Source organism: Streptomyces sp. NPDC055287, from assembly GCF_053646035.1.
The window spans coordinates 509,911-567,581 of record NZ_JBSHNE010000002.1 but is presented as its reverse complement, the minus strand read 5'-3'; the positions used below and the strand labels follow the sequence as shown (position 1 = coordinate 567,581).

The 57,671-nt window shown below is 71.3% G+C and carries 42 protein-coding genes and 1 pseudogene (2 of these 43 only partly in view); 22 read left to right on the top strand and 21 right to left on the bottom strand.

Annotation, left to right across the window (positions count from 1 at the left end; genetic code table 11):
* The 3 genes from glyA to ACWIHY_RS05835 all read left to right on the top strand — a co-directional run.
* A protein-coding gene (gene glyA / locus ACWIHY_RS05845; protein WP_454374428.1) for a serine hydroxymethyltransferase crosses the window boundary here: on the top strand, positions 1-819 show its 3' portion. Its footprint begins 444 nt before the window's first position; 819 of the gene's 1,263 nt are visible here — the last part of the coding sequence; its start codon lies beyond the left edge, outside the window; it ends in the stop codon at positions 817-819.
* 144 nt (positions 820-963) lie between these two features.
* Positions 964-2,331 (top strand): L-serine ammonia-lyase, encoded by a 1,368-nt coding sequence (locus ACWIHY_RS05840; protein ID WP_454374342.1) that lies wholly within the window; start codon positions 964-966, stop codon positions 2,329-2,331.
* 226 nt (positions 2,332-2,557) lie between these two features.
* On the top strand, positions 2,558-2,950 hold the full coding sequence (locus tag ACWIHY_RS05835) for a TetR/AcrR family transcriptional regulator C-terminal domain-containing protein (RefSeq protein ID WP_454374341.1): 393 nt from the start codon (positions 2,558-2,560) through the stop codon (positions 2,948-2,950).
* A 4-nt stretch (positions 2,951-2,954) separates the two neighbouring features.
* Here the strand turns inward: ACWIHY_RS05835 and ACWIHY_RS05830 are convergent, their stop codons facing one another.
* Both ACWIHY_RS05830 and ACWIHY_RS05825 read right to left on the bottom strand, forming a co-directional pair.
* Positions 2,955-3,797 (bottom strand): lysophospholipid acyltransferase family protein, encoded by an 843-nt coding sequence (locus ACWIHY_RS05830; RefSeq protein WP_454374340.1) that lies wholly within the window; start codon positions 3,795-3,797, stop codon positions 2,955-2,957.
* On the bottom strand, positions 3,794-4,555 hold the full coding sequence (locus ACWIHY_RS05825) for a GNAT family N-acetyltransferase (RefSeq protein ID WP_454374339.1): 762 nt from the start codon (positions 4,553-4,555) through the stop codon (positions 3,794-3,796). Before ACWIHY_RS05825 ends, ACWIHY_RS05830 begins: the two co-directional genes overlap by 4 nt.
* A gap of 167 nt (positions 4,556-4,722) precedes the next feature.
* Between ACWIHY_RS05825 and ACWIHY_RS05820 the strand changes: the two genes are divergently transcribed.
* From ACWIHY_RS05820 to ACWIHY_RS05810, 3 genes are all read left to right on the top strand, one after another.
* The gene (locus tag ACWIHY_RS05820; protein WP_454374338.1) at positions 4,723-5,181 is read left to right on the top strand and encodes a GNAT family N-acetyltransferase; all 459 of its coding nucleotides are present in this window, start codon (positions 4,723-4,725) and stop codon (positions 5,179-5,181) included.
* 197 nt (positions 5,182-5,378) lie between these two features.
* Complete coding sequence (locus tag ACWIHY_RS05815; protein ID WP_454374337.1) at positions 5,379-5,954, top strand: TerD family protein; 576 nt, start codon at positions 5,379-5,381, stop codon at positions 5,952-5,954.
* A 131-nt stretch (positions 5,955-6,085) separates the two neighbouring features.
* Positions 6,086-7,294 (top strand): serine hydrolase domain-containing protein, encoded by a 1,209-nt coding sequence (locus ACWIHY_RS05810; protein ID WP_454374336.1) that lies wholly within the window; start codon positions 6,086-6,088, stop codon positions 7,292-7,294.
* Positions 7,295-7,395: 101 nt separating this feature from the next.
* Here the strand turns inward: ACWIHY_RS05810 and ACWIHY_RS05805 are convergent, their stop codons facing one another.
* Entirely contained in the window at positions 7,396-8,862 is a 1,467-nt protein-coding gene (locus ACWIHY_RS05805) for a SulP family inorganic anion transporter (protein WP_454374427.1), read from the bottom strand.
* Positions 8,863-9,022: 160 nt separating this feature from the next.
* On the opposite strand from ACWIHY_RS05805, the gene ACWIHY_RS05800 reads away from it, so the two are divergent.
* Both ACWIHY_RS05800 and ACWIHY_RS05795 read left to right on the top strand, forming a co-directional pair.
* A complete protein-coding gene (locus ACWIHY_RS05800) occupies positions 9,023-11,065 on the top strand; it encodes an oxidoreductase (RefSeq protein WP_454374335.1) in 2,043 nt (680 codons plus the stop codon).
* A gap of 26 nt (positions 11,066-11,091) precedes the next feature.
* Entirely contained in the window at positions 11,092-11,688 is a 597-nt protein-coding gene (locus tag ACWIHY_RS05795) for a PadR family transcriptional regulator (RefSeq protein ID WP_454374334.1), read from the top strand.
* Positions 11,689-11,715: 27 nt separating this feature from the next.
* Here ACWIHY_RS05795 and ACWIHY_RS05790 read toward each other — a convergent pair whose 3' ends face one another.
* A complete protein-coding gene (locus ACWIHY_RS05790; protein ID WP_028813826.1) occupies positions 11,716-11,931 on the bottom strand; it encodes an EF-hand domain-containing protein in 216 nt (71 codons plus the stop codon).
* Between the two features lie 112 nt (positions 11,932-12,043).
* Here ACWIHY_RS05790 and ACWIHY_RS05785 point away from each other — a divergent pair, with 112 nt between their 5' ends.
* From ACWIHY_RS05785 to ACWIHY_RS05775, 3 genes are all read left to right on the top strand, one after another.
* On the top strand, positions 12,044-12,724 hold the full coding sequence (locus ACWIHY_RS05785) for a GNAT family N-acetyltransferase (protein ID WP_454374333.1): 681 nt from the start codon (positions 12,044-12,046) through the stop codon (positions 12,722-12,724).
* 186 nt (positions 12,725-12,910) lie between these two features.
* Entirely contained in the window at positions 12,911-13,636 is a 726-nt protein-coding gene (locus tag ACWIHY_RS05780; protein ID WP_454374332.1) for a tRNA-dependent cyclodipeptide synthase, read from the top strand.
* Complete coding sequence (locus ACWIHY_RS05775) at positions 13,617-14,807, top strand: cytochrome P450 (protein ID WP_454374331.1); 1,191 nt, start codon at positions 13,617-13,619, stop codon at positions 14,805-14,807. Before ACWIHY_RS05780 ends, ACWIHY_RS05775 begins: the two co-directional genes overlap by 20 nt.
* Positions 14,808-14,879: 72 nt before the next feature.
* On the opposite strand, the gene ACWIHY_RS05770 is transcribed toward ACWIHY_RS05775, so the two are convergent.
* The 6 genes from ACWIHY_RS05770 to ACWIHY_RS05745 all read right to left on the bottom strand — a co-directional run bounded on the left by ACWIHY_RS05770 (position 14,880) and on the right by ACWIHY_RS05745 (position 21,544).
* Positions 14,880-16,064, bottom strand: coding sequence for a YncE family protein (locus ACWIHY_RS05770; RefSeq protein ID WP_454374330.1), 1,185 nt, complete (start codon positions 16,062-16,064; stop codon positions 14,880-14,882).
* Positions 16,061-16,882: a polysaccharide deacetylase family protein gene (locus ACWIHY_RS05765; RefSeq protein ID WP_454374329.1), complete on the bottom strand. Its 822-nt coding sequence runs from the start codon at positions 16,880-16,882 to the stop codon at positions 16,061-16,063. Before ACWIHY_RS05765 ends, ACWIHY_RS05770 begins: the two co-directional genes overlap by 4 nt.
* Before the next feature lie 399 nt (positions 16,883-17,281).
* The gene (locus tag ACWIHY_RS05760; protein WP_454374328.1) at positions 17,282-17,797 is read right to left on the bottom strand and encodes an ATP-binding protein; all 516 of its coding nucleotides are present in this window, start codon (positions 17,795-17,797) and stop codon (positions 17,282-17,284) included.
* A gap of 258 nt (positions 17,798-18,055) precedes the next feature.
* Positions 18,056-18,823, bottom strand: coding sequence for an enoyl-CoA hydratase/isomerase family protein (locus tag ACWIHY_RS05755; RefSeq protein ID WP_454374327.1), 768 nt, complete (start codon positions 18,821-18,823; stop codon positions 18,056-18,058).
* Between the two features lie 86 nt (positions 18,824-18,909).
* Complete coding sequence (locus ACWIHY_RS05750) at positions 18,910-20,169, bottom strand: L,D-transpeptidase (RefSeq protein WP_454374326.1); 1,260 nt, start codon at positions 20,167-20,169, stop codon at positions 18,910-18,912.
* Between the two features lie 175 nt (positions 20,170-20,344).
* Complete coding sequence (locus tag ACWIHY_RS05745; RefSeq protein WP_454374325.1) at positions 20,345-21,544, bottom strand: L,D-transpeptidase; 1,200 nt, start codon at positions 21,542-21,544, stop codon at positions 20,345-20,347.
* 166 nt (positions 21,545-21,710) lie between these two features.
* Here ACWIHY_RS05745 and glgX point away from each other — a divergent pair, with 166 nt between their 5' ends.
* The 4 genes from glgX (at position 21,711) to ACWIHY_RS05725 (ending at position 30,207) form a co-directional block, all read left to right on the top strand.
* Positions 21,711-24,002, top strand: coding sequence for a glycogen debranching protein GlgX (gene glgX / locus ACWIHY_RS05740; protein ID WP_454374324.1), 2,292 nt, complete (start codon positions 21,711-21,713; stop codon positions 24,000-24,002).
* 45 nt (positions 24,003-24,047) lie between these two features.
* The gene (locus tag ACWIHY_RS05735; protein ID WP_454374323.1) at positions 24,048-25,850 is read left to right on the top strand and encodes an ABC transporter ATP-binding protein; all 1,803 of its coding nucleotides are present in this window, start codon (positions 24,048-24,050) and stop codon (positions 25,848-25,850) included.
* Positions 25,847-27,778: an ABC transporter ATP-binding protein gene (locus ACWIHY_RS05730; protein WP_454374322.1), complete on the top strand. Its 1,932-nt coding sequence runs from the start codon at positions 25,847-25,849 to the stop codon at positions 27,776-27,778. Before ACWIHY_RS05735 ends, ACWIHY_RS05730 begins: the two co-directional genes overlap by 4 nt.
* Before the next feature lie 401 nt (positions 27,779-28,179).
* On the top strand, positions 28,180-30,207 hold the full coding sequence (locus ACWIHY_RS05725; protein ID WP_454374321.1) for a M4 family metallopeptidase: 2,028 nt from the start codon (positions 28,180-28,182) through the stop codon (positions 30,205-30,207).
* 79 nt (positions 30,208-30,286) lie between these two features.
* Here ACWIHY_RS05725 and glgP read toward each other — a convergent pair whose 3' ends face one another.
* The 6 genes from glgP to ACWIHY_RS05695 form a co-directional block, all read right to left on the bottom strand.
* Positions 30,287-32,929 (bottom strand): alpha-glucan family phosphorylase, encoded by a 2,643-nt coding sequence (gene glgP / locus ACWIHY_RS05720; protein WP_454374320.1) that lies wholly within the window; start codon positions 32,927-32,929, stop codon positions 30,287-30,289.
* 125 nt (positions 32,930-33,054) lie between these two features.
* Positions 33,055-34,341 carry an FAD-dependent monooxygenase gene (locus tag ACWIHY_RS05715; RefSeq protein WP_454374319.1) on the bottom strand — a complete coding sequence of 429 codons (1,287 nt, stop codon included), beginning with the start codon at positions 34,339-34,341 and terminating at the stop codon, positions 33,055-33,057.
* A gap of 14 nt (positions 34,342-34,355) precedes the next feature.
* On the bottom strand, positions 34,356-35,510 hold the full coding sequence (locus ACWIHY_RS05710; protein ID WP_454374318.1) for a monodechloroaminopyrrolnitrin synthase PrnB family protein: 1,155 nt from the start codon (positions 35,508-35,510) through the stop codon (positions 34,356-34,358).
* A 310-nt stretch (positions 35,511-35,820) separates the two neighbouring features.
* Positions 35,821-37,242 (bottom strand): MFS transporter, encoded by a 1,422-nt coding sequence (locus tag ACWIHY_RS05705; RefSeq protein ID WP_454374317.1) that lies wholly within the window; start codon positions 37,240-37,242, stop codon positions 35,821-35,823.
* On the bottom strand, positions 37,239-38,705 hold the full coding sequence (locus ACWIHY_RS05700; protein WP_454374316.1) for a 4-hydroxyphenylacetate 3-hydroxylase family protein: 1,467 nt from the start codon (positions 38,703-38,705) through the stop codon (positions 37,239-37,241). The genes ACWIHY_RS05705 and ACWIHY_RS05700 overlap by 4 nt, the downstream gene beginning before the upstream one ends.
* Positions 38,706-38,791: 86 nt before the next feature.
* Positions 38,792-39,787: an AraC family transcriptional regulator gene (locus ACWIHY_RS05695; protein WP_454374315.1), complete on the bottom strand. Its 996-nt coding sequence runs from the start codon at positions 39,785-39,787 to the stop codon at positions 38,792-38,794.
* 118 nt (positions 39,788-39,905) lie between these two features.
* Between ACWIHY_RS05695 and ACWIHY_RS05690 the strand changes: the two genes are divergently transcribed.
* The 6 genes and pseudogenes from ACWIHY_RS05690 (at position 39,906) to glgB (ending at position 51,293) form a co-directional block, all read left to right on the top strand.
* Complete coding sequence (locus tag ACWIHY_RS05690; protein WP_454374314.1) at positions 39,906-40,844, top strand: SDR family oxidoreductase; 939 nt, start codon at positions 39,906-39,908, stop codon at positions 40,842-40,844.
* Between the two features lie 221 nt (positions 40,845-41,065).
* Entirely contained in the window at positions 41,066-42,274 is a 1,209-nt protein-coding gene (locus ACWIHY_RS05685) for a S8 family peptidase (protein ID WP_454374313.1), read from the top strand.
* Positions 42,275-42,591: 317 nt separating this feature from the next.
* A complete protein-coding gene (locus ACWIHY_RS05680; RefSeq protein WP_454374312.1) occupies positions 42,592-44,580 on the top strand; it encodes an alpha-1,4-glucan--maltose-1-phosphate maltosyltransferase in 1,989 nt (662 codons plus the stop codon).
* Positions 44,577-46,298 (top strand): maltose alpha-D-glucosyltransferase, encoded by a 1,722-nt coding sequence (gene treS / locus ACWIHY_RS05675; protein ID WP_454374311.1) that lies wholly within the window; start codon positions 44,577-44,579, stop codon positions 46,296-46,298. The genes ACWIHY_RS05680 and treS overlap by 4 nt, the downstream gene beginning before the upstream one ends.
* Before the next feature lie 203 nt (positions 46,299-46,501).
* A pseudogene (locus ACWIHY_RS05670) lies at positions 46,502-48,004 on the top strand (maltokinase N-terminal cap-like domain-containing protein); the annotation flags it as partial.
* A 589-nt stretch (positions 48,005-48,593) separates the two neighbouring features.
* Positions 48,594-51,293: a 1,4-alpha-glucan branching enzyme gene (gene glgB, locus ACWIHY_RS05665; protein ID WP_454374310.1), complete on the top strand. Its 2,700-nt coding sequence runs from the start codon at positions 48,594-48,596 to the stop codon at positions 51,291-51,293.
* Here the strand turns inward: glgB and ACWIHY_RS05660 are convergent.
* From ACWIHY_RS05660 to ACWIHY_RS05640, 5 genes are all read right to left on the bottom strand, one after another.
* A complete protein-coding gene (locus ACWIHY_RS05660; RefSeq protein ID WP_454374309.1) occupies positions 51,280-53,577 on the bottom strand; it encodes a HelD family protein in 2,298 nt (765 codons plus the stop codon). The genes glgB and ACWIHY_RS05660 overlap by 14 nt on opposite strands.
* A 155-nt stretch (positions 53,578-53,732) precedes the next feature.
* Positions 53,733-54,062, bottom strand: a complete 330-nt coding sequence (gene trxA / locus ACWIHY_RS05655) for a thioredoxin (protein WP_454374308.1) — start codon at positions 54,060-54,062, stop codon at positions 53,733-53,735.
* Positions 54,063-54,104: 42 nt separating this feature from the next.
* Positions 54,105-54,509, bottom strand: a complete 405-nt coding sequence (locus ACWIHY_RS05650; protein WP_454374307.1) for a MerR family transcriptional regulator — start codon at positions 54,507-54,509, stop codon at positions 54,105-54,107.
* Between the two features lie 55 nt (positions 54,510-54,564).
* Positions 54,565-55,446, bottom strand: a complete 882-nt coding sequence (locus ACWIHY_RS05645; protein WP_454374306.1) for an NAD(P)-dependent oxidoreductase — start codon at positions 55,444-55,446, stop codon at positions 54,565-54,567.
* Positions 55,447-55,611: 165 nt separating this feature from the next.
* Positions 55,612-57,291: an MFS transporter gene (locus ACWIHY_RS05640; protein ID WP_454374305.1), complete on the bottom strand. Its 1,680-nt coding sequence runs from the start codon at positions 57,289-57,291 to the stop codon at positions 55,612-55,614.
* A gap of 96 nt (positions 57,292-57,387) precedes the next feature.
* On the opposite strand from ACWIHY_RS05640, the gene ACWIHY_RS05635 reads away from it, so the two are divergent.
* Positions 57,388-57,671, top strand: the start of a protein-coding gene (locus ACWIHY_RS05635; RefSeq protein ID WP_454374304.1) for a TetR/AcrR family transcriptional regulator. Its footprint extends 319 nt past the window's final position; only the first 284 of its 603 coding nucleotides appear in the window; its start codon is at positions 57,388-57,390; its stop codon lies beyond the right edge, outside the window.

Below are 57,671 nucleotides of genomic sequence, written 5' to 3'. Positions count from 1 at the left end.
GACGCCACCGGTGAGGTCGACATGGCCGAGGTCGAGCGCCTCGCCAAGGAGTCGAAGCCCAAGCTGATCGTGGCCGGCTGGTCCGCGTACCCGCGTCAGCTCGACTTCGCCGCCTTCCGCCGCGTCGCGGACGAGGTCGGCGCGTACCTCATGGTCGACATGGCGCACTTCGCCGGTCTGGTCGCCGCGGGCCTGCACCCCAACCCGGTGCCGCACGCGCACGTCGTCACCACGACCACGCACAAGACCCTCGGCGGCCCGCGCGGCGGAGTCATCCTCTCCACCGCCGACCTCGCCAAGAAGATCAACTCGGCGGTCTTCCCCGGACAGCAGGGCGGCCCGCTGGAGCACGTCATCGCCGCGAAGGCCGTCTCCTTCAAGGTCGCCGCGAGCGAGGAGTTCAAGGAGCGCCAGCAGCGCACCCTGGACGGCGCCCGCATCCTGGCCGAGCGCCTGGTGCAGCCCGACGTCACCGAGCACGGCGTGTCCGTCCTCACCGGCGGCACGGACGTCCACCTGGTCCTCGTCGACCTGCGGAACTCCGAGCTCGACGGCCAGCAGGCCGAGGACCGCCTCCACGGTCTCGGCATCACCGTCAACCGCAACGCCATCCCGAACGACCCCCGGCCTCCGATGGTCACATCGGGTCTGCGGATCGGTACGCCGGCCCTGGCCACCCGCGGTTTCCAGACCGAGGACTTCACCGAGGTCGCGGACATCATCGCCGAGGCGCTGAAGCCGTCGTACGACGCCGAGGCCCTGTCCGCCCGGGTCACGGCCCTGGCCGGCAAGCACCCGCTTTACCCTGGTCTGAAGTAGTTACGTACGACACAGACTGAATACCGGGGCACCGCGCACACTGAACAGTGAGTGCGGTGCCCCGCACCGTGTCGCCCCCGCCTTGATCATCTGCACCACCCCTGGCAGACAACGGCGTCTTCCCCACCCCTTAGGAGTTTCCCCGTGGCCATCTCGGTCTTCGACCTGTTCTCGATCGGCATCGGCCCCTCCAGCTCCCACACGGTCGGCCCGATGCGCGCCGCCCGCCTGTTCGTGGGCCGCCTCAAGAACGACGGCCTGATGGCCCACACGACGTCGATACGCGCCGAGCTCTTCGGCTCGCTCGGCGCGACGGGGCACGGCCACGGCACCCCGAAGGCAGTGCTGCTCGGCCTGGAGGGCCATTCGCCGCGCACGGTCGACGTCGAGACCGCCGACGAGGAATTCGAGCGGATCAAGGCGGGCAAGCGCATCAATCTGATGGGCGTGCACGAGATCGGCTTCGACTTCGACGAGGACCTGATCCTGCACCGCCGCAAGGCCCTGCCGTACCACGCCAACGGCATGACCCTGTGGGCGTACGACGCCGAGGGCGCGCCGCTGCTGGAGAAGACGTACTACTCGGTGGGCGGCGGCTTCGTCGTGGACGAGGACGCCGTCGGCGAGGACCGGATCAAGCTCGACGACACCGTGCTCAAGTACCCCTTCCGCACCGGCGACGAGCTGCTGCGCCTCGCCAAGGAGACCGGTCTGTCGATCTCCGCACTGATGCTGGAGAACGAGAAGGCCTGGCGCACCGAGGCCGAGATCCGCGAGGGGCTCCTGGAGATCTGGGGGGCCATGCAGGACTGCGTCGCACGCGGCATGTCCCAGGAGGGCATCCTGCCGGGCGGCCTGAAGGTGCGCCGCCGCGCCGCGAACACCGCGCGCAAGCTGCGCTCCGAGGGCGACCCGCTGGCCCTGTCGATGGAGTGGATCACGCTCTACGCGATGGCCGTCAACGAGGAGAACGCCGCGGGCGGCCGCGTCGTCACCGCCCCGACGAACGGCGCCGCCGGCATCATCCCGGCGGTCCTGCACTACTACATGAACTTCGTGCCCGGCGCCGACGAGGAGGGCGTGGTCCGCTTCCTGCTCTCCGCGGGCGCCATCGGCATGCTCTTCAAGGAGAACGCCTCGATCTCCGGCGCCGAGGTCGGCTGCCAGGGCGAGGTCGGCTCCGCCTGCTCGATGGCGGCCGGCGCGCTCGCCGAGGTCCTCGGCGGCACCCCCGAGCAGGTCGAGAACGCGGCCGAGATCGGCATGGAGCACAACCTGGGCCTGACCTGCGACCCGGTCGGCGGCCTGGTCCAGATCCCATGCATCGAGCGCAACGGCATGGCGGCGGTCAAGGCCGTCACAGCGGCGAAGATGGCGATGCGCGGCGACGGCAGCCACAAGGTGTCCCTCGACAAGGTCATCAAGACCATGAAGGAGACCGGCGCGGACATGTCGGTGAAGTACAAGGAGACCGCGCGCGGCGGTCTCGCGGTCAACATCATCGAGTGCTGAGCGCGTACGGAGAGCTCCGGGCCGGGCGGTGCCGTCCGTAACACGCGCGGGTGCCGCCCCGGCCCGGAGCCCCGTTCACCCCGCGCGGGGCACAGGGCCTGCCCGGGACCAGGAAGGTCCGGCCGCCGGTCCGGTGGGCTGCTGCGCGCCCGGGTCCGCGGCGAGGCGGTCGGCTGCGCGGAGCTCGTCCTGCGGGCGCCTGACGAGCAGGTTGACGAGACCTGCGGTGATCACCACGCCGGTGCCCGGAAGTCCGGCCCAGACCCGGTACCAGGGGGCGCCCGGCGGGGCGAGGATCGCGCGGGGCCGGCAGACGCTGGGGAGATCGTTCTCCGCCCCGCTCGACAACCCGCAGTGGCGCGACGGTCTCGCCGAGTACACCCGCGGATACCGCCGGGTGTACCTGCGCCACCCGAACGTGACCGCCCTGGTCGCGCGCCGCCGGGTCGAGGCCGACAAGGCCCTGCGAGGTTACGACGCCCTGCCGGCCACCCTCGTACGGGCGGGCTGCTGCCCGGACCGGGCGGCCGAGGCCGCCGCCGCGTTCGACGACCGCGGTTTCGAACCGGGTCTGCGCCTCATCCTCGACGGCCTCGCCGCCCAGCTCGCGGCGCCGTAGGGCGTCAGCTCACGGCCTGCGGTTCCGCGGCGCCGAGCGGCTGCGCGCCGCCGACGGCGGCACGGGCCCCGGCGGCCAGCGACCGCCGGTCGGTGAGGGGCAGCGGTGGGCGGGGAGTGATCCGTACGGTCAGGCCGGACGCGCCGGCCACCCGGCGCAGCGAGGTGACGAAGTCCTCGTCCCCGAGGAACGCGGCCACCGTGCTGGGGGCGCCGGCCTGCTCGTACGCGATCGTCACCGGCCGGACCGGCGCCCCCGCGTCGAGCGCCGCCTGGAACGCGGCCCGCCGGAACCGGCCGCCGGGCGCCGAGCACCATGTGGTGGCCTGCGGGAAGACGAGTACGGACCGACCCGACCGAAGTGTCGACGACAAGTCCGCGATGGCGCGTGGGAGTTCACGCAGCGCCTCGCGGTCGATGAAGCAGGTGCCGACGCGCCGCGCGAGCGTGCCGACGACCGGCCACTGGCCTATCTCCCGCTTGGCGAGCAGCGTCACGGGCTCCACGGCGAGCACGGCGACCACGTCGAGCCAGGAGATGTGGTTGGCGACGATCAGGGTGCCAGGTCCGGCCGGTCCGGCCGGTCCGCCCGTACGCCCCGTACTGCCGCCCGGCACGGTCAGTGGCTCGGGGCCGGCCACCAGCCGTACGCCGAGGGCGGCGAGGATGCTCCTCGCCTGGCCGCGCAGCGTCCCGGGTTCGGCGAGCCGCTCACCCCTGGACACGGCGTGGGCGATGGCCCGGGCGAGCCCGGCGCAGCGGCGTACGGTCTGGGCCGTCGGCACCGGCGGGGCCGCGTGGGCGGCGCAGGCCGGCGGGCATCCGGCATCCACGGCCCACGGGTTCACCGGGTCTCGCCCCCGCTCTCGCCCAGGAAGTAGCGGCGGTAGCGGTCCCCGAGCCGGTCCATGTCCAGCAGGACGAAGAAGTCGGCGACGTCGAACTCGGGGTCGTGGGTGGGCGCGCCGCACATCCACGCGCCGAGCCTGAAGTAACCCCGCAGCAGCGGCGGCAGGCCGGCGTAACCCGGCTGCTTCGACGGCAGTGCGGAAGGCATCCAGGGCCGGCGGGGGTGCACCCGCAGCTCGGGCGGCGAGGAGTGCTTGGCCGTGCCGAGCAGCCAGGCGCCGGCCGCCGCGCTGCCGCCGTCCGACAGGGGTACGGAGGCGCATCCGGCCAGGTAGCGGTGGCCGGAGAGCAGGACGTAGCGGGCGAGCGCGGACCACATCAGGTTGATCACCGCACCCGAGCGGTGGTCGGGGTGTACGCAGGAACGGCCCGCCTCGATCATGGCCGGACGCAGGCCGTCCAGGGCCCGCAGATCGAATTCGCTGTCGGAGTACGAGCGTTCGGCGCGCCCGGGCGGAAGCAGCCGGTACGTGCCGACGACCTCGCCGGTCGTGCTGTCGGTGACGATGAGGTGGTCCACCACGTCGTCGTACGCGTCGATGTCGTGCCCGGGCAGCGGCGAGTCGAGCGTCGCGCCCATCTCCTCGCCGAAGACGCGGAACCGCAGTCGCTGCGCGGCCCGGATCTGCTCCTCGGTGTCCGCTATGGAAGTGACGTACGAGCTGGTGGGCGTCGGGGCGCTGACTGTGGGGTGCATGAGGTGCCGTTCTCCGTCCGGTTCGGGGCCGATCGCGCAAGGAGCATGGCGGCGGGGACGGTCGTGCCGGTGACAGGGAAGGCGGGCCTCCGGATCCGTCGAATGAACAGCGGGTTCGCGGACCGGCGGCTCTCGCCCTCGAGGCGACGGTGAGTAATACTCTCGGTATGGCTTCACGCATTACCAGCATTCGGCGGGCCACCGCACGGGACGCGAAACGGCTCACCGGACTCGTCCGGAGTTCGCACGCGTACGAGGGCCCGTACGCCTCGATGGTCGCCGGGTACCGGGTGGGGCCCGACTACATCGAGACGCACCGGGTCTTCGTGGCCGTCGGCCCCGACGACGGCCGGGTGCTCGGGTTCTACTCCCTCGTGCTCGACCCACCGGAGTTGGACCTGATGTTCGTCGCCGACTCCGCCCAGGGCCTGGGCATCGGCCGGCTGCTCGTCGCGCACATGCTCGGCGAGGCACGGGGTGCGGGCATAACCGGCGTGCGCGTGGTCTCGCACCCGCCGGCCGAGGGCTTCTACCTGAGCGTGGGCGGCGAGCGGACCGGCACCGAGCGCGCCAACCCGCCCGCGGTGATGTGGGACCGCCCGGAGCTGGTGATTCCGGTCGTCTGACCCCGTGCCCTCGTGCGACGCGCCGTCGGCCGGCCCTCGTCCGGAGCGGCAGATGCGGCACGCTCGGTCTCAGTTGCGCCGCCATTCGGTGGACTGAGGGGAACCGACGGGAACTGAGCGGGCCGCGCAAGCGTTGGCGAGTTGGGCAAAGAGATCGTCAAAGGGCGCGGCCCGCGCCGGATTGAGCAGGGATCTTCATGGGTGTCAGTCTCTCCAAGGGCGGCAACGTCTCGCTCTCCAAGGAGGCCCCCGGCCTGACCGCTGTCACGGTGGGCCTGGGCTGGGACGTACGCAGCACGACCGGGACCGACTTCGACCTCGATGCCAGCGCCCTGCTGCTCGATGTCAACAGCAAGGTCGTGTCGGACCAGCACTTCGTCTTCTTCAACAACCTCAAGAGCCCCGACGGCTCGGTCGAGCACACCGGTGACAACCTCACCGGTGAGGGCGAGGGCGACGACGAGCAGATCAAGGTGAGCCTCTCGACGGTGCCCGCCGAGGTCGACAAGGTCGTCTTCCCGGTGTCGATCCACGAGGGTGAGAGCCGCGGCCAGAGCTTCGGCCAGGTCCGCAACGCCTTCATCCGGGTCGTCAACCAGGCGGACAACAACGAGCTCGCGCGGTACGACCTCTCCGAGGACGCGTCGACCGAGACCGCGATGGTCTTCGGCGAGCTCTACCGCAACGGCGCGGAGTGGAAGTTCCGTGCCGTCGGCCAGGGGTACGCCTCGGGCCTGCGCGGCATCGCGACGGACTTCGGCGTCAACATCTGATACGCCGCTGCGGGGCTGTCCGGGCCGGAGACCCGGCACGGACAGCCCGGTTCGCCGTGCACGGCGCCTTCCCGTCAGTCCGACCAGTCGGTACGTTCGGCTGGTGAACCGACTGCCACCCGGAGGCCCCGATGAGCGAGCCCACGCCCCAGCCCGTGTCCCAGCCCGTCTCCACGCCTCAGCCCGTACCGCCGGTCCATGGTCACTGCGACGACCGGTTCGCCGCCGTGCGCACCGCGTTCGAGGAGAACTTCCGGGAGCGCGGGGAGCTGGGTGCGGCCGTGACCGTGCTGGCCGGTGGGGAGACGGTGGTCGACCTCTGGGGCGGCTGGTCCGACGCCGCGCGCAGTCGGCCGTGGGAGCGGGACACCGTGGTCAACGTGTGGTCGACGACCAAGGGGCCGACGGCGCTGTGCGCCCATCTGCTGGCCGACCGGGGGCTGCTCGATCTTGACGCCCCGGTCGCGTCGTACTGGCCGGAGTTCGCCGCCGCCGGCAAGGAGGCCGTTCCCGTGCGCCACCTCCTGTCGCACCGGGCGGGGCTGGCCGGGCTGCGCGAGCCGCACACCTTCGCGGAGCTGTACGACTGGGAGCTGACCTGCGCACGGCTGGCGGCCACCGAGCCGTGGTGGGAGCCGGGCACGCGGTCCGGCTACCACGCGATCACGTACGGCTTCCTGGTCGGCGAGGTAGTCCGGCGCGTCACCGGGCTGCTGCCGGGCGAGTTCCTGCACCAGGAGGTCACCGGCCCGCTCGGCATCGACTTCACGATGGGACTGCCGGAGAAGGAGGCCGGACGGGCCGCCGAACTCGTGCACCCCCGCGCCGAGCCCACCAGCGAGCAGGCGGCGCTGTTCGCCGCCCTGGAGCCGGTCGCCCTCGCGGCCCTGCTCAACCCGGGCCCCGGTGCGGCCCAGGCCAACACCCCCGAGTGGCGGGCCGCCGAGGTCCCGGCCGCCAACGGCCACGGCACGGCCCGCGCGGTGGCCGCCCTGTACGGGATCTTCGCCCGGGGCGGCCGCTCCGGCGGGACCCGCGTCCTCTCCGCCGAGGCCGCCGAGCGGGCCCGCGAGGGGCAGGGCAGCTGCCGGGACCTGGTGCTCGGGGCCGGCTTCGGCCACGACACGGAGATCGGGCTCGGCCTGTGGCTGAGCGGCCCGCGCGGCTCGTACGGACCCAACCCGCGGGCCTTCGGCCACGACGGCTTCGGCGGCTCCTGCGGGCTCGCCGACCCCGAGGCGGACCTCAGCATGGGGTACGTCATGAACCGCATGGGCCCGAACATCGCCGACGACCCGCGCAAGATGGCGCTGGTGGAGGCCGTCTACAGCGTGCGGTGACCCCCCGCCCCACCCGACCGCCGCCGCTCCACCGGCCACCGCAGGCCACCGCACGGCAGGCCGCCGTACAGCAGGCCGACCGCGCGGTGGCCGGCGTGCCGTCAGTTGCCGCCGCCGAGCTCCCCGCTCAGCGTCCCGTGCATCCTGGCGCTGTACCGATTCAAGCCGATGATCTCCACGGTCCTGCCCCGGTGCTCGTACTTGGTCGTAATGGCGTCGAGCGCCGCGACCGACGACGCGTCCCAGATGTGCGCGGCCGTCAGGTCGATGACGACCAGCTCCGGCCCGCCCTTCGCGTAGTCGAACTGCTCGACCAGCTCGTTGGACGACGCGAAGAACAGCTCACCGGTGACCGTGTAGACGACCCGCCCGCCGTCCTCGTCGGTCACCGCCGTGACGTCGACCAGGTGCGCGACACGCCTGGCGAAGATCACCACGGCCGTTACGGATCCGACGATCACCCCGACGGCGAGGTTGTGGGTCGCGACCACGCACAGCACCGTGACGGCCATGACGGTGGTCTCGCCCAGCGGCATGCGCCTGAGCGTCCTCGGCGCGATGGAGTGCCAGTCGAACGTGGCCACCGAGACCAGGATCATCACCGCGACCAGGGCCGCCATCGGGATGTCCGAGACGACGGGCCCGAAGACGATGCACAGGACCATCAGGAAGACACCGGCGAGGAAGGTCGACAGGCGGGTGCGGGCACCGGACGCCTTGACGTTGATCATGGTCTGGCCGATCATCGCGCAGCCGCCCATACCGCCGAAGAAGCCGGTCACGATGTTGGCGATGCCCTGGCCGATGGACTCACGGGTCTTGCTGGACCGCGTCTCGGTGATGTCGTCGACCAGCTTGGCCGTCATCAGCGACTCCATCAGGCCCACCAGCGCCATGGCCAGCGCGTACGGCGCGATGATCTTCAGAGTGTCCGGCGTGAACGGCACGTCCGGCAGCCCCGGGACCGGCAGGGCCGACGGAAGCTCGCCCTTGTCCCCCACGTTCGGTACGGCGATCCCGGCAGCCAGCGTCACCGTCGTGAGGATGACGATGGAGACCAGCGGAGCGGGCACCGCCCGGGTGATCCTCGGGAAGAGCACCGTGAGCGCCAGCCCGGCCACCACCAGCGGGTACACCATCCACGGAACGTCGGTCAGCTCCGGCACCTGGGCCATGAAGACCAGGATCGCGAGGGCGTTGACGAAGCCGACCATCACCGAGCGCGGCACGAACCGCAGCAGCTTCGCGACCCCCAGCGCGCCGAGGACGATCTGGAAGACGCCCGCGAGAATGACGCAGGCGATCAGATACCCGAGGCCGTATTCGCGGTTGAGCGGGGCGATGACCAGGGCCACCGCCCCGGTCGCCGCCGAGATCATCGCCGGCCGCCCGCCGACCAGCGCGATGGTGACGGCCATGGTGAACGAGGCGAAGAGACCGATGCTCGGATCCACACCGGCGATGATCGAGAACGAGATCGCCTCGGGGATCAGCGCCAGGGCGACCACCAGGCCGCCGAGCACTTCGGTGCGAAAGACCTTGGGCGAGAGCCACACGGGCCGGGACATTGCGAAGGTGGGCAAGAGAAAGTGAGCCTGACGTGCGCGGGGACACCGGAGTGCACCGGCCGCATCAACTCTACGAGGTCGCGAGTGTCGCCCAGCTAACACCGGAATTCTTTATGCAACTTGTTGCACAACATGCCTCGCGTCGACTACACATTGCGGCATGAGTCCGACGACTGCGTACCCGCATCTGCTGAGCCCCCTCAACCTGGGCTTCATGACCCTGCCCAACCGCGTGCTGATGGGTTCGATGCACGTCGGACTCGAAGAGGCCGAGCGCGGCTTCGAGCGGATGGCCGAGTTCTACGCGACCCGGGCCCGCGGCGGCGTCGGCCTCATGGTCACCGGCGGCATCGCCCCCAACGACCGCGGCCGCCCCTACCCCGGCGGCGCCAAGCTGACGACCCCCGAGGAGGCCGCGCAGCACCGGCAGGTGACCGACGCCGTGCATCGCGAGGGCGGCCGGATCGCTCTGCAGATCCTCCACTTCGGGCGGTACGCCTACCACCCCGACCTCGTCGCCCCCAGCGCGATCCAGGCCCCCATCAGCCCGTACACCCCGAACGCCCTGACCGACGCCGAGGTCGAGGAGACCGTCGAGGACTTCGTCCGTGCGGCGGACCTGGCCAAGTCGGCGGGGTACGACGGCGTGGAGATCATGGGGTCCGAGGGCTACCTGATCAACGAGTTCATCGCCGCCCACACCAACCACCGCGACGACCGGTGGGGCGGCTCGTACGAGAACCGCATGCGCTTCCCCGTCGAGATCGTCCGCCGGGTGCGCGAGCGCGTGGGCCCCGACTTCATCCTCATCTACCGGCTCTCGATGCTCGACCTGGTCCCCGGCGGCTCCTCGCTCGACGAGGTCATCACGCTGGCCCGCGCGATCGAGGCGGCTGGCGCGACGATCATCAACACCGGTATCGGCTGGCACGAGGCCCGTATCCCCACCATCGCGACCTCCGTGCCGCGCGGCGCGTACGCCTGGGTGACCAAGCGCGTCATGGGCTCGGTGGGCATCCCGCTCGTGACGACCAACCGCATCAACACCCCCGAACGGGCCGAGGAACTGCTCGCCGACGGCTGCGCGGACATGGTCTCGCTCGCCCGCCCCTTCCTCGCCGACCCCGACTTCGTCGCCAAGGCCGAGGCCGGCCGCGCCGACTCGATCAACACCTGCATCGGCTGCAACCAGGCCTGTCTCGACCACACCTTCAGCGGGCTGATCACCTCCTGCCTGGTCAACCCGCGCGCCTGCCACGAGACCGAGCTGGTCCTCTCCCCCACCCGACGCGGCAAGCGCGTCGCCGTCGTCGGCGCCGGCCCCGCCGGGCTCGCCTGCGCGGTGACGGCGGCCGAGCGCGGCCACACCGTGACGCTGTACGACGCCTCCGACGTGATCGGCGGCCAGCTCAACATCGCGCGCAAGGTGCCGGGCAAGGAGGAGTTCAACGAGACGCTGCGGTACTTCCGCAACCAGCTCGACGAGCACGGCGTCGAGGTGCGTCTCGGTACGCCCGCCACCGCCGAGTCCCTCACCGCCGCCCGCTACGACGAGATCGTCCTCGCAACCGGCGTCACCCCCCGCATCCCGCAGATCGAGGGCATCGACCACCCCAGCGTCATCAGCTACCTCGACCTCCTGCGCGACGAGGCCAAGGCCGGCGACCGGGTAGCGGTCATCGGCGCGGGCGGCATCGGCTTCGACGTGGCCGAGTTCCTCACGGACACGTCCACGAGCGCCGACGACGCGGCGAGCCTCAGCCCCGAGGTCTTCTTCGCCCAGTGGGGCGTCGACATGGAGTACGGCTCGCGCGGCGGTCTCCAGGCCCCGGCACGCGCCCCGCAGACCCGCACCGTCCACCTGATCCAGCGCAAGGCCACCAAGGTCGGCGCCGGGCTCGGCAAGACCACGGGCTGGATCCACCGCACCGAGCTCAAGCACCGCGGCGTCACGATGGTCGCGGGCGCGGCGTACGACCGTATCGACGACGAGGGGCTGCATGTCACGGTCGACGGCGAACAGCGGCTGATCCCCGTCGACACGGTCGTCCTGTGCACCGGGCAGGAGCCGCGCCGCGAGCTGTACGACACCCTGCTCGCCGCCGGGCTGCCCGTGCACCTCATCGGCGGCGCCGACGTCGCGGCCGAGCTGGACGCCAAGCGCGCGATCCGGCAGGGAACGGAACTCGCGGCCACCCTGTGACAGCGAGCCCTGCCTAGGATGCGCTCATGTCCCTCCCGTACGCCATCCTCACCGCCCTGCTCGAAAAGCCGTCGTCCGGGCTGGAGCTGACCCGCAGGTTCGACAAGTCCATCGGCTACTTCTGGTCCGCCACGCACCAGCAGATCTACCGGGAGCTGGGCAAGCTGGAGCAGTCCGGCGCGATCCGGGCCCTGCCCCGGCCGGAGCAGCCGACGCGCGGGCAGAAGAAGGAGTACGAGGTCCTGCCGGCCGGGCGCGACGAACTGGCCGCGTGGGTGGCCGGGCCGGAGGACCCCAAGCCGATCCGTGACGCCCTCCTGCTGCGCCTGCGCGCGGCGGGAGTGGTGGGCACGCGGGGCCTGGTGGACGACGTGCGGCGCCATCTGACGCTCCACCGGGCCCAGTTGGCGGAGTACCGCGCGATCGAGGAACGGGACTTCGGCGCCGGCAGGGACAGCGAGGGCGACCGGCTGCGGCATCTGGTCCTGCGTGCCGGGATCGACCTGGAGAACTTCTGGGTCGGTTGGCTCGAGGCGGCGCGGGCGGAGCTCGAGGGCACGGGCGCGGGCGCGGACGCGCGTACGGCCTCCGGTACGCGTACGGGCCCGGAATCCACCGCCTGAGCGGATTCCGGGCCCGTACGTCTGGCCTCAGCCCTTGTTCTGCGACGCCCAGAACTCGTCGAAGGTGAGCTTGCCGTCACCGTTGCTGTCATGGGAGTTGATCACGGCCTGGGCCACCGTCTCGGTGACGTAGGGGTCCCCGAGCTGCGCCATGACGCTCTTGTACTCGACCGCCGAGATCGTCCCGTCCCCGTTGATGTCGTACCGCTCGAAAGCCTTGCGCGCCGACTCGATGTCCGCCATGGATCCACCCCTTCTGGTGCTGATCAGAACCCGCCCAGATTATCGGTCCGGTCACGGGCCCCGGCAGGCGCCCGGGCGCGGCGGGTGCGGGAGGCAGTGCTTGGATCTCCCCATGACCGACTTGGCTGACCCGACCGATTCCGCCGGCACCGCCGGCAGCGCGCTGGCCCGGATCCTGGCCGCGGCGGCGCGCGGCGACTTCCCGGCGGCGGACGGCTCCACAACCGTGGTTCCGCAGCCCGACGCCCGCGACGCGGGAGTCCTCGCCTTCACCGCGCACTCGGTGATCTTCACGGACGCGGACCCGGACTGGGTACGGTCCGCCCTGGACGCGACCCGCTGCGACCCGCTGGCGGCTTCGATGAACCCGGCCTTCCTCATGGCTCTGACGACACACACCGGCCGCAGGATGAACGACACCATCGACCTGCTGACGTACGCCGACGCCCTGCCGGGCGAACCGGAGCTGGAGCTGCGCGCGCTCGACGACCCGGAGCACCCGAGGGTGGCCCGGGCCATGAGGTTCCGGCACGACGTACGGGTCTGGTCGGCCGACGGCGGTGTACTGATCCTCGGCCGCGGTGTCGCCGGCCGCTGGGAGGCCGCGATAGAGGTCGACGACGCGGCCCGCGGCCGCGGCCTGGGGCGCCAACTGGCGCTGGCGGCCCGCCATCTGACGCCGGACACGGTCGTCTGGGCCCAGCAGCCCCCGGGGAACGCCCGCAGCGTACGCACCTTCCAGGCCGCGGGGTACCGGCCGGTGGGCTCGGAAGCACTGATGGTGGCGCACTGAAGTATTTCGCCGTAAAACTCTTTCCGCGCGGGGACAGTACATTTTCCGCCGCGCGGTGCTGAGTTCCAGCCAATACCCGGGGCCACTTCGTCACTCTCCGCCGCCGGACGATAACTTCGTGGCGTCGCCGCCACACCAGGAGCACAGGGCTCCCCGGGACTAGCGGCGCCAAGGGCGTTTCCCTCAGTGGACCTCAAGACCGACGCATTCACGATCGAGCCCTACACCCCCCAATGCCGCATCATCTGTTCCGAGGGCGACCATGCCCTGATCGGCGTCTCTCCGGGTAACAGCTATTTCAATGCCCGGCGCATCACGGAACTCACGCGATGGGCCACCGAGCGGTTCACCGCGGTGGATTTCGTCTACGCCGATCTGCATGTCGCCGATTTGTTCACGTCGCTCGGCCACACCCCCGAGCATTCCGCCCGACGGGCCGCCAAAGAACTCAAGGCGGTCCGCCGGCGGATCCTTGCCGGAGTGGAGGCGGCAGGACCGCCGGGCCTGCCGGTCCAGGTACGGGCTCTCTCCGAATTCTCCGGCAACCACGTGTACGGGCTGCTGCACCGACGCGTACAGCACTTCCTCGCCACGGACGACGAATTCCGCAAAAGCTGCGACGCGATGGTCGAGCACTTCCTGGCCTCGAAGCTGCCCCAGGGCGAATCCGTAACGGATCGCCAGCGCTCCGCCTGCCTCGACTACATCGGCGCGGAGCTCCCGTTCTTCCTGGACACCCCCGGAATTCTGGGAGTTCCGACCTCCGTCTCCTGCTATCACCTGGTGCTGCCGCTGACGGAATTGCTCTACGCGAGGGGCGGCGGTCTGCGCGCGGCGCGCAATCAGGCATACGCCGTCGTCAAACCAGATGCCTACGGAAGGACCGCGGACGATGACCGACAAGCTGCTTGAATTCCCGCTCTCGCGTCGGGGCGACGTACTTCCCGAGGAATGCTCCTGGCTTCGCGAGCAGCAGCCGGTGGCCCGGGTGCGCACCCTCACCGGCGACAGCGCCTGGCTGGTCAGCAGCTATCCGCTGGCCAAACAGGTGCTGGAGGACGAACGGTTCAGCCTCAAGGACACAGCCGCTCCCGGCGTGCCGCGGCAGTACGCGCTGACCATCCCGCCGGAGGTCGTCAACAACATGGGGAACATCAACAGCACCGGCCTGCGCGGGGCGGTGATGAAGGCGCTCAACCCGCGTGCGGGCGAGGGGCTGCACGGCTGGCTGCGCGTCACGGCGGACCGGCTGATCGACGACCTGATGGCCTGGGGGCCGCCGGTGGATCTCCGGGCCGGGTTCGCCGACCCCTTCTCGGCGGCGCTGCACTGCAAGGTCCTCGGGGTGCCGTTCGAGGACTGGCCGCGGCTGATGTCGAGCCTTGACATCGCGTTCATGACCAGCGCGCAGCCCTTCGAGGGCTCGCAGCTCAACTGGTACAAGGACGTCGGCTACATGGTGGAGCGGCTGAACGCTCCCGCGTCCGAGCGTTCGGGGCTGCTGGGAGAGCTGGCCGCGCTGCGGGAGGACCCGGAGTCGTCACACCTGACGGACGAGATGCTCGCCACGGTCGCCGCCTCGCTGTTCGGCGCCGGCGCGGTCTCCACGTCCGCGTTCCTGGTGCTCGCGGTGCTCGCGCTGCTCCAGCGGCCCGAGCTGATCGGCTATCTGCGCGACCATCCGGACCGGATGGGCCGCGCCGTCGACGAACTGCTGCGCTGGAACCTGTCGATCGGCGACGGGCTGCCGCGCCTGGCCCTCGCCGACGTACAGCTCGGCGACGTTCTCGTCCGCAAGGGGGAGCTGGTCCTGGTTCTCGTCGAGGGTGCCAACTTCGACCCCGAGGTCTTCGAGGACCCCGAGACCCTGAACCTGAACCGCGAACACAACCCGCATCTCGCCTTCGGTGGCGGCCGGCACTTCTGCCCTGCGTCCGCGCTGGGGCGCGCGCACGCGGAGGCGGCGGTCGCGGCTCTGGTGGACCGGATGCCCCGGCTGGGGCTCGCGGTGCCGGCGGAGCAACTGGTGTGGCGCACGGGCTTCATCAAGCGGCTGCCGGAACGGCTGCCGGTCCTCTGGTAGGGAACCAGCGGCAGGCGACCGGGCCGTCCCGGACCCCGCGCGCCCGAACGGCGTCCGGGGTCCGGGACCGCGTCAGCGGAAGATGCCCGTGTGGCCCAGGGAGTAACGGCCGGGCTGCGGGTAGACCGCGAGGCCGTGCGGGCCGCCGCCGACCGGGATGCGGGCGAGCTGCTTGCCGGTGGTGGTGTCGATCGCGTACACCTCGGAGTCGTAACGCCCGGAGAGCCACAGCACCTTGCCGTCGGCCGAGACGCCGCCCATGTCGGGGCTGCCGCCGTCGGGCAGGCGCCACTTCTTCGTCAGCTTGTTCTTGGTGAAGTCGAAGACGGAGACGGAGCCCTCGCCGCGGTTGGAGACGTACATCTCCTTGGAGTCGCGCGAGACGTACAGCCCGTGGCAGCCCTTGCCCGTCGGCAGCAGCTTGGGGGTGGTGAACTTGTCGCCGTCCAGGACCCACATGCCGTGCGCCATCATGTCGGCGATGTAGATCGTCTTGCCGTCGGGCGAGATCTTGACGTCCTGCGGCATCGCCCCCTGGAACGGGAGCTTCTGCTGGCCGACGACCTTCATCTTCTCGGTGTCGACCTTGAGCAGCTCGCCGGAGAACTCGCAGGAGACGACGAAGTAGCGGCCGTCGGCGGAGAAGTCGGCGTGGTTGACGCCGTAGCAGGAGACCGGGACGGTCTTCTTGCGGTCCATGGTGTGCGGGTCGCGGAAGACCAGCTCGCGGTCCATCGACGCCATGACGACGGCGTACTTGCCGTTGGGTGTGAAGTAGAGGTTGTACGGGTCGTGCACCTCCACCGGCTTGCCCACCGCCCCGGTCGCCGGGTTGATCGGCGTCAGGGTGTGGCCGCGGTTGTTGTTGACCCACAGGGTCTTCATGTCCCAGGACGGAACGACGTGCTGCGGCTGGACGCCGACCGGGATCGTCTTGATGACCTTGTACGTCCTGGGATCGATCACCGACACGGTGTTGGAGTTGGTGTTGGGCACGTAGACGCGGGACGGGAAGTCCTTGACGACCGGCGACAGCTGGTTCGGCCGGTCCGCGGCGTAGAGGTCGTTCTTGTCGAGCACCGGCGGCATGCCCGGCAGTCCGGGCGGCACGGTCTTCTTCACTTCGGCGGGCGGGGCGACGCCCTTGGTGCCGAGCGCCTCGGCCGGACCTTTGCCGTCGGGGCCGGCGCAGCCCGCGAGGGCGGCCAGGAGGGCGCCGGTGAGCAGCGCGGTCGTACGTCGAGTGATCGTCGTCATCGGGTCAGCAGCTCCGTGGTCGTCACCGCGCGCAGGCCGCGGCGGTCGAGTTCGTCGAGGAGGGCGGGCAGGGCGGCGACCGTGTCCGCATAGCCGAAGTGCAGGCTCACCACGGATCCGTTGCGGATTTCCCCGGTGATCCTGCGGGTGACGGCCGGGGCACCGGGCGAGGTGAAGTCGAGCGAGTCGACGTCGTACGAGAGGACGTGCGGATATCCCGCCCGGCGGGCGAGCCGCTGCACGAGCGGGGTGGCGTACTGGGTGCGGGAGGGCCGGAACCAGGTGCCGATGGAGCCGGTCAGCCGGCGCAGCCGGTCCGCGCAGCCGCTGATCTCGGCGTACGCGTCCCGCTCCCCCATGGCGGAGATGGCGAGGTGGCGCTGGGTGTGGTTGCCGAGGTCGTGGCCGCCGTCGAGGATCCGGCGCGCGAGCTGCGGATGGGCGTCCAGCCAGCTGCCGACCGCGAGGACGGTGAGACGGGCGCCGCCCCGCTCGGCCTCGGCGAGCACGGCCTGCGCGGTGGCCGGGTCGCCCTGGCCGTGGAAGGTGAGGGCGACCCGGGGGCGGTCGCGCGGACCGTGGGTGATCTGGACGGGCAGGCCGGCGAAACGGTGGGGGACGGGGGCGGGCCGCGGCGCCGCGGGCGGTCTCGCCGCGGCGGAGGAGGGACCGGAGGGGGCGTCGGCGGACGGTACGCGGGCGGGTGACCCGGCGCCCGCCGCGCAACCGGTGGCGAGCGCTCCCGCGACGACCGCGCCCGCTGCCCCGACCGCTCCCGCTCCGGCGCGCAGCACGCTGCGACGGCATGTCTGTGTCACGCGCCCTATTTAAGGGGTAATGCGAGCAAAAGGTAATGATTGAGCCAATTCGCGGCCCCAGCGGGTCGCCACGCCCGAGGCGGCCCACAGTCGCACTGGGCAATGAATCACTCGCTCCAGCCCATACTTATGCGAGCATTACCAGGCCAGTGGCTCAGCTCACCTATGATTCATCTCCAAAATGCACGAATTTGCACACTTAAGGGCGATAAGGGCTTTTGGCGCCGTGCTCACCTGTCTGCCATAGTCGGTGCCACGACCCCCATTGACCCGGGCCAGGTCGTCTTCACAAGCGGCCGTGGATCACACCCCCCCGTTCCACGGCGCTCCACAAGAGCCCCCGAGTGCCACACCCGGCCGCAGGGGGCTCTTGTGCGCCCGCGCCCGGCCGCCGAACACTCAGCGCTCGGTGGTGCGGTCACTCACGCGCATCTCGAACCAGGTGGTCTTGCCGCGCGGCAGCAGATCCACGCCCCACCGGTCGGAGAGCTTGTCGACGAGGAAGAGCCCGCGGCCGCTGGTGTCGAGTTCGTGCACGGGCATCAGGCAGGGCAGGCCGCGCGACGGGTCGCGAACCTCGATCCTTATCCAGCCCCTGCGGCGCAGCATGCGCAGCCCGAAGACTCGGGCGCCGGTGTGCCGCACGGCGTTGCCGACGAGCTCCGAGACGAGCAGCACCGCATACTCGGCGGTCTGCGGGGAGAGCCCCCACTGACGGAACACCACGCAGTGCGTGAGCCGTCGCGCCGTGGCCGCCGACTCCGGACGAGAGGGCAGCCGCACCTCTTCATCGGTCGGATTACCGAACAACTCGACTGCCTTGAACGCCTGTTCGTCCTCAACAGCCGGCGTCCACCGCGCCGCGGTCGCGCTGCCGCGCGGCCGCGGCTGCTCCATACCTTCCAGCCCCGCCATGCCCCCATCATGGCTGCCGGGGAGGCGCTCCGGGGCCGTTCCGGGGGATTCACCCCCTCCCCACCACCCCTCCCCGGGGTGCGGATTGGCATATGCCGTTGGCAGCAAATACCTCTCCACACCCCACCCGACCTGCGGTGACGGCACGCGCACGACTGATCACCGGGCGCTCGCGACAAGGCTGCCTTCACCCCGCGTTAAGGCTGGGTTAATGCGCCCGGGAGGATGACGCGCCAACTGGCGTCAACTTGCCGTCACCTAGAGGAACTTGGCCTTGCCGGGGCCCTCGTCGACGAAACTGCGCATGCCGCGCTCGCGGTCCTCGGTGGCGAACAGCCCGGCGAACCAGTTGCGTTCGATGGTGAGCCCGGTGTCCAGGTCCGCCTCAAGGCCCGCGTCGACGCACTCCTTGGCCGCGCGCAGCGCCATCGCGGGCCCCTGGGCGAGCTTCGCGGCCCAGGCGTGCGCCTGCTCGTACACCTCGGCGGCCGGCACGACCCGGTCGACCAGACCGATCGTGAGCGCCTCGTCCGCGCGCACGTGCCGCCCGGTGAAGATGAGGTCCTTGGCCTTGGACGGGCCGACCAGCCGCGCGAGCCGCTGCGTGCCGCCCGCGCCGGGAATCAGGCCGAGGAGGATCTCGGGCTGGCCCAGCTTGGCGTTGTCGCCGGCGATACGGAAGTCGGCGCACAGCGCGAGCTCGCAGCCTCCGCCCAGCGCGTAACCGGTGACCGCGGCGACGACGGGCTTGGGGATGCGGGCCACGGCGGTGAAGGAGTCCTGGAGGGCCTTGGAGCGTACGACCATCGCCGCGTGGTCCATCGCCTGCATCTCCTTGATGTCCGCGCCTGCCGCGAACACCTTCTCGCCGCCGTAGATGACCACGGCGCGCACGTCGTCGCGCCGGGTCGCCTCTTCGGCCAGCTCGCGCAGCCGGTCCTGGGTGGCGATGTCCAGTGCGTTCATCGGGGGGCGGTCCAGGCGGATGGTGCCGACGCCCTCGGAGACTTCGAGATTCACAGTCATACGAGCGAGGTTAGCCCCCGTTAACGACAACGGGCCCGGTGCACTTGATCACAGTGCACCGGGCCCGTACGTACAGCCGTCGGGTGTTACTTCTTCCACTCGGCCCAGGACATGTTCCAGCCGTTGAGGCCGTTGTCCGGCTGGATCTGCTTGTCGTTGGAGTTCTTCACGACGACCACGTCACCGAGGATCGAGTTGTTGAAGAACCAGGCGGCCGGAGCCTCCTTGTCCCACCCGCCCCGCACGTCCCGCAGTCCCACGCACCCGTGGCTGACGTTCGCCGACCCGAAGGTCCCCGCGCCCGCCCAGTAGTTGCCGTGGATGAACGTGCCCGAGGTGGACAGGCGCATCGCGTGCGGTACGTCCTTGATGTCGTATTCGCCGCCGAAGCCGACGGTGGCGCCGTTCATGCGCGTCACCGCGTACTTCTCGCTGATGACCATCTGGCCGTTGTACGTCGTCGTCGACGGGGCGCCCGCGGTGATCGGGATCGTCTTGAAGACCTTGCCGTCGCGCTTGACCGTCATCGTGTGGGCCTTGGCGTCCACGACGCTGACCTGGCTGCGGCCGACCGTGAACTGCACGGTCTTCGTCTGCTTGCCGTACACGCCCGGGCGGCCCTCGACGCCGTCGAGGTTCAGCTTCAGGGTCACCTTCGTGCCCGCGGCCCAGTACTTCTCGGGGCGGAAGTCGAGGCGGTCGTTGCCGAACCAGTGGCCCTCGACCGGCACCGACGGCTCGGCCGTGACCTTGACGGCCTTCTCGACGTCCTCGGGCGCGGTGATGCCACGGCTGAAGCGCAGCGAGACCGGCATGCCGACGCCGACCTTCGAGCCGTCCTCGGGCGTGAAGTAGCTGACGAAGGTGTCCTTCGGTACGAGCGTCGTGAAGGTGATGTCCTTCGCGGACTCGCGGCCCTCGGAGTCCTTCGCGATCGCGTGGACCTTGTACTTGGTCGCGGCGCCGAGGTGGTGCGTCGGCTCCCAGGAGGTACCGCCCGCGGCGATCTTCCCCTCGACCTCGTTGCCCTTGGTGTCCTCGACCTTGACAGAGGTCAGTTTGCCCTTGTCCGCACCGATTTTAAGGGCCCCGCTCGTGGCGACGTTCTTCGCCTCGTCCTTGGGCGCGATCGTCACGACCGCCTGCGACGCCTGGGTGTCGCCGGCCTTCCCCGCCCCGTCCCTCTTGCCCTTGCCGTCGCTGTCACCCGAGTCGCCTCCCGCGCACGCGGTGACGAACAGCAGCATCGCCCCCAGCAGCAGAGCCAGCAGTCCCGGGCCCCCGCGACCGGAACCGCGCCCCCGACGCGCTCCCGCCGACGTCCCCGATATCGGCTGCCTGTTCACGTGTTGTTCTCCCCTCGCACGGCCTGGCCCCAGCCATGGCCCGCACCCCCACGCGCAGCAACCGCGCGCCTGGTGAATGGTAATCACACCGGGTGTGTCGCCGACTCCCCGTGAATGTCACCGTTCAGTTCCAAGTAGCTGTGAAACCGGTGCGGGCCATGCAGGTCAGCGGGGGTCAGTGGAGTGCGGAACCGGCCTTCCAGCGGTCCCACTCCATGTTCCAGCCGCCGAGGCCGTTGTCGGGAGCCACCTTCCGGTCACGCGAGTTCACCACTTCCACCACGTCTCCCACGAGCGTGCGGTCGAAGAACCAGCCGCCCGGAGTATCGGGACTGCCGCCCTTCGCATCGCGCAGGCCGATGCATCCGTGGCTCGTGTTGACGGATCCGAACGTCTCGGGCGGGGCCCAGTAGTTGCCGTGCAGGAAGGTCCCCGACGCCGTCAGACGCATCGCGTGGGGGACGTCCGGAATGTCGTACTCACCGCCGAAACCGACCGTCCTGCCGTCCATCCGCGTGACGTCGTACAGCTCGGTGACGACCATCTTCCCGTTGTACGTCGTGGTCTTCGGCGCCCCCGCGCTGACCGGCACCCGCACGGGCTTCGCGCCGTCGCGCCGTACCACCATGGTGTGCGCCTCCGCGTCGACCGTGGAGACCTGGGACCGGCCGACCGTGAAGCCGACGGCCTTGTGCTGGATGCCGAACACACCGGGCGCCGCCTCGACGTCGCGCAGCCGCAGGTCGATTCCGACGCGGGTGCCCGGCTTCCAGTACTTCCGCGGGCGGAAGTCCAGGCGCTGGGCACCGAACCAGTGGCCGGACACCTCCACCGGCGGCTGCGAGGTGATCCTGATGGCGCGCTCGACGGCGGAGCGGTTGACGACGGCACGGTTGAAGGAGAAGGAGACGATCATGCCGGTGCCGACCGTGGAGCGGTTCTCCGGCTTGAAGTAGCCGATGAAGCGGTGCTCGGGGACGACCGTCGTGAACGAGGTGTGCCGGGCGGAGCGGCGGCCGTGGCCGTCGACGGCGACCGCGTCGACGGTGTACTTGGCGGCCAGCCGCAGCGGCCCGCCGTCCGGCCGCCAGCTCAGCCCGTCGTCCGCGATCCTGCCGGTGACCTCGTGCTGGTCGGCGTCCTCGACCCGTGCGACCCGGACCCGTTCCAGTCGCCCGTCGGGGACCTTCACCTCGATCCGGCCGTCGGCCCTGATCCCCTTCGCCCCGTCCTCGGGAACGATCCGGATCGTGTCCCTGGGGGAACGCGGCTTCCCGCCGGACAACGGACCACCGTCGGCCGTGCACCCCGCCAGCCCGGCGATCAGTGCTGCCCCTGCCAGTGCGGCGGCCAGGGCCGCCCGTGCGCGTCTCACTGCGTCTCTCACGCCGGGCCCAACGACCGCCCCCCTCCAGGGGAAACGTGAGTACGAGCCCCGTTACGGGAAGAACAGGTGGGAGGACCGCGCGAGGGGGCCACGGCCGGGACGCCGTACGGTCTCAAGGATCCGCCGGTCCCAACGAGCCGCGGGAGGCTTACAGGTGTCCAGCGCACCCGAGCAGGAGGCAGTACAGGAGGCGGTGCGGGCAGCGGTGCCCCAGGCGGTGAGCGACGGCCGCCCCGCACCCGCCCCCGTCGCGCTCAACGGGCGGCGCCCGGGCCACGACCCGGGCAGACCGCCCGTGTGGCCCGGCGCGCCGACCCCGTTGGGGGCGCGTTTTCGTGTCGGCCCCGACGGGGTCGCGGGCACCAATTTCGCCCTGTGGGCGGGCGGGGCCGAGGCCGTCGAGGTGTGCCTCTTCGCGGAGGACGGCACCGAGACGCGCTGCCCGCTGACCGAGCTGACCCACGAGATCTGGCACGGCTTCGTACCGGGCGTACGGGCGGGGCAGCGCTACGGCTTCCGGGTCCACGGCCGCTGGGACCCGTGGACCGGTGCCCGCTGGAACCACGCGAAGCTGCTCCTCGACCCGTACGCCCGGGCGGTGGACGGCGACTTCACGCTGCCCGGCGAGGTGTACGGGCACGTCAGGGACTGGCCGCAGCAGAACGTCGCGGACACGGTGCGCGACGACCGCGACTCGGCGCCGTTCGTCCCGAAGGGCGTCGTCGTGCACGACGACGCTCCCGACGACGACTGGGTGGACGACCGGCGGCCCAAAACGCCGTGGGCGGACACCGTCATCTACGAGCTGCACGTGCGCGGCTTCACCAAGCTGCACCCCGGTATCCCTGAGGAGCTGCGCGGCACGTACGCCGGACTGGGGCATCCGGCGGCGATCGAGCATCTCCAGCGGCTGGGGGTGACGGCGGTCGAGCTGCTGCCGGTGCACCAGTTCGCCCACGAGGACCACCTGCTGCGGCGCGGTCTGCGCAATTACTGGGGTTACAACTCCATCGGCTATTTCGCGCCGCACGCGGCCTACGCGGCCTCGGGAACGGCCGGCCAGCAGGTCGGCGAGTTCAAGGCGATGGTGCGGGCCCTGCACGCGGCCGGCATCGAGGTCATCCTCGACGTGGTCTACAACCACACGGCGGAGGCGAGCGAGCTCGGGCCCACACTGTCGCTGCGCGGCATCGACAACCGCGGCTACTACCGCCTCCAGAACGACGCCAGGCGGTACGCCGACTACACGGGCTGCGGCAACACCCTGCACGTCGTGCAGCCGAACGTGCTGCGGCTGATCACGGACTCGCTCAGGTACTGGGTCACCGAGATGGGCGTGGACGGCTTCCGCTTCGACCTCGCGGCGGCGCTCGCGCGCTCGATGCACGACGTCGACATGCTGTCGCCCTTTCTCGCGGTGATCGCCCAGGACCCGGTGCTGCGGCGCGTGAAGCTGATCGCCGAGCCGTGGGACGTGGGCAGCGGCGGCTACCAGGTGGGCGCCTTCCCGCCGCTGTGGACGGAGTGGAACGACCACTACCGAGACGCCGTACGGGACTTCTGGCGGGGCGCGCTGCCGGATGTCCGGGACCTCGGCTACCGCCTTTCCGGGTCGAGCGACCTGTACGCGTGGGGCGGCCGCCGCCCGTACGCCTCCGTCAACTTCGTCACCGCGCACGACGGCTTCACGCTGCGGGACCTCGTGTCGTACCACCAGAAGCAGAACGCGGCGAACGGCGAGGGCAACCGGGACGGGACGAACGACAACCGTTCGTGGAACTGCGGCGCCGAGGGCGAGACGCGGGACGCGGGGGTGAACGCCCTTCGCCGGCAGCAGCTGCGCAACCTGGTGACGACGCTGCTGCTGTCGACGGGCGTGCCGATGCTGGTCGCGGGCGACGAGATGGGGCGCACGCAGGGCGGCAACAACAACGCGTACTGCCAGGACAACGAGGTCAGCTGGATCGACTGGTCGCTGCTCGAGGAGCCCGGCTGGCGTGAGCTCTTCCGGCTGACGTCACGCCTGCTGGCCCTGCGTCACGCGCACCCGGTGCTGCGCCGCCGCGCGTTCTTCTCGGGCCGGCCGCAGGCGGCGGACGGGCTGCGCGACCTGGCGTGGTTCACCCCGCGCGGCGACGAGATGACAGAGCGGGACTGGTACGCGCCGGCCTCGACCGTGGGGCTGTATCTGTCCGGCCGCGACATCCCGGGACGCGACGCGCGCGGCGCGAAGATCACGGACGAAAGCTTTCTCGCCGTACTGCACGCGGGGGACAGCCCGGCGAGTTTCGTGCTGCCGGCTCCGCCGTGGGCGCAGACGTACGAACTGGTCGTGGACACCTCGCGGGAGAGCCAGGAGACCGCGCCGGGAACGGTGTGTCCCGCGGGTGAGGCGGTCACCGTGCCGGCCAGATCGGTGCTCCTGCTGAAGGCGGGGACGGCCTGAAAACCCAGTGAGCGCTGTCAGTGGCGAACCGTACGCTCGATCCTAATGACAGGAACGGATGGACCCACCGGGGGCCGATCGGCCGCACGTTCACTGCTGCGCCTGTGGCCCTACGTGCGCCCGGTGCGCACGCGCCTGGCCTGCGCGGCGTTCGTCGCCGTGCTCGCCTCGTGCCTCGGCCTGGTCATCCCGCTGGTCCTGAAATGGATCGTGGACGGGCCGGTCGCGGACCGGGACCCGGGCGGGGTGTGGCTGGGCGCGTTGTACCTGCTGCTGCTCGGGCTCACGGAGGCGGCGCTCTTCGGCCTCCGGAGGTGGCTGGTGGCGCGGCCGCTGGCCGGGGTGGAGGCCGCGATGCGGGACGATCTGTACCGGCATCTGCAGCGGCTGCCGGTGGCCTTCCACGACCGGTGGCCGTCGGGGCAGTTGCTGTCGCGCGGGACGACGGACCTGATGCTGCTGCGCATGTTCCTTGCGTTTCCGCTGACGTTCCTGCTGGTCAACGGGGTGACCATCCTGGTGGGCTTCGTCGTCCTGTTGCAGCAGCAGTGGTCGCTGGGGCTGGTGCTGCTGGCGCCGGCGATTCCGCTGGTGGTGCTGTGCTTCGTCTTCGAGTCGAAGTACTCCCTGGTGGCGCGGCGCTCGCAGGACCAGGTCGGTGATCTGACGACGGTCGTCGAGGAGAGCGTGCTCGGCATCCGCGTCATCAAGGGGTTCGGCCGTCACCGCAGCCAGGCCCACGCCTTCCGGGAACGGTCGATGACCCTCCGGGGCACGGAACTGGCCAAGGCCCGGCTGCTCGCCGGCATCTGGGCGGTGATCACGGTCCTGCCGGAGCTGGCCGTCGGCGCGGCGCTGGTGCTTGGCACGGTCCAGGTGGCCGACGGCGAGCTGTCGGCGGGCACGCTCGTGGCGTTCCTGTCGACGGCGCTGGCGCTGCGCTGGCCGGTGGAGTCGATCGGCTTCCTGCTCGCGATCAGCCAGGACGCGGCGACCGCGACCGAGCGGTACTTCGAGGTGATGGACGCGCCCCGGGAGACGGAAGGGGGCGCGTCACCGCTGCCCACGGCGGCCCCCGGCCGGGGCGGGATCGTTTTCGAGGGGGTCGAGTTCCGTTACCCCGACGCGCCCGAGGGGACGCCGCCCGTGCTGGCCCGTATCGATCTGCACGTACGGCCGGGCGAGACCATGGCGCTCGTCGGAGCCACCGGCAGCGGCAAGACGACACTCACCACGCTCGTACCACGGCTGCACGAGGTGACGGGCGGGCGGATCACGCTCGACGGCCAGGACATCACGGCCCTACCGCGCGAGCGGCTGCGGAAGCTGGTGTCCGTGGCGTTCGAGGAGCCCACGCTGTTCTCCGCGAGCGTCGGCGAGAACGTCCTCATGGGCGCGGGTGACGACGACGAGGCGGATCTGGAGCGGGCCCTGGAGACCGCGCAGGCGGGCTTCGTACGCAGGCTGCCCGAGGGGACGGCCACACAGGTCGGCGAGCAGGGGCTGAGCCTGTCCGGCGGGCAGCGGCAACGGCTGGCACTGGCCAGGGCGGTGGTGGGCAGGCCGCGCTTCCTGGTGCTCGACGATCCGCTGTCGGCACTCGACGTGCACACCGAGGCCCTGGTGGAGGCGGCGCTGCGGCGCGTCCTGGCGGACACCACCGCGCTCGTCGTCGCGCACCGGCCGTCCACCGTGCTGCTCGCGGACCGGGTGGCGCTGCTCTCCGACGGCCGCGTCACGGCCGTCGGCACCCACCAGGAACTGCTGCACAGCAGCGACGAGTACGCCTGGCTGATGTCGGGGACGGGCGACGGCAGGGCCGACGGCGACAAGGGGGACCCGGTATGACCACCACCGCCGACGACCGGACGGACGGCCAGGAACCCGCGGACGGCCCGGCCGGCGCGGAAGCCGGGCGCGCGGTCGCGGCGGGGGCCGGGGAGAAGGGTGCGGAGGGCGCCGGGGGCAAGGGGCGGGAGCAGGGCGGGGACCCCTTCGACCGCGACGCGCTGCCCGTGCCCAGGGGGGCGACGGGGGCGCTGCTGCGCTCGCTGCTGCGGCCGCACCGGGGCAGGGTGGGCGTCACCACGCTGATCCTGCTGCTCCAGCAGGCGGCGGTGCAGGCCGGCCCGCTGCTCGTCGCGTACGCCATCGACCGGGGCGTACCGGCCCTGCGGCGGGACGACTTCGGGCCGCTCATGGTCGTCGCGGCCGCCTATCTGCTGTGCTCGCTCGGCGCCGGCCTGCTCCAGTACGCCTTCATCCGGCTCGCCGCCCGCGTCAACCAGGACGTACTGCTCGATCTGCGCGGCAGGATCTTCCGGCACGCGCAGGCGCTCAGTCTCGACTTCCACGAGCGGTACACCTCCGGCAGGCTGATCTCCCGGTCGACGACCGACGTGGAGTCGCTGCGCCAGCTTCTCGGCGAGGGCCTCCAGGAGCTGATCGGCGTCATCCTCTCGTGCGTCTACATCTGCGCGCTGCTCCTCTACCTCGACGTGGGCATCGGAGGGCTCGCGGTGCTGTCGTTCGTCCCGCTGTATCTGCTCGTCCGACGCTACCGGGCCCGCGTCTCCGTCATCTTCGGCAAGCGTTCGACGGCGATCGCCGCTGTCATCGTGAAGTTCGCGGAGACGATGAACGGGATCCGGCCGGTGCGGGCCTTCCGGCGCGAGCGGGCGAACGACGCGGAGTTCCGCGAGCTCAACCACCGCCACGAGCGGACGAACGGCGACGGCCTGCTGGAGATGGCGCAGTACGTCGTCGGCTCACGGCTGGTCGCCAACACGACGGTCGCCGGGATCGTGCTCTGGGGCGCTTACCAGGTCGCCGGCGGCGGCCTGGCGCTCGGCGTCCTCGCGGCCTCCGTGCTCTACCTGCGGCGGCTCTACGATCCGATCGACCGGCTCGGTATGTTCCTGAACTCCTATCAGTCGGCTGCCGCTTCCCTGGAGAAGATCGCGGGCCTGTTGGCGCAGACCCCCACCGTCCGTGAGCCGGCCGAACCGCGCGAACTGCCCGCCCCGCGCGGCGGCGGGCCGGGCCGCGAGGTCGTCTTCGAGGGCGTCAGCTTCGCCTACCGCACCGGCGGCGAGGTCCTCCCACGCTTCAGCCTGACGCTCCCGGCCGGTCAGACCGTCGCCGTCGTCGGGTCGACGGGCGCCGGAAAGTCGACGCTCGCCAAGCTGCTGGCGCGCTTCTACGACCCGACCGAGGGCCGTGTCCTGCTCGACGGCACGGACCTGCGCGACCTCGCGGTGCCCGAACTGCGGCGCGGGGTGGTGATGGTGACCCAGGAGGCGTTCCTGTTCTCCGGCACGGTCGCCGAGAACATCGCCATCGGCCGCCCGGATGCCACGCGTGAGGACATCGAGCAGGCCGCGAAGGCGATCGGCGCGCACGACTTCATCAGCGGTCTGCCGGAGGGGTACGACACGGACGTACGCAAGCGGGGCGGCCGGATCTCGGCCGGGCAGCGGCAACTGGTCGCCTTCGCCCGCGCGCTGCTCGCCGACCCGGCGGTGCTGATCCTCGACGAGGCGACGTCGTCCCTCGACGTCCCGGGCGAGCGCGCGGTGCAGCGCGCGATGAACACGGTGCTGCGGGGGCGCACGGCGGTGGTCGTCGCGCACCGGCTGTCGACGGTGGAGATCGCCGACCGGGTGCTGGTCATGGAACACGGCCGCATCGTCGAGGACGGCTCCCCGGCCGCACTCGCCGGCGGTACGGGGCACTTCGCCGGCCTGCACCGGGCCTGGCGGGACAGCCTGGCCTGACGGCACGTCGGTGGCGCGGCGTGCGACCGGCGCCCGGCCCGCGATGCCCGCCCGGGCCACGATCGCTGACTCCGGCCACGACCGCCCGCCCGGCCCGCGCCGCCCCTTCGGACCCGCGCCGAAACCGGTCACGGCGCCGCAGCCCCGCTTTCGGTCCCGGACCGGGGCACGGGTCCTCCACGGCCCTCTACACCGTTGTGGTGACAGCCCGCGAAACGTCCGCTTAACGAACACGACTATTCGGGCAACGGACGATTTCCGGCCAACTTCTTGACGCGCTCCTGACAGGAGCCCCTCGCTCCTGTCACTCTTCCCCCGTTCCGCGCTCCACCTTGCTCCGCATGCTCTGCCCGGGCGGCCCACCCAAACCGCCCGCCACCCCCCTTGCAGAAGGAGTTCGCGTGAGATCCACGCCCAGACGACGTGCCACCGCGACCGGCGCACTGCTGACCGCCGCAGCACTGCTCACCGTCGGCGTACAAGCCGGCACCGCATCGGCCGACGATCCCTGGACCGCCGCCCCGAAGACAGCCGCGGCGGGGAAGGCCGACCCCGGCTCCCTGCCCGCGAAGCTCTCCCCCGCCCAGCGCGCGGAACTGATACGCGAGGCCAACGCCACCAAGGCGGCCACCGCCAAGGAGCTCGGCCTCGGCGCCAAGGAGAAGCTCGCCGTACGCGATGTCGTCCAGGACCGCGACGGCACGACGCACACGCGGTACGAGCGCACGTACGACGGACTCCCGGTCCTCGGCGGCGACCTGATCGTCGCCGAGACGAAGGCGGGCAGCACCGAGGGCGTGACCAAGGCCTCCAAGGCACAGCTCAAGTCCATCGACATGAGCGCCGAGGTCGCGCCGGCGACTGCCGAGAAGCAGGCGCTTGGCGCCGCGAAGGCCGAGGGCTCGAAGAAGACCGAGGCAGACCGCGCCCCGCGCAAGGTGGTGTGGATGGGGCAGGGCAAGCCCACGCTGGCCTACGAGACGGTCGTCGGCGGCCTGCAGCACGACGGCACCCCGAACGAGCTGCACGTCGTCACCGACGCCTCCACCGGCAAGAAGATCTTCGAGTGGCAGGCCATCCACAACGGCACCGGCAACACCCAGTACAGCGGCCAGGTGACGGTGGGCTCCGCCCCGTCGTACACGCTGACCGACACCGGGCGCGGCAACCACAAGACGTACAACCTCAACCGGGGCACGTCGGGCACCGGCACCCTCTTCTCGGGTCCGGACGACGTCTGGGGCGACGGCACCCCGCAGAACCTGGAGACCGCGGGTGCGGACGCGGCGTTCGGGGCGGGCCTGACCTGGGACTACTTCAAGAACGTGCACGGCCGCACCGGCATCCGCGGTGACGGCGTCGGCGCGTACTCCCGGGTCCACTACGGCAACGCGTACGTCAACGCCTTCTGGTCGGACTCCTGCTTCTGCATGACGTACGGCGACGGGGCCGGCAACGCCAAGCCGCTCACCTCAATCGACGTCGCCGCGCACGAGATGACGCACGGCGTCACCTCCAACACCGCCGGTCTCGTCTACAGCGGCGAGTCGGGCGGCCTCAACGAGGCGACCTCCGACATCTTCGCCGCCGCAGTCGAGTTCAACGCCAACAACGCCCAGGACGTCGGCGACTACCTGGTCGGCGAGAAGATCGACATCCGGGGCAACGGCACACCGCTGCGCTACATGGACAAGCCGAGCAAGGACGGCTCGTCCAAGGACGCCTGGTACTCGGGCATCGGCGGCATCGACGTCCACTACTCCTCGGGTCCGGCGAACCACTGGTTCTACCTGCTCTCCGAGGGCAGCGGCGCGAAGACCGTCAACGGCGTCAACTACGACTCGCCGACCTCCGACGGCCTGCCGGTGACCGGCATCGGCCGGGAGAAGGCCGCGCAGATCTGGTTCAAGGCGCTCACCACCAAGTTCAGCTCCTCGACCAACTACGCGGGTGCGCGCACCGGCACGCTCGCGGTCGCGGGTGAGCTGTACGGCACCACCAGCGCCGAGTACAAGGCCGTGGCCGACGCCTGGGCGGGCGTCAACGTCGGGACGCGTCCCGGCGGCGGCGACCCGGGCACCGGCACGTCGTTCGAGAACACCACCGATGTCGCCATCCCGGACAACGGCGCGGCGGTGACCTCGTCGGTCACCTCGACCAAGACGGGTGCGGCCCCCAGCACCCTCAAGGTGGGCGTGGACATCGTCCACACCTGGCGCGGCGACCTGGTCATCGACCTGCTGGCTCCGGACGGTACGGCGTACCGCCTGAAGGGCTCCAGCGGCTCGGACTCCGCGGACAACGTCAAGGCGACGTACACGGTGAACGCGTCGTCCGAGACGGCGAGCGGCGTCTGGAAGCTCAAGGTCCAGGACGTGGCGGCGCAGGACACCGGCTACATCAACAGCTTCAAGGTGACGTTCCCGTAGCGCGCCTGAACCGCTGAATGCCGAACAGCCCTGCGGGAACGGATCCGTTCCCGCAGGGCTGTTCCCTGTGCGGAGCACGTCAGCGCATCAGTACGCCCGCGCCCTCCCCCGTCGCCTCGGTGGGCAGCGCCACCAGGCCCAGGTCCGCGCTGTGCGGCAGCAGGCGGTGGGACGGCAGTATCCGGACCGTGTAGCCGAAGGGGCCCGTGCGGTCGAGGGCCAGCGGTCCCTCGTACATCCAGCGGCCCTCCAGGTCCGGGCCGCCCGCCGGCTTCAGCGGGAAACTCTGCGCCTCGCCGATCGCGTCGTCCGGGTCGACCCGGCCCGCGACCGCCTGCACCTCGACGTCGTCGGGACCCAGCGGGCCGAGCGCCACACGGACCCGCAGGCTCAGCGTCGAGCCCAGCTCCGCCGTGCCGTTGACCGCGGTCGCCGCCAGCGCCTCCACATGGTCCACCGCGACCTTGGGCCAGGCGGCGCGCACCCGCGCCTTCCACCGGGCCAGTTCCCGGGCCGCGTCCGGGACCATCGCCCGGTGCGCCTCGGCGGCCGGGGCGTACAGCCTCTCGACGTATTCGCGCACCATGCGCCCCGCCAGCACCTTCGGGCCGAGTCTGACCAGGGTCTGGCGGACCATCTCGATCCAGCGGTCGGGCAGCCCGCCCCGGCCCCGGTCGTAGAAGCGCGGCGCGACGCGCTGCTCGATCAGCTCGTACAGCGCGTTCGCCTCCAGGTCGTCGCGCCGGTCCTCGTCGGTCGCCGCGCCGTCCGCGGTCGGGATGGCCCAGCCGAAGTCCGGCTCGAACCACTCGTCCCACCAGCCGTCGAGCACCGACAGGTTGAGGCAGCCGTTGAGCGCGGCCTTCATCCCGCTCGTCCCGCACGCCTCCAGCGGGCGCAGCGGGTTGTTCAGCCAGACGTCGCAGCCGGGGTAGAGCTTCTTCGCCATACCCATGCCGTAGTCGGGCAGGAAGACGATCCGGTGGCGCACGCGCGGATCGTCCGCGAACCGCACCAGCTCCTGCACCAGCCGCTTCCCGCCGTCGTCCGCCGGGTGTGCCTTGCCCGCGACGACGATCTGGACCGGCCTGGTCGGGTGCAGCAGCATCTCCATCAGCCGGTCGCGGTCGCGCAGCATCAGGGTGAGCCGTTTGTACGACGGGACGCGCCGCGCGAAGCCGATCGTGAGGACGTCCGGGTCGAGCACGTCGTCGATCCACCCGAGTTCGGCGTCGCCCGCGCCGCGCTGGTGCCACGACGCGCGCAGGCGGTCCCGTACCTCCTGGACCAGCTGTTCGCGGAGGGTGCGCCGCAGGTCCCAGATGTCCGAGTCGGCGATGTCGGCGACGGCGTCCCACCGCTGGGAGCCGCCGACGGAGCCGACCGACAGGGCGTCCTCGGCGCGGCCCGCGCCGATCTGCCGCGCCCCGAGGCGCATGACTTCGGGCGCGACCCAGGTCGGCGCGTGCACGCCGTTGGTGACGGAGGTGATCGGCACCTCCTCGGGGTCGAAGCCCGGCCACAGGCCCGAGAACATCTGGCGGCTGACCGCGCCGTGGAGCGTGGAGACGCCGTTGGCCCGCTGGGCGAGCCGCAGACCCATGACGGCCATGTTGAAGAGGTTCGGCTCGCCGCCCGGATACGTCTCCATGCCGAGCTGGAGGATGCGCCCCACGTCGACACCCGGCAGCTCGCCGGATTCCCCGAAGTGGCGCGCGACGAGCTCGCGGTCGAAGCGGTCGATGCCGGCCGGGACGGGCGTGTGCGTCGTGAAGACGGTTCCGGCCCGCACCGATTCGAGCGCGGGATCGAATTCCACGCCCTCGCCGGCGAGTTCCCGGATCCGCTCCAGACCGAGGAAGCCGGCGTGCCCCTCGTTGGTGTGGAACACCTCGGGCTCGGGGTGCCCGGTCAGGCGGCAGTACGAGCGCACGGCCCGCACCCCGCCGATGCCGAGCAGCATCTCCTGGAGCAGCCGGTGCTCGCTGCCGCCGCCGTACAGCCGGTCGGTGACGTCGCGTTCCCCTGCCGCGTTCTCCTCGACGTCCGAGTCGAGCATCAGCAGCGGTACGCGTCCGACCCGTGCCTGCCAGATGTGGGCCCGCAGCGACCGCCCGCCGGGCAGGGTCAGGGCCACCTGGCTGGGGGTGCCGTCGGCCTCCCGCAGGAGGGAGACGGGGAGTTCGTTGGGGTCGAGGAGGGGATAGTGCTCCTGCTGCCAGCCTTCCCTGGACAGGCTCTGCCGGAAGTACCCGTGACGGTAGAGGAGCCCTACTCCGATCAGGGGTACGCCGAGGTCGCTGGCGGCCTTCAGATGGTCCCCGGCGAGGATGCCGAGGCCGCCCGAGTACTGGGGCAGGGCCGCTGTGACCCCGAATTCGGGTGAGAAGTAGGCGACGGCGGCGGGCAGTTCCGGGGTCGGTGACTGCGACTGGTACCAGCGCCGGCCGCGCAGATAGTCGTCCAGGTCGTCGGCGGCGGCGGTCAGTCTGCGGAGAAAACGCCGGTCCTGGGCCAGCTCGGCCAGCCGCCCGGCAGGTACGGCCCCGAGCAGCCGTACAGGATCACCCCCGGAGGCTGCCCAGCCTTCGGGGTCCACGGCCTGGAAGAGCTCGCGGGTCTCGGTGTGCCAGGACCATCGCAGATTGCGGGCGAGGTCGCTGAGCGGTCGTAGGGGTTCGGGGAGAACGGGGCGCACGGTGAATCGACGAATGGCCTTCACGTGTTCCACCTTCGCAGGGGACATACGAACCGGGTCGGACGCACGGCGGTGTGTGTCCGGCCTTTCCCTGACGAAGGTAGTGCCACCCCGCCCCCCGCAACCACGGCGCACGGGGGCACTGAGGATCAGCGCAGGGCGTGCACCCCGACGTCGTACGGCGATCCCAGGTTGACCGTGGCCGGGTCGAATGCCCCGGTCGCCGCGTAGGTGGCGGCGATCGCCGCCCGTTCCCCGGCCGGGATCACCTGGTCGATGTCGGTGAACCCCTGGGGCGCCCGCTCGTGTGCCAGATTGATGACGACCTCGGGCCCGAGCCGCCGGTTGGCGCGCTGGAGCTCGGTCATCGCCGGCCGCCGTTCGGCCTCGTACGCCGCCAGCGCCTCGGCCGGGTCGGCGTGCAGCGCCATGGCGTGGGCCAGGGCGCGGGCGTCGACGACGGACTGGGTCGCCCCGTTGGACCCGATCGGGTACATGGCGTGCGCCGCGTCGCCGATCAGCGTCGTACGGCCGTGGCTCCAGCGCTCCAGGGGGTCGATGTCCACCATGGGGTATTCGAACGCGCGGTCGGCGGCCCGCAGTACGTCCGGGACGCTGACGCCGTCGAACTCCCAGCCCTCGTAGTGGCGCAGGAACTTGCCGACCGGGACCGGCCGGTTCCAGTCGCCGCGGGTGGCGTCGTCGATCGAGTCGGCGGGCATCGCGAGCGCCCAGTTGACCAGTACCTCGCCGGTCTCCGGGTCCGGTTCGGTCATCGGGTAGACGACGGCCTTCTGCCGGTCGGAGCCGGCGATGAACATGAACGCACCGGCCCGTTCGGCGGGCATCCGCGAGACGCCGCGCCAGACGAGCATGCCGTTCCACGGCGGCTCACCGCTGCCCGGGGCGAGCGCGGCGCGGACGGTGGAGCGGATCCCGTCGGCGCCGATCAGCACGTCCGGCTCCAGGGCGGCGCGCCCGCGGGCGTTGTCGTCACGGTGCTCCAGCTGTACGTGCGGCCGGCCGGCCGGGCGCACGGTCACGCCGGACACCCGCACGCCGCCGACGATGGCGTCCGGGCCGAGCCGCTCCCGTACGGCCGCGGCCAGCGACAGTTGCAGATGGCCGCGGTGGACGGACAGCTGCGGCCAGTGGTAGCCGGCGCCGAGACCGCGCGGCTCGCGGGAGATCAGGCCGCCGGAGCAGTGGTAGTAGCGCAGCTCGCGGGTGCGTACGGCCTGCTGGTCGAGTACGTCGAGGAGCCCGAGCGCGTCGAGTTCGCGCACGGCGTTGGGCATGATGTTCAGCCCGGCGCCGACCGGCTGGATCTCGCGCGCCGCCTCGGCCACGGTGATCCGGCGGAAGCCGGCCGCGTGCAGGCTGAGTGCGGCGGTGAGCCCCGCTATGCCGCCGCCGGCGATCAGGATGTGGGTCATGGGAGGGCAGCCCTTCAGACGTTCGACGCGACCGGGGTGCGCGGGCGGCCGGTGGCGCTGCGCACGAGGGTCTCGTTGTCCCGGGTCAGGTCGAGCACGGAACGCAGCAGCTCGATCGGTGCGCCGCCGGAGCCCACTTCGTACAGCCGCACCTCGTCGCTGTAGGCCTTGCGGGCGATGCCGATGTGGCGGGCCCGGAAGGTCTTGAGGATGCGCAGGACGCGGGCGAGGGAGACGGCGGAGGCCGCGAGCTGCGGGGACAGCCGGTCCGCGTTCTCCCAGTCGACGGCGGCGGCCAGCTTGGACACCGCGGAGGTGCCCCCGCTGTGCGCGGCGTAGAAGTCGCGCCAGGACGGCAGGGAGTACTGCACCGACTCGGCGAGGAAGGCGTCGTACTCCGGGCTGCTGTGGTCGCACTGCCACAGCGCGAGGTCGACCAGCCACAGCGGCACCTGGGCGGCGGCCGGGCCGAGGTACTCGCGGCCGGCGACGCCGACCTCCTCGAAGTACGGGCGCAGGATCTGCGCGAAGAAGACCGGCGAGACGTTGGCGACGGTGAAGTCGATGGAGTCGACCATGGACTGGACGTGCTGCGCGGTGCGGTCGAGGGCGACGGAGAATCCCGGATCGTGCGGTTCGAGCCGGGCCAGCGCGGCGCAGGTGTCGAGCGAGGCGGCGAGGCTGGGGAAGACCATGCGGACGGCGTCCTGGAGGTTGCCCTCCATCTCCTCACCCGTGTACATGCGCTGGCGTGCGCCGATGGGGTTCCACGTCGTGTAGTGGTGCACGGTGTCGCGCGGCACCATGTCGGTACGCCGCCCCAGGGCCTCCAGGACCGGCAGGGCCTCGGGGACGACGGCCAGCGGCTCGGTGCCGTGCCGTTTGAGCGAGCCGAGGAACATGCCGAGGTCGCGCATGGCGGCGAGCGACTCGACGACGCTCCACCGGTCGACGGTGCCGGCCGGCGGCAGCAGGGTGCGCAGCGCGACGGTGAGCGCCGGGACGTCGGCGTCGCGGTTCATCGCGGGCAGCACGGCGAGCAGCGGGTCGGCGGCCAGCGGGTCGGCCGCGCGTATCTCGGATATCCGGTAACGCGGTTCGTTGCGTGCGTCGAGACCGGGCGCGACGAGGTCGACAGCGGCCGTGAGGTGCGTGAGGTGCGTGGTCATGGAATGCCCCCCTCGGGCAGTGGGATGCGGTGGATGCCATACGGTGCGGCCGACGGCGTGGTCCGCCGCGGTGGGGGCGCGGCGGAGGTGTGCGCGGTGCGGTTGGTGCGGTCCGTGGTGGCGGCCCCGGATCGTTCGCGGCGGCGGCTCGTGGCCGGCCGGTCGCGTGGTGCCCGGCAGCCGCCGGGGCGTGCCGTACGCCGGGCGTGTTCTGCCCCGTGCCGTACGGCACGCGTGGCGCGCACCGGAAGCGCGGCGAATCCCGCGCGCGGGCGGGCGGCGCCCCTCAACGCCGCCCGCGCGGCCTTCGCTACACGGCGTCCTCCAGCCGCTCCCGGGGTGCCGGGAGACCGGCGGGTGCGGGGAGGCGCAACCCGGTGGAGAGCAGCGCGGCGACGCCCGCGAGGGCGGCGCCGACGAGCAGCGCGGCCCTGAAGCCCGCGGTCTCGGCCGTGGCGGCGGCGCTGCCGGACGCGTCCGTCACGGTGGTGGCGACGGCGACCAGGACGGCGAGGCCGAGCACTGAGCCGAACTGCTGGCTGGTGTTGACGAGTCCGGAGGCCAGCCCCGTCTCCTCGGGCGACGCCTCGGCCGTCGCGGCCACATTGGTGGTGACCATGACCAGCGGCAGCGCGACCCCGAGCACCAGGCTCGGGGCGAGGACGGTGGTGAAGAAGGTGCCTTCGGCGGCGAGCGCGAGGGCCAGCCAGGCCGTACCGGCGAAGAGCAGCGAGAAGCCGAGCGTCATCGTGGAGCGCAGTCCGAGCCGGGCGATGAGGCGCCCGCTCTGCGGCGCGACGAGCACGACGACGACGGACAGCGGCAGCAGCCCGAGACCGCCGGCCAGCGGCGAGTAGCCGAGCACGCTCTGGAGGTACAGGCTGACGAGGAAGAACATCGGGAAGAGCGCCGTCTGGGCGAGCGCGCTCAGCACGTTGGCGAGCCGGAGCGCGGGCCGCCGCAGCACGGCGGGCGGCACCAGCGGGCGCGCGATCCTTCCTTCGAGTACGGAGAAGGCGACGAGCAGCAGCAGTCCCGCTCCCCCGGCGGCGAGCGTCCGTCCGCTGGTCCAGCCCGCCTCGCCCGCGCCGACCAGGGCGTAGGCGATCAGGCCGAGCCCGCCGGTGGCGGTCAGCGCGCCAGCGAGGTCGAAGCCGCGCTCGGCGGAGCGCGTACCGCCGTCGAGCAGGCGCAGGGCGAGTACGCCGAGCAGCAGGCCGACGAGCACATTGAGCCAGAACGTCGAGCGCCAGCCCAGCAGATCGGTGAGGACTCCGCCGAAGACTGTTCCGAGTACGCCGCCGAGCCCGCCCATCGCGGCGAACGCGCCGAGCGCCTTGTGCCGTCCGGGCCCGTCCGGGAACAGGATGAGCAGCAGGGCGAACGCGGCCGCCGCGGCGAGCGCGGCCCCCACGCCCTGGACGGCGCGGGCGGCGACGAGCGCGCCGGAGCTCTGCGCGAGTCCGCCGACGGCGGAGGCCGCCGCGAGCAGTCCGAGGCCGGCGACGAACAGCCGCCGGTGGCCCAGGAGATCGGCGGTGCGCCCGCCGAGCAGCAGCAGCCCGCCGAAGGTGATGAGGTAGGCGTTGGCCACCCACGACAGTCCCGCCGAGCCCGAGCCGAGATCCTCACCGATCGAGGGCAGCGCGACATTGATGATCGCGGTGTCCATGATCAGCAGCAGCTGGGTGGAGGCGAGCAGCGCGAGCGCGGCCTTGGGAGAGCCCTTCACAGCGCCGGGCGCTCCGCGCCGCCCGCTCCCAGCGTGTAGCCGTCGAGACACGCCTGCGCGAGCGACTCGCACGCGCCGGTGTCGCCCTCCCACGCCTGCTGCATCAGGTAGATGTGCGGGGCGCCGTGGTAGAAGCGCTCGTACTGCTCGTGGCGGCCGGCGAACTCCGAACCGAGCGCGTCCCAGGCCAGCTTGAGCAGCTTGACGCGGTCCTCGGCGGGGTGTCCGGGCGAGCGGATGTACTTCTTGACGAGCGGCCCGATCTCCGGGTGCAGCAGGTCCTCGGCGGAGGCGGGCAGCTGGATGACGCCGCCGCCCGCGAGCATCTTGATCTCCTGCACGGCCTGCGGGTAGAGCTCGCCGGCCATGATGCGCTGCGCGAAGGAGATCTCCTTGCCGGGCTTCACGCCGTGGCCGCCTTCGACGCTCTCGTACGACGCCTCGGCGGCCAGTACGAAGGCCTTCGCCTGGGCGACCTTGCCCATCAGCCGGCCGATGGCCTGGGTGACGGGCGGCAGTTTGTAGGTGTTGTTGGCCTTGGTGATGAGGATGGCGAGGCCGGTGAGGAACTCGAGCTTGGTCCAGAAGCGGGTCGCGGCCTGGTGCACGAAGTTCACGTACGCCGGGGTCTGCCACCACATGGCGAAGCTCGCGTCGACGTTGCGGTAGGTCAGCACGTTCTCCCAGGGTACGAAGACGTCCTCGCAGACCAGGAGCGCGTCGTTCTCGTCGAAGCGGGAGGACAGCGGGTTGTCGAAGACGCTGCGCGCCTGCGCCTCGTACGACGTGCGCGACAGGAACTTCAGACCCGGGGTGTCGATCGGCACGGAGAAGCACACCGCGTGCTCGATGTCCTGCGGGGCGAGCGGCTCGATCGTCCCGACGACGACCTCGTTGCCGAAGACGGCTCCGGTGCCGATCATCTTGGCGCCGCGCACGACGATCCCGCCGTCCCGCTCGGCGACGACTCGGACCACCAGGTCGTCCTCCTCCTGTTCGGAGGCGGACCTGGTCCGGTCGATCTGCGGGTTGGTGATGGTGAACGTCGGGTAGAGGTCGCCCTCGGCGAGCCGCCGGTGGTACGCGAGCGCGTTCGGGGCTCCGTCGAACGACTCCGTGCTGAAGACCTGCGGGAGCGCGGCGAATCCGGCGGCGCCGCCGGCCATGTAGTCGGGTGTACGGCCGAGGAAGCCGAAGCTTGCCTCCGCCCACACCTTGTAGGCCTGGCGGCGGGCGACCAGGTCCTCGTACGATCGCGGGATCGTGTACGCGCGGTGCACACCGTCCGTGGTGAGCACCGGCGAGTGCGCGGAATCGTGCGCGAGGTCGAAGAGGCGGGCGATGGAGCCCGCGGTGTTGCGGAAGGCGGGGTGCCGGGTGACATCCTTGACGCGTTCGCCGTCCAGCCACACCTCGCGGCCGTCTCGCAGCGATTCCAGATAATCCTGACCGGACCTCGTCACCATTTCTCCTCATGCGGAACGGCACTGCCGCTGCCGAGCCTGTCTGTCCGCATCCGCCCGGGCAATGAACACCCGTCCACCGGTCCTTATGAACCGGCCAGCCGGGGCCGCCCGGTGGGCCCCTGGGGCTGGCCCGCCGCGATGCGGTACTCGCCCGGTGTCGTCCCGAACCATTTGCGGAAGGCGAGGTGGAAGCCCACCGAGCTCTGGTAGCCGACGCGCTGCGGCACCGCCGACTGAGCGACCGTCGTCTCCCCCAGCAATCGCGCCGCCTCCTGCATCCGCCGTCCCGTCAGATGCCGGGCCGGCGCGTCCCCGACGAGGCTGCGGAACGCGGCGGTGAAGGCCGACCGGGACATGCCGACCTCGCGGGCCAGCGACTCGATGGTCCACGGCTCCGCGAACCGGGTCGCGATGATCACCATGGCCCTGCTGATGCCGGGGTGCCGGAGCACCGGCAGCGCGGCCGGGTTGTCGGCCAGTTCCCGCAGCAGCGGCCGCAGCGCGAGCACCAGCGCCATCTCGAACGCGCGGAGCGTGATGAGCCGGTCGCCGGGTCCGACCGGCCGGTCGGGGGCCGCGAGCAGGCGCAGCGTGTCGCGGAGCAGCGGCTCGGCGGCGACCTGCGGGCCGTCGAGGACCAGGGCCCACGGCAGCGCCTTGTACAGGCCGGTGGCGGCGCTCGCGTCGTAGTGCAGCCCGGCACACAGCAGCCGGCTCTCGGGCCCCTCGCCCTCGATCCGGATCTCGCCGGACGTGCCGGGCTGCCGCTCGGGCAGCACGGCACGCAGCGGCACGCCCTGCCGGTCCGGCCGGTCGGAGAGCCGGTGCGCGGTCCCGGTCGGGAAGACCGCGAGGTCGCCCGCGTTCAGTTCGAGGGGCGTCTGGCCCTCGCCGCTGATCCAGCAGCCGCCCTCGACGATGTAGTGCAGTACGGCGCAGCTCTGCTCGGCGTCGCCCTCGATGGCCCAGGGGGCGTTCACGTGCCAGCGGCTGTCGAAAACGCCGGTGAGACGCAAGGGCTTCAGCAGCTCGCTGAGCAGGTCTCCGCCATCGTCGGCTTCTCGTTCCTTGGCGTCCATTGGACGATCCCTCAACCCTCGCCCCGGTTTGTTAATTGATCGGCCGAAGCCCCCGCCGCCAGCCTGGAAAGGCCGTTCACGGCGACAGCCTCACCCTATCGAAGGGCTCTACACACTCATGTCCGATCAGATTCCGATGCGCGTCGCGGTCGTGGGGGCGACCGGCTTCCAGGGTGGCGCGGTCGCCCGCCTGCTGGCCGAGCGGAACCACCGCATCCGCACACTGACCCGCAAGCCCGAGAGCGAGCGGCCCGAGCTCGCGGGGGCCGCCTACGTCGGCGGCGACCTCGCGAACGCGGACGACGTACGCCATCTCTTCGAGCGCGCCACGCACGCCTCGGTGGTGATGCCGCTGGTGTACGACGCCGAGACGGTCGGCACGTACGCCAGGAACATCGCGGACGCCGCGCGTGAGGCCGGGGTGCGCCGGGTCGTCTACAACTCCAACACCCGCGTCCCCGGCGCCTCCACCAATGTGGCGGCCTTCGAGACCCGGCGGCTCGCCGAGACGGTACTGCGCGAGAGCCTGCGCGGGAGCGGTGTGGAGCTGGTCGTGCTGCGGCCGCCGGTCTACCTCGACAACCTCTTCAGCCCGTGGAACGGTCCGGCGCTGGCGAAGGAGGGCGTACTGGCCTACCCGCTGCCCGCCGACACCAGAACCGCCTGGATCTCCCACCGGGACCTCGCCGAGGCCGTGTACGCGGCGCTCACCGTGGACGGTGTCGAGGGCCGCACACTGGACATCGGCGGCTCGCAGAGTCTGACCGGCGACGAGCTCGCGGAGGCGTTCGCGCAGGGCCTCGGCCGCGACGTGCACTACGTGCCGCTGCCGCCGCACGTCTTCGAGGAGGGACTGGCCCGGGCCATCGGTCCGGAGGCCGCCGCGGGTGTGGCGGGCATCTACCACTACATGGCGAGCGGCGCGGGTCCGGACCTGATGGCAGCCGACGACGGCAGCGCCGCCGAGGCGCTCTCGGTGAAGCCGGCCCCGGTCGACGAGTGGGTGGCCAGGCAGCCGTGGCAGATCTGGTCGGACGACGCCACGCCGGTCTCCTAGCCTCCCCCTTTTGGAAGACCTGCGGACGACCTGAGTGATCACCTCCTCAATGCCCTCACCGGCGAGACGGCCAATTCCGGCCGCACGTGCGGTCTTGTAGTGCTTCACAGCGCACGAGCGGCTGCCCGGAGGCGTCCCGCGGCAGCACCACGGGCGGACCGGCAGCGAAAGCCGGACCAACTCCGCCGGATGTGCGCCAAGTTGAGGAGGGGTCTCAGCCCATGGCATCAACGCGACATACCCGCCCGCGCCTTGCGGGTGCCGTCACCGCCGTCACCACGGCAGCGGTTCTTTCGGCCATCACGCTGCCCGCGCAGGCCGCCCCGGCCGAGGGGCGAATACTGGGAGCCGGCTCACCCGGCTCGGTCGGCGACAGCTACATCGTCACGCTCAAGACAGGACCGGGGGGAATCAAGGCCCCGTCCGACGCCGGCGGCGACCTCGCCCGGCAGTACGGGGCGACCATCGAGCACACGTACAGCAACGCGCTCAACGGTTACGCGGTGAGAGCGGACGAGGCGCAGGCCAAACGCCTCGCGGCCGATCCGAACGTCGCCTCCGTGGCCCAGGACACCGAGGTGTGGCTGGACCACACCCAGACGAACCCGGTCTGGGGCCTGGACCGGCTCGACCAGCCCGCCCTCCCCCTGGACACGTCCTACACGTCCCCCGACAGCGCCGGCAGCGGCGTGCGGGTGTACGTCATCGACACCGGCATCCGCGCGTCCCACAAGGACTTCGGCGGCCGGGCGAGCAGCGGCTGGGACTTCGTCGAGAACGACGCCACCGCCCAGGACGGCAACGGCCACGGCACCCATGTCGCCGGCACCGTCGCGGGCCGGACGTACGGCGTCGCGAAGCAGGCCCGGGTCGTCGGCGTACGCGTGCTCGACAACGAGGGCGCCGGTACGACGGCCCAGGTCATCGCAGGCATCGACTGGGTGACCAAGAACGCCCGGAAGCCGGCCGTGGCGAACATGAGCCTGGGCGGCTTCGGCAACGCGCAGCTGGACGCCGCCGTACGCAACTCGATCGCGTCCGGCGTCACGTACACGGTCGCGGCGGGCAACGACGGACTGCCGGCGAACCTGTACTCGCCGGCCCGTGTCACGGAAGCGGTCACGGTCGGCGCGACGGACGTCAAGGACGCCCGCGCGAGCTTCTCCAACTGGGGCCCGCAGCTCGACCTCTTCGCCCCCGGCGTGGCGGTCACGTCCACCTGGAACACGGGTGACACGGCGACAAAGGTCCTGTCCGGTACGTCGATGGCCGCCCCCCACACGGCCGGCGCGGCGGCGCTCCACCTGGCCGACCACCCGTCGGCGACCCCGGCGGACGTCAGCAGGGCCCTGACCGCGAAGGCGGCCACGGGCAAGGTCACGGGCACGGGCCTCGGTTCGCCGAACCGCCTGCTCCAGGTGAACAACTGACCGGAAAGCGCCACCGGACACCGGAAAACGAACGGCCCCGCTCAAAAGGCGGGGCCGTTTCTTTTCCCGCTCATTACGCGCCGGTAGTTAACAAAGCCCCGGATTGCGCACCCGTAGGACGAGGGAAGGCTCCTCCGGTACGCCCCCCCACGCGCCCCAAGTCGGTCCAAGTCGGTCCACCCGAGTGAACGTGGACAGGAGCGGTGATGCCCGCACCCCGTGAGTCGCCAACGGAGCAGATAAAAAGGACAGACCCCAAGAAAGCCCCCGAACGCGAGCCGTGCTCGTCCGCGGCCGCACAGCCCTCAGGTGAGCCAATGATCGGTCGCATCCCTGTCCTGGACGTACGTCCTGCCGTCGACTGCGGCAGAAGGCCGGCGAAGGCGGTGGCCGGTGAGACGTTCGAAGTCACCGCCACCGTCTTCCGCGAGGGTCACGACGCCGTCGCCGCCAATGTCGTCCTGCGTGACCCGGCGGGCCGGGAGGGCCCCTGGACCCCGATGCGCGAACTCGCGCCGGGCACCGACCGGTGGGGGGCGCGCGTGACACCCCCCGCCGAGGGGCAGTGGACGTACTCCGTGGAGGCGTGGTCGGACCCCGTGGCGACCTGGCGCCACAACGCCCGCATCAAGATCCCGGCGGGCCAGGACACCGAGCTCGTCCTCGCGGAGGGTGCGGAGCTGTACGAGCGCGCCGCGTCCGGCGTACCGAAGAAGGACGGGCGCGAGGCCGTCCTGGCCGCCGTCGACGCGCTGCGCGACACCGCGAAACCCCCCGCCGTCCGGCTCGCAGCCGCGCTCGCCCCGGAGGCGGACGCCGCACTCGGCCGCCACCCGCTGCGCGAGCTGGTGACGTGCTCGCCCGAGATGCCGCTGCTCGTCGAGCGCGAGCGCGCGCTCTTCGGCTCCTGGTACGAGTTCTTCCCGCGCTCCGAGGGCGCCCGTACCGACAAACGGGGGAGGCAGAAGAGCGGTACGTTCAAGACGGCCGCCGAGCGGCTGCCGGCCGTCGCGGCGATGGGCTTCGACGTGGTGTACCTGCCGCCGATCCACCCCATCGGCACCACGCACCGCAAGGGCCCCAACAACACACTGGCGGCGTCCGCCAAGGATGTCGGCGTGCCGTGGGCGATCGGTTCGGCGGACGGCGGCCACGACGCGATCCACCCCGGTCTCGGCACGTTCGCGGACTTCGACGCCTTCGTCGCGCGCGCCCGGGACCTGCGCATGGAGATCGCGCTGGACTTCGCGCTGCAGTGCTCGCCCGACCACCCATGGGTCAAGGAGCACCCCGAGTGGTTCCACCACCGCGCCGACGGCTCGATCGCGTACGCCGAGAACCCGCCGAAGAAGTACCAGGACATCTACCCGATCGCGTTCGACGCCGACATGCCGGGCCTGGTCAAGGAAACGCTCAGAGTGCTGCGGCTGTGGATGAGCCACGGTGTACGGATCTTCCGCGTCGACAATCCGCACACCAAGCCGGTGGCCTTCTGGGAGAAGGTCATCGCGGACATCAACCGCACCGACCCCGACGTGATCTTCCTCGCCGAGGCCTTCACCCGCCCCGCGATGATGCACACGCTCGGCGCCATCGGCTTCCAGCAGTCGTACACGTACTTCACCTGGCGCAACACCAAACAGGAGCTCACCGAGTACCTCACGGAGCTCACCGGCGACGCGGCTTCGTACATGCGTCCCAATTTCTTCGTGAACACCCCGGACATCCTGCACGCCTATCTCCAGCAGGGCGGCCGGCCGGCGTTCGAGGTACGGGCGGTGCTCGCCGCCACGCTGGCGCCCTCCTGGGGCGTGTACGCGGGCTACGAGCTGTGCGAGAACGCACCGGCCAAGCCGGGCAGCGAGGAGTACCTCGACTCGGAGAAGTACCAACTGCGCCCGCGCGACTGGGAGTCGGCGGAACGCGAGGGCCGCACCATCGCCCCGCTGATCACCACCCTCAACCGCGTGCGCCGCCGTCACCCGGCGCTTCAGCAGCTGCGCGATCTGCACTTCCACCACGCCGACAACGACGCGGTCATCGCGTACTCGAAGCGCTCCGGTTCGAACATCGTTGTGGTGGTCGTCAACCTCGACCCTCACCACACCCAGGAAGCCACGGTCTCGTTGGACATGCCGGAACTCGGCCTCGAATGGTCCGACTCCGTCCCGGTGCGCGACGAGCTCACCGGTGAGACCTACCACTGGGGCAGGGCCAACTATGTGCGCCTCGAGCCGGGCCGTACGCCCGCGCACATCGTCGCCCTGCGACCGTCCCCGCCGATCGGAGGGTCACCCACATCATGATCGTCAATGAGCCCGTCCACGACACGTTCGAGGACACGCCCGCCAAGGACCGCGACCCCGAGTGGTTCAAGCGCGCCGTGTTCTACGAGGTGCTCGTCCGATCCTTCCAGGACAGCAATGGAGACGGCGTAGGCGACCTCAAAGGCATCACCGCCAAGCTGGACTACCTCCAATGGCTCGGCGTCGACTGTCTCTGGCTGCCGCCGTTCTTCAAGTCACCGCTGCGCGACGGCGGTTACGACGTCTCCGACTACACGTCCGTCCTTCCCGAGTTCGGTGACCTCGCCGACTTCGTGGAGTTCGTGGACGCCGCACACCACCGCGGCATGCGCGTCATCATCGACTTTGTCATGAACCACACGAGCGACCAGCATCCGTGGTTCCAGGAGTCGCGGTCCGACCCGGACGGCCCGTACGGCGACTACTACGTCTGGGCGGACGACGACAAGCAGTACCAGGACGCCCGCATCATCTTCGTCGACACGGAGACGTCCAACTGGACCTTCGACCCGGTCCGCAAGCAGTACTTCTGGCACCGCTTCTTCTCCCACCAGCCGGACCTCAACTACGAGAACCCGGCCGTGCAGGAGGAGATGATCTCCGCACTGCGCTTCTGGCTGGACCTGGGCATCGACGGCTTCCGCCTCGACGCCGTTCCGTACCTCTACCAGGAGGAAGGAACGAACTGCGAGAACCTCCCGCGCACCCACGATTTCCTGAAGCGGGTCCGCACCGAGATCGACGCGTCCTACCCGGACACCGTGATCCTCGCCGAGGCCAACCAGTGGCCGGAAGACGTCGTCGACTACTTCGGCGACTTCAAGGCGGGCGGCGACGAGTGCCACATGGCCTTCCACTTCCCGGTCATGCCCCGCATCTTCATGGCCGTACGCCGCGAATCGCGCTACCCGGTCTCGGAAGTCCTGGCCAAGACCCCGGCCATCCCGTCCAACTGCCAGTGGGGCATCTTCCTGCGCAACCACGACGAGCTGACCCTCGAAATGGTCACGGACGAAGAGCGCGACTACATGTACGCGGAGTACGCAAAGGACCCGCGGATGCGCGCGAACATCGGCATCCGGCGGCGGCTCGCCCCGCTCCTCGACAACGACCGCAACCAGATCGAGCTGTTCACGGCTCTGCTGCTGTCCCTCCCCGGATCGCCGATCCTGTACTACGGCGACGAGATCGGGATGGGCGACAACATCTGGCTGGGCGACCGGGACGCCGTACGCACACCCATGCAGTGGACCCCCGACCGCAACGCCGGTTTCTCGTCCTGTGACCCGGGACGACTCTTCCTCCCCACGATCATGGACCCGGTCTACGGGTACCAGGTCACCAACGTCGAGGCGGCGATGACCTCGCCCTCCTCGCTGCTGCACTGGACCCGGCGGATGATCGAGATCCGCAAGCAGAATCCGGCCTTCGGACTCGGCTCGTACACCGAGCTCCCGTCGACCAACCCCGCGGTGATCGCGTTCCTGCGCGAGTACAAGGACGACCTGGTGCTGTGCGTCCACAACTTCTCCCGCTTCCCGCAGCCGACGGAACTGGATCTCCAGACCTTCAACGGCCGGCATCCGGTCGAGCTGATCGGCGGGGTGCGTTTCCCGGCCATCGGCGAATGGCCGTATCTGCTGACCCTCGCAGGTCACGGCTTCTACTGGTTCCGGCTGCGCAAGGACGCGACGCCGCCGCCGGTCAAGCGCGCCTGAAGTACCGTCCGGCGCGGGGCGGTTTCCACCGCCCCGCCCTGGGCACTCTCCCCCTCATATCGGGTCCGTACGGACGATCCCCGACCCGACACTTCCCGCGTTTCGACTGCGGGGAGAACCCCACGCACCGCCCGGACAGCTACGGTCGCAATCCGGGACACTCTGCGCATCCTGTGGCGTGCCCGGGGAAAGGACGCGATGCCATGTCGGAGGCTGCATCCACCCGGAGTACGGTCGCCCGCCGCGCCACTCCGCCGGCCCCACCCCCGGCGCTGCTCCCCTCGCTGGCGCCGCTGCTGCACGAATGGCTGCCCAGGCAGCGGTGGTTCGCGGGCAAGGGGCGCCCGGTCGCCGGGTTCTCGCTCGTCGCAGCCACGGAGTTGCTCCCTGCCGGGGGCGGCTCCGGCAGCGGCGCCCGGGGCGGTTCGGGCGCGCCCGGGCTGCTGCATCTGCTCGTGAGCGTCCAGCAGCCTGCCGGTCACCCCCACGGTCCGCCGGCGCCGCCGGTCGCCGACTGCTACCAACTGCTGCTCGGCGTACGGTCCGCGCTGCCGCCACGGCTCGCGCCGGCCCTGATCGGACACGTACAGGAGGGACCGCTGGCCGGACTCACCGTCTACGAGGCGCTTCTCGACCCGCGCCTGGCCGGTCTGCTCCTGGAACGGCTGCGCAACACCGGCGCACCGGGGGCGCTGCGCTTCGAGCGTGACCCGTCGGTCGTCATCCCGCCCGGCCTCACCCCCAGGCCGCTGGGCGCCGAACAGTCCAACTCGTCCCTCGTCTACGGAGATTCGTTCATCCTCAAGGTCTTCCGCCGGGTCAGCCCCGGCTCCAACCCCGATCTGGAGCTGCCGCTCGCCCTCGCCCGCAAGGGCTGCGAGCGGGTGCCCGCGCCGGTCGCCTGGTACGAGGCCGACAACGCCGACGATCCGTACGAGCCGTACACCCTCGGGGTCCTGCAGCCCTTCCTGCACGGCTCCGAGGACGGCTGGCAGCGCGCGCTGCGGTCCGTCGCCGTCGGCAACGACTTCACCGCCGACGCGCGGGCACTGGGGCGGGCCACCGCCGAGGTGCACACCGCGCTCGCCGGCGCCCTGCCGACGGTGACACTGCGCAGGCAGCAGACGGAGGCGCTTGCAGCGGCCATGACCGAACGCCTGGACGCGGCGGCGCAGGCGGTGCCCGCACTGGTTCCGTACGTTCCGGCCCTGCGCACGGCGTTCGACGCGTTCGCGGCGCGGGGGCGGGCGGGACGGGCGTGGCCGGCCCAGCGGGTCCACGGCGACCTGCACCTGGGCCAGACGCTCCGCGCGCCCGGCGGCGAATGGTCGGTCATCGACTTCGAGGGCGAGCCGTCGCGCCCGCTCTCGGAACGGCGGCGCCCGCAGCCGGTCGTACGCGACGTGGCGGGGATGCTGCGGTCCTTCGACTACGCGGCCCGCTCCCTTCCCCAAGATCTCGACCCCGCTCGACCGGGGGAGACCCCGTCGCCGTGGGACGCGGAGTGGGCGACGCGGTGCCGGGAGGCGTTCTGCGACGGGTACGCGAAGGCGTCGGGGACCGATCCGCGGGACGAGCCCGAGCTGCTGCGGGCGTACGAGACGGACAAGGCGGTGTACGAAGTCCTGTACGAGGCCCGCCACCGGCCGGACTGGCTCCCGGTCCCCCTGGCGGCCATCCACCGCCTGGCGTCGGCGCAGCCCGCCCCCGGAACTCCCGGCCACCGCCCGGAGACCACCGCGCACCGCACCACCGGTCCTCCCCCCGGGACGGCGAGGCACGGCAGCCCCACCCGGCCCCCGGGGACCCCCCAGCACAGCCACCCCGCACCGTCCTCGGACACCACCGGGCACCGCGCCGCCGAACCGCCCCCGGACACCGACCACACCCCGGGACCGACGCCATGATCCGACACCGGTCAACTCCTCTTCCCACCCTCGAATCCGGGGCGGCGGCTCTCCTCTTCGCCCACCCCGCCCCTTCCCGAAGGCCTCGATCACCGGCCGGGCCCGAAAGCGCGGCCCGCGCGGCCACTCCCGCCCGTCCGGCGTACGAGGACCGGGGTCCGGGGCGGAACCCCTCACACGGCGGAACCGCACACGTCACGGCCGGGAAGGGGCGGGGTGGGGTAAGGCTGCGCCGGACCTGCGCGGCCCCGGCCGGGGCCGGACGTGGGCGCCTGTGGCTCCGGCGCGCGGCCGGACCACCGGGCCCGCACGCCCCCGCGCCACGCGATTCAGCCAACCTCCCCCCGTCCACCGCACCCGACCGGATCCTCCCGAGGAGGCCGCACCCGTGACCCCCCGTCCACCGTCCCGCAAGTCCGCCGAGTCCCCGAACGTGCCCCTGCCGCCCGAGACCGCGCAGCCGGAGGCCGCGCCGCCCGTACCGCCGCGCAAGCGCGCCAAGTCCACCAGGGCGCCGAAGCAGGCCGAGGCCGTCGAGCCGACGCAGGCACCGCAGGGCGCACCGCAGCCCCTCAAGGCAGCCGAGACTCCGCCGCCGCGCAAGCCCGCCAGGGCCGTGAAGCAGGCCAAGCCGGACCGGGCCGCCAAGGCCGTGCAGCCCCCGGCCGCCGCTGCGGGCCCTCCCGACTCCGCCCCGAAGGCCGCACAGGACGCGGAGTCCGGCAAGCCGCGGGCCGCCACGCGAGCGGCCAAGGCCGCCAGGACCACGAAGGCCACCAAGCCCCGGCGGACCGCCGAGCGGCCCACCACCCCCCTGGCCGGACCTCCCGACTCCGCGCCGAAGGCCGTGCAGGACAGCGAGCCCGCGTCCCGGGCACGGCGGGCCAAGGCTCCCGAGCGGCGGCCGGACGGCCCCGCCCTCCAGGGCAGTGACCGGGACAGGCTGCTGGCGGGCGGCCATCACGACCCGCACGGCCTCCTCGGCGCCCACCCCGTGCCGGGCGCGGCCACCGGCGTCGTCTTCCGCGCTCTACGGCCCTTCGCCCGGGCCGTCACCGTGCTGGCCGACGGCCGGCGCACGCCGCTGCACGACGACGGCGACGGCCTGTTCTCCGGCGTATTGCCGCTGGACGCCGTGCCGCCGGAGTACAGCCTGATCGTCACGTACGACGACAACGAGCTGGAGGTGCAGGACCCGTACCGCTTCCTGCCCGCCCTCGGCGAGCTCGACCTGTATCTCATCGGCGAGGGCCGCCACGAGGAGCTGTGGCGGGCGCTCGGCGCGCAGCCGATGGTCCATCAGGGCATCTCCGGCACCCGCTTCACCGTCTGGGCGCCGAACGCGCGCGGCGTACGCGTCGCGGGCGACTTCAACTACTGGAACGGCACCGGGTTCCCGATGCGTTCCCTCGGATCGTCCGGTGTCTGGGAGCTGTTCGTGCCCGGCGTCGGCGAGGGCACGCTCTACAAGTTCGAGATCATGCGCCCCGACGGCAGCCACACGATGCGCGCGGACCCGATGGCCCGCCGCACCGAGTGCCCGCCCGCCAACGCCTCGATCGTGACGGCCTCGCACCACGAGTGGCGCGACCAGGAGTGGATGGAGCACCGGGCCGACCGGCCCGTCCACCAGGCGCCGTTCTCGGTCTACGAGGTGCACCTCGCGTCCTGGCGGCCGGGGCTGTCCTACCGCGAGCTCGCCGAGCAACTTCCCGCGTACGTCGCCGATCTCGGCTTCACCCACATCGAGCTGATGCCGGTCGCCGAGCACCCCTTCGGCGGCTCCTGGGGCTACCAGGTCACCGGCCTGTACGCCCCGACGGCCCGCATGGGCACGCCCGACGACTTCCGGTACCTGGTGGAGTCGCTGCACCGGGCCGGCATCGGCGTCATCATGGACTGGGTCCCGGCCCACTTCCCCAAGGACGACTGGGCGCTGGCGCGGTTCGACGGCCCGAACCTGTACGAGCACGAGGACTGGCGGCGGTCCGAGCACCCCGACTGGGGGACGCTCGAATTCGACTACGGGCGCCCCGAGGTGCGCAACTTCCTGGTCGCCAACGCCACGTACTGGTGCGAGGAGTTCCACATCGACGGCCTGCGCGTCGACGCGGTCGCCTCGATGCTCTACCTCGACTACTCGCGCGAGGACGGCGAGTGGGCGCCCAACGAGTTCGGCGGCCGCGACAATCCGGACGCCGTTGCCTTCCTCCAGGAGATGAACGCGACCGTCTACCGCCGCAACCCCGGCGTCGTGACCATCGCCGAGGAGTCCACCGCGTGGGACGGCGTGACCCGCCCCACCGACAGCGGCGGCCTCGGCTTCGGCCTCAAGTGGAACATGGGGTGGATGCACGACTCGCTGGTGTACGTCAGCAAGGAGCCGGTGCACCGCAAGTACCACCACAACGAGATGACCTTCTCGATGGTGTACGCGTACAGCGAGAACTACGTCCTGCCGATCTCGCACGACGAGGTGGTGCACGGCAAGCAGGCGCTGGTGAGCAAGATGCCGGGCGACTGGTGGCAGCAGCGCGCCAATCACCGTGCGTACCTCGGCTACATGTGGGCGCACCCCGGCAAGCAGCTCCTGTTCATGGGGCAGGAGTTCGCCCAGGGAGCCGAGTGGTCGGAGGGGCACGGCCCCGACTGGTGGCTGCTCGACCCGTCGTACTCGGCGGAGCCCGACCACCGGGGTGTGCGTGACCTGGTGCGCGACCTCAACCAGATGTACGCCGCCACGCCCGCGCTGTGGGAGCTGGACACGGTCCCCGACGGCTTCGCCTGGGTGCTGGGCGACGCCGCCGAGGACAATGTCTTCGCGTTCCTGCGCTTCGACGCGAAGAGCGGCCCGCTGCTGGCCGTCTCCAACTTCTCGCCCGTCGTACGGCACGGGTACCGGCTGTGCGTCCCGGACCTCATCCCGGCCTGGACGGAGGTACTGAACACGGACGCGGCCCGGTACGGCGGCGGCGACGTACGCAACACCGAGCCGCTCAAGCCCGAGCCGGCCGGTGCGCACGGTGGCCGGCCGAGTCTGGAGCTGACGCTGCCGCCGCTGGCGACGGTGTGGTTCAAGCCGGCCTGATCGCCTCCGCCTTCTCCTGCGGGAGCCCTTCCCGGAGGCATTCGGGAAGGGCTCCCGTGTGGACGACGGCAAGCTGCTGCGTGGCGCGGGTGAGTGCCACGTACAGGTCGTTGGCTCCGCGCTGCGAACCGGCGAGGATCTGGCCGGGCTCTACGACGACCACCGTGTCGAACTCCAGGCCCTTCGCCTGCCGGGGGTCGAGGAGCACGACGTCACGGGTGAGGTCGGGTGTGGGGCCGTACGACGCGCCGGGCAGCGCGGCGACGAGTTCCCGGTGCAGGGCGGCGGGCGCGACGACGGCCAGCCGGCCCTCCTGCGGCGCCTCGGCCGCGACCGTCCGGGCGACGGTACGGGCGAGGTCCTCCGGCCGCGCCGCGTCGCGCGCCCGGGGCCGTACACCGGTGGAGCGGACGGAGCCCGGCGGTTCGAAGGAGGGGTCCTCGGCCCGCCGTACCCCGGCCGCGACCTCCATGATCTCGGCCGGCGTGCGGTAGTTGACGCCGAGGCGGGTGTGCTCCCAGCGGTCCTCGACGTACGGGCCGAGGATCTGCTGCCAGGAGTCGCAGCCCGCCGCGTCACCTGTCTGGGCCGGGTCGCCGACCAGCGTCATGGAGCGGGTCGGGCAGCGGCGCATCAGCAGCCGCCACGTCATGGCGGACAGCTCCTGCGCCTCGTCGACGATGATGTGGCCGAAGGCCCAGGTGCGGTCGGCGGCGGCGCGTTCGGCGGCGCTGCGGTGGTCGGCCTCCTCGTGGCGCTCGGCCATCCGCTCGGCGTCGACGATGTCGTGGGCGCCGAGCACCTCCGACGCGTCCTTGTCGAGGTCCTCCTTGTCCTCGAACTCGTAGGTGCGGGAGGCGTACGCGACGTCCAGCACTCCCTGCGCGTAGGCGATGCGCTGCTGGCGCTCGGCCTCCTCGGCGGCCCGCGCGGCGGAGTCGTCCTCGCCGAGCAGCTCGGCGGCCTCGTCGAGCAGCGGCACGTCGGCGGGCGTCCACGGGCCACCGGTGCGCCGGATCAACTCGGCGTCAATATCGGGGAGATGGGCCGGATCGGCGAGGAATTCGGTGATCAGCTCCTGCGGGGTGAGCATCGGCCACAGCTGGTCGATGGCCGCGTGCACCTCACCGCTGAGCGCGATGGCCTTGCCGAGCTGGGCGATGTCGTCGGGTCCGAGGAAATTCGGGCCGCCGTACGGGTCGGCACCGATCCGGTCGGCCAGCTGCTCGGTGAGCGCGTCAATGATCCGGAAGGCGAAGTGGGGGCGGGCGAGGTTGTGCGGCAGCCCGGTCTGGCGGGCGGCGGCCCGGGCGTCCTCCGCCATCGCCCGGTCCAGCAGCAGGGCGCCGTCGTCGTGCTCGATCTCGATGCCCGGGTCGGGCGCGGCCTGGTGGTCCCGTACGAAGCGGGCGAGCGCGTTCGCCATCGCCGGCCGGCCCTTGACCTCGGCGGCCGCGGCGGCGTCGGTGCCGGTGGCGGCCACCCCCGGGAAGAGCTCGCCCACGGTCGCCAGGAGCACGCCGGTCTCGCCGAGCGAGGGCAGCACTTCGCCGATGTAGGCGAGGAAGGCGGGGTTCGGGCCGACGATCAGCACGCCACGGCGGGCGAGCAGGTCCCGGTACGCGTACAGCAGATACGCCGCCCGGTGCAGCGCGACGACGGTCTTGCCGGTGCCGGGACCGCCCTCGACGACGAGTACACCCTGGTGCGAGGCACGGATGATGCGGTCCTGCTCGGCCTGGATGGTCTGCACGATGTCGTGCATCCGCCCGGAGCGCGCCGCGTCCAGTGCGGCGAGCAGCACGGTGTCGGCCGCGGCGCCCTCGTGGCCGGTGCGGGTGGTGTCGGTCAGATCGAGGATTTCGTCGTGCAGCGCGGTGACGGTGCGGCCCTCGGTGGTGATGTGCCGGCGGCGGCGCAGTCCCATCGGGGAATATCCGGTCGCGAGATAGAAGGGGCGGGCGACGTCGGCCCGCCAGTCGACGACGAGAGGAGTACGGTCGGCGTCGTTCTGCCGGATTCCGATGCGCCCCATGTGGTACTGGCGGCCGTCCTGGAAGTCGAGCCGCCCGAAGCAGAGCCCGCTCTCTCCCGCATTGAACGCGGCGAGCAGCCCGGACTGTTCGGCCACCAGTACATCGCGCTCCAGCTTCGCCTGCCGGCCCGTCCCCACCTGCGTCAACGCCGACCGCACGGTGGACTCCGCCTCTTCGCGCAGGTCATCGAGGCGCGCGTAGAGACCGGTGATGAATTCCTGCTCTTTCTGAAATTCCTCGGTTGACAATTCAGCTCCCAACAAGCTACGCTGTGTTCATGCGGCACCTCTGTGACCAATTCTAAACAAGGTCGCAGAAACGCTCAATATACGCAGAGAAATACCCCGGGTGTCAATTCCCCGGGGTATTTCTTTTGCCCGCGTCAGCGCGCCGGCCGGTCCGGTTACGCGTCCGCCAGCTCCAGGAGGAGCTTGCGCTTCGGGCGCGCACCGACCATCTGCTTCACAGGCTCGCCGTCACGGAAGACGATGAGCGTCGGCATCGACAGCACGCCGTACTTGACCGTGGTCTCGGGATTGACGTCCACATCGAGCTGGACGACCTTGAGGCGGTCGGCCTCCTCGCGGGCCACCTCACTCAGTACGGGCGCGAGCTGACGGCAGGGGCCGCACCAGTCGGCCGTGAACTCCACCAGGACGGGCCCGCCGGCCTTGAGTACCTCGGCTTCGAAGGTCGCGTCCGTGACCGCGTCCACTCCCACTGCTTGCACCATCATTGTCTCCTCGGTCCGGCATTCCGTCAGTCGGCCAGTCGGTCAATCGGCCAGTTCGCAGCGCGGCTCGGGGCCGCCCGGCAGCGCCGCACCGGCTTCGAGCTCGGCGCGGGCGAGCTGGGCGCCCACCTGGGTGCGGACGGCGTCCAACTGGCCGATCAAGGCGTCGAGTTCGGCCAGCTTGCGCCGGTACACATCCAGCGATGCCGGGCAGGAGTCGCCCGCCGGATGGCCTGCCCGCAGACAGTCCACGAAGGGGCGGGTCTCCTCCAGGTCGAATCCGAAGTCCTGAAGGGTCCGGATCTGCTGGAGAAGGCGCAGGTCGTCCTCGTCGTACGTGCGGTAGCCGTTGACCGCACGCCGGGCGGGGAGGAGTCCGCGTGACTCGTAGTAGCGCAGCGCCCGGGTGGTTGTCCCCGCCCGCTCCGCCAGCTCGCCGATTCGCATGCCCCGACGGTAATCCTTGACGTCGGCGTCAAGGCAAGGGAGGAGATCCGGGGTCTCAGTCCTTGAGCTTGAGCACCTCGATGGTGCTTGCCCAGTCGTCCGAGCCGTGTCCCCCGGCGATCGCACGGTCGGCGACGGCCTTGATCGCCTCCAGCTGTCCCGTGTCGAGGCCCCGGTCACGGGACATGTGCAGCAGGTGGTCGACGCTCGCGGTCATCATGCTCAGGTTGGCCTGCCGGCCGTCGTAGTCGCCGGCGTCGATCGCGGCCGCCATGCCGGACGCGATGTCGGGCAGGATCGCGGCGATGGAGCCGAGGTACGGCGCGAGAGCCTTGGCGTCGACGTTGTGCTCCCGCGCCAGGGCGAAGGAGTGCACCAGGCCCGACATGCTCGCGTAGAAGAGGTCGAGCATCGACAGGTCGTAGACGGCGGCGAGGGTGTGGTCCTCGCCCAGGTAGGCGGCCCGCCCGGCCAGGGCCTTGAGGGTGGTCCCGTACTTCTCGAAAGCGGGCCGCGAACCGGCGAACAGGATCAGCGCCTCCGCCCCGCCGACGAGCGGCGTCGGCACCATCACCGCGCCGTCCAGATACCCGATGCCGTGTTCGTCGGCCCAGGCCGCCGCCGTACGGGCGCGCTCAGGGGAGTCGGACGTGAGGTTGACCAGGACGCGTCCGGCGAGGGCGTCGGCCAGCGGTTCGAGGATCGCGTGCGAGGCGTCGTAATCCACCACGCACACGACGGTCAGCTCGGCGGAGCGGACGGCCTCTTCGGCGGTCCGGGCGAGGACCGCGCCGCGTGTGACGAGGTCATCGCCCCTTCCCTCCGAACGGTTCCAGACGGTGGTGGGGTGCCCGGCGTCCAGGAACGCGCCGGCGAGTGCGCGGCCCATGGCGCCGAGACCGAGAACGGCAACGGGAGCAAGATGATGGGAAGTCATGGCCCCCATGCTTCGGTGCCACCGCCGGTCGGACAAGTACCCACTTTTTTGTCAGTACCCGTACGCACTCAGGTCGGTGACGGCCGCGAAGGTGTGCTTCCCGGATGTCTCGGCACCCGAGAGCGGCAGGCCCCTTTCCGTCAGGAAGGTACGCAGCGGCCGGACTCACCCACCGGTCCGCGCAGGCTCCGCCTCGCTCCTTGCCCCTTCCTCGGCCACCCGGGCCGCGCGCTGCCCCCGCGGCAGGAGTACGGCGACGAGGACCGTTCCGGCACCGAGGACCGCCGCGCCGATCAGGCTGGTGTGCGCGACCGCGTCGGCGAAGGCTCCGTCGACCGCCTCCGCCATCTGCCGGGCGCCCTGGGACAGTTGCCCGGCCTGGTCCTTGAGCTGCGCGGCCTGCTCCGGCGTACCGGCCTTCGCCGCCTGGCCCGCGAGCTGCTTCGCCTGGTCGCCGATGCCCTGGGCGACGGCGTATCCGGCGCCGACCGAGTCCTGGGCGGTGGTCAGCGCGTCCGCGGGCAGCTTCGTTCCGGCCGTGGCGTCGGCGAGGTGCGAGGAGTACGAACCGGCCAGCACCGAACCGAGGATGGCGATACCCAGCGAGCCGCCGAGTTCCAGCGAGGTGTCGTTGACGGCCCCGCCGACGCCCAGTTCGGACTCGGGGAAGGCGCCCATGATGGCGTCGGTGCACGGCGACAGGGACAGGCCGATGGCCAGCCCCAGGATGACCAGGGGCAGGACGAAGTCGCCGTACGCCGAGTCCGCGTCGATCCGGGTGAGCAGCGCGAGGGCGGCCGTGCCTCCCACCATTCCCGCCGTGACCGTGATCTTCATGCCGAGGCGCGGGGTGAGGAACCCGGTCAGTGCGGAGCCGACGAAGACGGCGCCGGCCAGCGGCAGCATCCGTACGCCCGTCTCGAAGGCGTTGTAGCCGAGCACGAACTGGAGGTGCTGGGTGAGGAAGTAGAACGCGCCGAAGACCGCGAGGAAGAAGAGGGCGACGGCGAGGTTCGAGCCGGCAAAGCCCCGGTCGAGGAAGCGGCGTACGTCCAGAACGGGCCTCGGGTGGCGCAGTTCCCAGACCACGAACAGCACGAGTCCGGCCCCGGCGACGACGGCGGCGGTGATCGCCTGTGCGCCCCAGCCGAAGTGCGGTCCCTGGATGATCATGTAGACGAGGGCGGCGATCCAGACGACGGACAGCAGCCCTCCGACATGGTCGATGCGCCCGTGGTGGGCGGCCCTCGACGGCGGTACGAGAACGAACGTGCCGAGGATCGCGAGAACCGCGACCGGCACGTTGATCAGGAACGTCGATGCCCAGCCGTGGCTCTCCAGCAGCGCGCCGGCGACCAGGGGCCCGGCGGCGATGGCGAGTCCGGCGGTCGCCGTCCACAGCACGATCGCCTTGGCGCGCTCGGCGCGCGGGAAGGTCGCGGCGAGGAGCGAGAGGGTGGCGGGCATGATCATCGCGGCGCCCACACCCATCACCGCGCGGGCCGCGATCACGCCCTCGGAGCTGTCCACCAGCGACCCGCCGACCGCTCCCGCGCCGAAGACGACGAGGCCGAGTACGAGCGCCCCGCGCCGGCTGTACTTGTCGCCGATCGCGCCGAGCAGCAGCATCAGGGCGGCGTACGGCACGGTGTAGCCGTCGATGACCCACTGGAGGTCGGAGCTGGTGAGCCCGAGGTCCTGGGTCATGTCGGGGGCGGCGACCGTCAGGGCGGTGTTCGCCATCACGATGATCAGCAGGCTCAGACAGAGGACGAGGAGCGCCCACCACCGCCGACGGTACGGCTGCTCCATTTCCTCCACCGGCTGGTTCACGACCAGGCGCATGACTCCACATCCCTCCGAACGATCTTGCACAAGCCTGTGCAACTACACAACCATGTGCAATTTAACGGGGTGCACAGCCATGTGCAAAATGGGGGTATGACCTCCGGTATCAGGGCCGACGCCAACCGCCGCCGCATCCTGGATGTCGCGCTCGCCGAGCTGCTGCGCGACCCGGACGCCTCGATGGACCAGATCGCGCGGGCGGCCGGCGTCGTCCGCAGGACGGTGTACGGGCACTTCCCGAGCCGCGAGGCACTCGTCGCGGCGCTCGTGGACAACGCCGTGGCCGCGGTCTCCGAGGCCCACGCGACCGGCCGTGACGGTGTCAGCGATCCGGCGGAGGCCCTGGCCCGCGCCACGCTCGCGGTCTGGCGGATCGC

What these genes read in the sequence shown, in the direction of transcription:
- ACWIHY_RS05825 (WP_454374339.1), bottom strand. Translation starts at nt 4,555, where the DNA reads ATGCACCCCACAGTCAGCGCCCCGACGCCCACCAGCTCGTACGTCACT.
- ACWIHY_RS05820 (WP_454374338.1), top strand. Translation starts at nt 4,723, where the DNA reads ATGGCTTCACGCATTACCAGCATTCGGCGGGCCACCGCACGGGACGCG.
- ACWIHY_RS05815 (WP_454374337.1), top strand. Translation starts at nt 5,379, where the DNA reads ATGGGTGTCAGTCTCTCCAAGGGCGGCAACGTCTCGCTCTCCAAGGAG.
- ACWIHY_RS05810 (WP_454374336.1), top strand. Translation starts at nt 6,086, where the DNA reads ATGAGCGAGCCCACGCCCCAGCCCGTGTCCCAGCCCGTCTCCACGCCT.
- ACWIHY_RS05805 (WP_454374427.1), bottom strand. Translation starts at nt 8,862, where the DNA reads ATGTCCCGGCCCGTGTGGCTCTCGCCCAAGGTCTTTCGCACCGAAGTG.
- ACWIHY_RS05800 (WP_454374335.1), top strand. Translation starts at nt 9,023, where the DNA reads ATGAGTCCGACGACTGCGTACCCGCATCTGCTGAGCCCCCTCAACCTG.
- ACWIHY_RS05795 (WP_454374334.1), top strand. Translation starts at nt 11,092, where the DNA reads ATGTCCCTCCCGTACGCCATCCTCACCGCCCTGCTCGAAAAGCCGTCG.
- ACWIHY_RS05790 (WP_028813826.1), bottom strand. Translation starts at nt 11,931, where the DNA reads ATGGCGGACATCGAGTCGGCGCGCAAGGCTTTCGAGCGGTACGACATC.
- ACWIHY_RS05785 (WP_454374333.1), top strand. Translation starts at nt 12,044, where the DNA reads ATGACCGACTTGGCTGACCCGACCGATTCCGCCGGCACCGCCGGCAGC.
- ACWIHY_RS05775 (WP_454374331.1), top strand. Translation starts at nt 13,617, where the DNA reads ATGACCGACAAGCTGCTTGAATTCCCGCTCTCGCGTCGGGGCGACGTA.
- ACWIHY_RS05770 (WP_454374330.1), bottom strand. Translation starts at nt 16,064, where the DNA reads ATGACGACGATCACTCGACGTACGACCGCGCTGCTCACCGGCGCCCTC.
- ACWIHY_RS05760 (WP_454374328.1), bottom strand. Translation starts at nt 17,797, where the DNA reads ATGGCGGGGCTGGAAGGTATGGAGCAGCCGCGGCCGCGCGGCAGCGCG.
- ACWIHY_RS05755 (WP_454374327.1), bottom strand. Translation starts at nt 18,823, where the DNA reads ATGACTGTGAATCTCGAAGTCTCCGAGGGCGTCGGCACCATCCGCCTG.
- ACWIHY_RS05735 (WP_454374323.1), top strand. Translation starts at nt 24,048, where the DNA reads ATGACAGGAACGGATGGACCCACCGGGGGCCGATCGGCCGCACGTTCA.
- ACWIHY_RS05730 (WP_454374322.1), top strand. Translation starts at nt 25,847, where the DNA reads ATGACCACCACCGCCGACGACCGGACGGACGGCCAGGAACCCGCGGAC.
- ACWIHY_RS05715 (WP_454374319.1), bottom strand. Translation starts at nt 34,341, where the DNA reads ATGACCCACATCCTGATCGCCGGCGGCGGCATAGCGGGGCTCACCGCC.
- ACWIHY_RS05710 (WP_454374318.1), bottom strand. Translation starts at nt 35,510, where the DNA reads ATGACCACGCACCTCACGCACCTCACGGCCGCTGTCGACCTCGTCGCG.
- ACWIHY_RS05695 (WP_454374315.1), bottom strand. Translation starts at nt 39,787, where the DNA reads ATGGACGCCAAGGAACGAGAAGCCGACGATGGCGGAGACCTGCTCAGC.
- ACWIHY_RS05690 (WP_454374314.1), top strand. Translation starts at nt 39,906, where the DNA reads ATGTCCGATCAGATTCCGATGCGCGTCGCGGTCGTGGGGGCGACCGGC.
- ACWIHY_RS05685 (WP_454374313.1), top strand. Translation starts at nt 41,066, where the DNA reads ATGGCATCAACGCGACATACCCGCCCGCGCCTTGCGGGTGCCGTCACC.
- ACWIHY_RS05680 (WP_454374312.1), top strand. Translation starts at nt 42,592, where the DNA reads ATGATCGGTCGCATCCCTGTCCTGGACGTACGTCCTGCCGTCGACTGC.
- treS (WP_454374311.1), top strand. Translation starts at nt 44,577, where the DNA reads ATGATCGTCAATGAGCCCGTCCACGACACGTTCGAGGACACGCCCGCC.
- trxA (WP_454374308.1), bottom strand. Translation starts at nt 54,062, where the DNA reads ATGGTGCAAGCAGTGGGAGTGGACGCGGTCACGGACGCGACCTTCGAA.
- ACWIHY_RS05650 (WP_454374307.1), bottom strand. Translation starts at nt 54,509, where the DNA reads ATGCGAATCGGCGAGCTGGCGGAGCGGGCGGGGACAACCACCCGGGCG.
- ACWIHY_RS05645 (WP_454374306.1), bottom strand. Translation starts at nt 55,446, where the DNA reads ATGACTTCCCATCATCTTGCTCCCGTTGCCGTTCTCGGTCTCGGCGCC.
- ACWIHY_RS05640 (WP_454374305.1), bottom strand. Translation starts at nt 57,291, where the DNA reads ATGCGCCTGGTCGTGAACCAGCCGGTGGAGGAAATGGAGCAGCCGTAC.